Source organism: Kitasatospora cineracea, from assembly GCF_003751605.1.
GTDB classification, from domain to species: Bacteria; Actinomycetota; Actinomycetes; order Streptomycetales; family Streptomycetaceae; genus Kitasatospora; species Kitasatospora cineracea.
Genome location: NZ_RJVJ01000003.1, coordinates 455,267 through 511,002, shown reverse-complemented (window position 1 = coordinate 511,002; position 55,736 = coordinate 455,267). Strand labels below are relative to the sequence as shown.

The following is a 55,736-nucleotide window of genomic DNA, read 5'->3' as shown; positions in this document are numbered from 1 at the left end:
TGCTGGAGAACGCGCTCGCCCTGGCGCAGCAGAACCCGACCATGAGCAAGCACGTCCGGTTCGCCTGGTGGGCCGGTGAGGAGCAGGGCCTGCAGGGCTCGCAGTACTACGTGGGCCAGCTCTCCTCCGCCCAGCGCTCCGCGATCAAGGGCTACTACAACTTCGACATGGTCGGCTCCCCCAACGCCGGCTACTTCATCAACAACGTCAACTCGGCCACCGCCGCGCCGCTCAAGGCGTACTGGGACTCGCTGAACCTCCAGCCGGAGGAGAACGTCGAGGGCCAGGGCCGTTCCGACGACTACTCCTTCCAGCAGGGCGGCATCCCGACCTCCGGCTACGCCGCGGGCGCCGACGCCACCAAGACGGCGGCCCAGGCCGGCAAGTGGGGCGGCACCGCGTACGCGTCCTACGACTCCTGCTACCACTCCGCGTGCGACACCACCTCCAACGTCAACGCGACGGTGCTGAACCGGAACGCCGACGGCGTGGCGTACGCGATCTGGAAGACCTCGGTCGGCGGGACGACCACCCCGGTCAACGACTTCACCCTCGCGGTGAACCCGGCCACCGGCACCGTCCAGGCGGGCTCGGCGGCCACCGCCACCGTCGCCACCTCGACCAGCTCCGGCAGCGCGCAGAGCGTGTCGCTGACCGCGAGCGGCGCCCCGTCCGGCGCCACCGTCTCGTTCAGCCCGTCCTCCGTCACCAGCGGCGGCAGCGCGACCATGACGGTCTCCACCTCCTCCTCCACCCCCGCCGGCACCTACACCGTCACGGTCACCGGCACCGGCCCCTCCGCCACCCACACCACCGGCTACACCCTGGTGGTCAACGGCGGCGGCACCGGCGGCGGCACCTGGGCCGCGGGCGTGGCCTACAACGCGGGCGACGTGGTCACCTACAACGGCGTCAGCTACAAGTGCCTGCAGGCCCACACCTCGCAGAGCACCTGGACGCCCGACGTCGTCCCGGCCCTGTGGCAGCGCCTGTAGCCACCCGGAGCACGTGAACGGCGACAACAGCAGGGCCCAGTGAGACGGGTGTGCCGCGACCGGTTGGGGGACGGGTCGCGGCACACCTGCGTCCCCGGCGGCCCGCCCCCGGGAGGGCGTCACCTTACGCCGGGCACACGTGCGGTGAACGTACGATGGCCGCCGAGCCGACCGCCGCCGACCCCGCCCCGGGACGGCCCGACCGCCCGGGCGGGAGCCGCCGTGACCACCGCAGGCCCCGACCTCGTCCCCGCTGTCCCCGCCCCCGGGCCGGAGAACCGGTTCCGGCGCCGGTTCCGGTTCCGGCGCCGGGTGTTCGGCCCCTCCCGGACCCGGACGGTGCTGGGCTGCGTGGCCGTCGCGCTGCTGCTCTCCCTGCTGATCAAGACCTTCCTGGTGCAGGTGTTCGTGATCCCGTCCGGCTCCATGATGGGCACCCTGCAGAAGGGCGACCGGGTCGCGGTCGACAAGTTCAGCCCCTGGCTCGGCGAGCGGCCGCACCGCGGCGAGGTGGTGGTCTTCGAGGACCCCGGCGGCTGGCTGACCGGGCCGACCGGCTCCGGCGGCGTCCTGCAGGGCGTGCTGAGCCACCTCGGCCTGATGCCCGCCGCCGACGAGAAGGACCTGATCAAACGGGTGATCGGGGTCGGCGGCGACACCGTCGAGTGCAACGCGGGCCAACCGCTGAAGGTCAACGGCACCGCCCTGGACGAGCCCTACCTCTACCCCGGCTCCACCCCCTGCGACGACTTCCCGGTCGGCACCGTCAAGGTCCCGGCGGGCTTCCTGTGGGTGATGGGCGACCACCGCAACGACTCCCGCGACTCCCGCTACCAGCAACTCCACAACCCGGCGGGCGGCTTCGTCCCGGTCGACGACGTCATCGGCCGCGCCCGCGTCCTGCTCTGGCCCGCCGACCGCTGGACCACCCTGCCCGTCCCGGACACCTTCACCCACCTCGGCTGACCCGCCGCCACGCCCCGGCCCGGCGCGCCTCCGCCTCCGCCCGTCCCCCGTCGCGCCTCCCCCCGCACCCCTGCCCCGTGCGAGGATCGGCCGTCATGGAGATCATCGACAGCGGTCACTTCCGCCCCGCCCCGGACGGCTCGCCCCACTACGCGGAGCACCTGAGCGTCCCCGCGCTGAGCTTCGGCACCTACTCCCTGCCCGCGGGCTCCACCGACGACCAGTCCCCCCACCTCCAGGACGAGGTCTACGTCGTCACCCGGGGCCGCGCCCGCTTCACCTCCGGCGCCCGCACCGTCGACGTCGCCCCCGGCACCTCCCTCTTCGTCCCGGCCCGCGAACCGCACCGCTTCCACGACATCACCGAGGACCTGGTCGCCCTGGTCCTCTTCGCCCCCGCCTACAGCGGCGTGCCCGGCCCCGCCGACCCGGACCCCGCCGACGGCCTGGACTGACCGGGGCGCAGCACGACTTCGCTGCCGACGGGGGTGAAGCCGCAGGCCAGGAAGGCCCGCAGGGAGCGGGCGTTGCCGGGGGCGACGGCGGCGAAGACGGGGGTGCCGGCGGGCAGCAGGGTCAGGGCGTCGCGGAGCAGGGAGCGGCCGTGGCCGCGGCTGTCGGGTCGGGTGTCGTGCAGTTCGATACTGAGTTCGTGGCGGCCGGCCAGGCCGTGGGCGAGGGTGACGAGGCCGCGTTCGTCGCCGTGGACGGTGACGTCGGCGCGCTGGTCGCGGGCGAAGCGGACCCGGGGGTGGTCGTCCTGGTCGGTGCGGGTGGGGAGGCGGGGCGGGCCGCCGGTGGCCCGGGCGGTGAGGGTGGCGTCGGTGACGCCGATCCAGCCGCCGGGGCCGGCCAGGTGCAGCAGGAAGCCGGGGGCGAGCGAGCCGCCGTAGCCGTCCGCCCCGGCCGCGGCGACCCGGCGGGCGCCGAGGGCGGTGGCGACGACGGCGTGCCCGGTGAACGCCACCGAGCACTCCAGGCCGCCGGGCAGCGGTGGCAGCACCGTGACCCGGCCGTCCGCGGGCGGGAAGCGGCCGTCGGCGGCGGCCAGGAAGTACGCCAGCAGCGGGTGCGGTGCGCCTGTCACGATCGGAGAGCCCCTCTTCGGTCTTGAGCCTTCAACCTTCAGCCGTGCAGGGACGGTGCGCCCACGGCCTTGTCCGGCGGGTGGTCCGGCGCCGCGTGCTCCTCCCGGTGGTCCTATAGTGCTGGCCCGACCGGCCGGTTCTTCCCCGTCCGGCACCCGACGCCCTGGAGCTGCTCCCGATGGCCGCCACCTGTCCCGCGTGCGCGCTGGCCGACCTCACCGTGCCCGTCCCGGCCGCCCTGCGGGACCGCGAGACCCGGCTGGACCGGCCGACCCGCAAGCTGCTGGCCGTCCCGGACGAACCCGTCGCCAGGAGTCGCACCTCGACCGTCCTGCTCCTGCTCGCGGTGCTCTCGGCGCTGTCGACCCTGGACGCCCTCGTCCTGCTGGTCCGGTCGGAAGCCGGAGGGCCGGTCCACGCCCTGCTCTCCCTCCTCTGCCGGGCCGCGGTCACCGTGGCCCTCTACCGGGCGAGTACGGCACTGCGCCGCGCGGCGGACCGCCGCCACCAGGCCGCGGGCACCTGGCCGGCCACCCGGCAGCAGTGGCGCCCCGTGTACGCGCTCTGGCAGGCGGCCTGGCTGTGCCGGGGCTGCCGGGCGGCCTTCCTCCCCGCGGACCCGCTGCGGCCGGACTTCCCGCCCTCTCCCCCGCTGTCGTTCGAACACTTCCGGACCTGGCTCACCGAAACCGCCCGCCGGACCGAGACGGCCCACCACCCCTCCCCCGCCCCCGAGCAACCCACCGCCCCCGCCGCCTGACGCCGTGTCACGATCCTGCCCGGGCCGGGGCGTTGCGGGCCCCGGACGAGGGTGGCCGCGGGTCGTCGCGGGCCAGACCTCGCCGGTGGCTGCGGGCAGCGGGACGAGGGCGATGTCGGGGTGCGGGCGGCTCCGCGGCAGGTGGGGGCCGTACCGGGTGCAGCGCTCGGCGGGGCCGGTGGCGGTGCGCGGGCGGCGGGCCGGTTCCCGGCCGGGGGGTGCGGCGGTGGGCCGGTGCCCGGTGCCGACGGGGCTGCCGTCGGCGGCCGCGATCAGCTGCGCGGGCGTCACGGCGACCTCCTGTTCGCACCGTTCGTTCCAGCGGCCCCGGTCGTCGACCGGCAGCGGCCCGGAGCGGTCGTGGAGCAGCTCCGCCCAGCTGGCGGGCGCCCGGTCGGGCCCGCCGTTCAGGACTCGGCGGCCAGGGCCCGGTCGACCTGGGCGCGGTCGTAGCCGTGGCGGGCGAGGTCGAAGGCGGCGGGGCGGGGGCGCTGGGCGGGTGGCAGGGCGAGGTGGGCGTCGACCTGGGCGCGGTCGTAGCCGCGGCGCACCAGGTCGAAGGTAGGTCGGCCGGTCGGGGCGGGTGGCTCGGGGAGCGGGTCGCGGACCTCGCGGGGCTGCCACCAGTGCCTGCGCTGCTCGCTCATGTGGTGCTCCCCCGCCGGTTCCGGTGTGGTGCCGTCGTTCCTGCCGAGGATGCTACGCACCGGAACCGGCGGGGGCACCGGCGGTGCGGGCCGCGCCGATCGCGCCCCGACCGCCGTACTGCGCCGGAGGGTTGGCGGAAGGCCCTCACAGCCGGTCGGCGTCGAGCACCGCGCGGACGAATTCGCCGGGCGCTTCCTGCGGCAGGTTGTGGCCGATCCCGTCGATGGTGCGGTGCAGGTAGGGTCCGACGAACCGGTCGCGGTAGGCACGGCTGCTGCCGGGCGCGGTGAACGGGTCGCGGCCCGCGTCGAGCGTGATGGTGGGGACGGTGATCACCGGCCGGGTGGCGAGCCGCCGTTCGTCCGCGTCGTAGCGGCGTTCGCCGTCGGCCAGGCCGAGCCGCCAGCGGTAGTTGTGCAGCACGATCTCCGGGTAGTCGGGGTTGTCGAAGGCGGTGGCGGCGCGGTCGAACACCTCCTCCTCGAACCGCCAGGTCGGCGAGACCGTCTGCCACACCAGCCGGCACAGGTCGCGGCGCAGGCGGCGGTCGTTCAGGGCGCGCCGGCCGCGTTCGGTGGTGAAGTAGTACTGGTACCACCAGGCGTGTTCGGACTCCGCGTCCAGCGGCTCGTCCTGCGCCCGGACGTCGGTGATCAGGTAGCCGCCGATCGACACCAGTGCCCGGACCCGTTCGGGCCGCAGCGCGGCGACGATCGCGGCCGTCCGCGCGCCCCAGCCGAATCCGGCGAGCAGGGCGCGGCTGATCCCGAGCGCGTCCAGCAGTGCGACCAGGTCGTGGGCTACGGCCGCCTGCTGGGCGTTGCGCGGGGTCCGCTCGGAGCGGAACCGGGTGCGGCCGTGGCCGCGCAGGTAGGGCACCACGACCCGGTAGCCGCGCACGGCCAGCAGCGGGGCGGCGTCGGCGAAGCTGTGGATGTCGTAGGGCCAGCCGTGCAGGCAGACCACCACCGGGCCGTCGGACGGGCCGCACTCCGCGTACCCGATGTTCAACTCGCCCGCGGCCACCTGCCGCAGCGTCCACGGCGCCACCAGGCCGTCCGAGAGCACCGACCCGTACGAGGCCGCCCGCGGCTGCACCACGTACCCCGGCGCCGGGTACCCGGGCTCCGGGTACGCCGGGGCCCCGTACCCGGAAGCCCCGTACCCGGAGGGCCCGTACGGCGGCGTCAGGTAGGCCGGTGCCGGGTAGCCGGGCTCCGCGTACCCCGGGGCCGGGTAGCCGGCGGAGTACGGCGGCGCGGGGTACGCGTGCGCCTGCGCCTGGTGCGCCGGTGCGGCGTACGTCCGGCCGCCCGTCGTGGCCGCGAACAGCCCGGTGCCGGCCGCGACCCCCGCCCGGTGGAAGCTCCGCCTGTCCATCCGCCCGCCCTCCGCCCGCACCCGACCACCCGTCGTTTCCGTCAGCAAGCATGCCGGAAAAGGGGTTTGACCAGGACGAAGACGCGCCGATCGGACATTTCGCCATTCGAGGGCACAAATGCCCCAAACCGTCCGCACCGAGACCCCCGCGCGGACGGTCCGGGCCGAACTGTGCGGTCCTCAGCAGCCGTTGAGGACGTTGGTGAGCGCGGTCTTCTCGGCGCTGTCCACGGACAGCTTGTAGTAGTACTTCACCTGCACCCAGGCCCGGACGTAGGTGCAGCGGTAACCCGTCACCGAGGGCAGCCACTCGGCCGGGTCCTTGTCGCTCTTGGCCTGGTTGACGCTGTCGGTGACGGCGATCAGCTGCGGGCGGGTCAGGTCGTTGGCGAACGCCTGGCGCTGCGCGGTGGTCCAGGCGGAGGCGCCGGAGTCCCACGCCTCGGCCAGCGGCACCAGGTGGTCGATGTCCAGGTCGGAGGCGGCGTGCCAGGTGGCGCCGTCGTACGGGGAGAACCAGGTCCCGGAGGTGGCGGCGCAGTTGGCGTCGGTGACCACGCCGGAGCCGTCGCGCTTGAGCACGGTCTCGCGGGTGTTGCAGCTGCCGGAGATGGTGATCCAGTGCGGGAAGAGGTCGCGGCTGTAGCCGGTGCGGTTCTCGGCCTTGACGGTCAGCTGGGCCAGGTAGCCGCGGGCGGTAGCGGCGGAGACCGGGGTGGGCAGCGCGGCCTGGGCGGTGCCGGTGCTCGCGGTGACGGCTCCGGCGGCGAGGACGGCGGTGACCGCGGCGGCGGCGAGACGGCGGAGGGAACGATTCTGCACGGGGGCGCTCCTGGGCTCGGCGAAGGGGCGGGGTGAGGGTGCCGGGCCAGCGTGGCAGCCGGGTGTCTATGCGGGTAGATACCAAGCCGTGAAGATTGCATTGCCGTCATATGGCGGTCCCGACACGCAATGTGCATCTCCGTCACCACCCGGATGCACCTCGCCCCGACCCGCACACCGCCGACGAGGCGCAACCCGCGCACCACCGGCGGCCCGTGCACCGCCGGCGAGGCCCGACCCGCGCACCACCGGCGGTCCGTGCACCGCCCACGGGGTGCGCGAAGGGGCCGCGGGGGCTACCGGTTCCAGTACGTCCCCGTCAGCACCGCGAACTCCCACTCCTCCAGCCGTTCCGCCAGCACCTGCCGGTCGGCGGCCTGCCGCGCCACCAGTTCCGCCAGCGCGGCGACCAGCGCCCGGCAGGCGCCGGTGCCGTGGCGCTCGACGAACTCGTCCAGCAGCGCCGCCTCCGTCCCGCCGTCCCCGGCCCGTACCAGGGCGATGGCCGTCAGCACCACCACGTCGGCGAACGCGTGCGGTCCGTGTCCCGTCTCCATCGCCCCACCATCACCCCGGGCCGCCCGGCCCCGCACGGCTCCGCCGCCCCGGCCCCTCCCCCGGGTGAATCGTTTCCGCTTCGCGCCACCCGACCCCGCCCCAGCTGCTAGGAACTGCCGGGGCACCGCGCCACCGGGGCGATATCCGGTTGACCGGGGCGGCGGGCGCCGCACACCATCCCCCCATGGAACAGGGGCTGTTGAACGTGGTGGACATCGAGGCCACCTGCTGGGACGGGCAGCCGCCGCCCGGCCAGGTCAGCGAGATCATCGAGGTCGGGCTGACGGTGGTGGACCTCGGCTCGCTCGAACGGGTCGCCCGGCACCGGATCCTGGTCCGTCCCCGGCGGTCGGCCGTCAGCGCCTTCTGCACCGAGCTGACCGGCCTCACCCGGTCCGAGGTGGACACCGGCCTGCCGTTCCCGGACGCCTGCCGCCTGCTGGCCGCCGAGCACGGGGCGGGCGAGCGGCCGTGGGCGAGTTGGGGCGACTACGACCGCAAGCAGTTCGCCCGCCAGTGCCGGGCGACCGGCACCGCGTACCCGTTCGGCCAGTGGCACACCAACGCCAAGGCCGCCTTCACCGACGCCCGCGGCCTGCGCAAGCGGCCCGGCATGGCGCAGGCCCTGGAGCTGGCCGGCCTCCCGCTCGAGGGCCGCCACCACAGCGGCGCGGACGACGCCTGGAACATCGCGGCCCTGGTCCTGACCCTGGCCCGTTCGGGCAACTGGCCCTCGCCCCAAGCGGGTTGATCCGGGCCGGGTCCTCCCTCGCCCTGCTGTCCGCCGCAGCGCATAGGGTGCACCGCATGAGTTCCTCCCTCCACGTCTTCCTGCTCGACCCCACCGCCGCCCGGGGCCTGGTCGGCTCCGGCGACGAGCGCCTGCTGCAGCTCGTCCACGACCGGCACGGTGACGAACTGGCCGCGGACGACGACTACTTCTCCTTCGAGATCGAGCGCGGCGCCCCGTCCTCCGCCGAGGCGCTGCGCGCGGTGGTGAACGGCGGACCCTACTCGGAGGACCAGGAGCACGCCTTCCAGTACGTCTGCGCCTACCAGCGGCTGTGCTGGACGACCGGCCGGTTCCTCGACAACTCCAGCTTCTCCCCATTCCGGGGCGCCTGGCTGGACGCCGTGGACGAGGGCCTGCGGGCGCTGCGGATCACGGAGGTCTCGGTGGCCGAGTTCGGCTACAACCGCGGCCTGCCCGCCGGCCTGCCCCGCAGCCTCGACTACCCGGCCTGCGGGGAGTGGACGCACGAGCGGTGCCTGGCGGCGCTGGAGCAGTTCGAGCAGACCAAGCGCGACGACCACGCCCCGCCGCTGGACCCCGACGTGGCCAAGGCCGTCTTCGACGTCATCGCCTGGCTCCGCCAGGTGGAGGGCCGCCCCGGCTTCGGCATCATCGGCTTCGTCGGCTGACCGCCTGCTCCCGACCCGGACACCCCCCGGGCCCGGGGCGCTCCCCGCCACCGGCGAACCGGGCGGCACCCGCGTGCCCGCCGGGACGGCCGCGCCACGGGCGGCGCGGGTCCACCGGGTGTCCCGCGGCACCTCGGACATCGCCCGGGTCGAGCTCAGCAGCTCCGCCGAGAGGCGGACCGGGTCGCGCTCCGTGAGGCCACGCGCGGGCATCACCAGGGCGGCGACGAGGGAGAAGGGCTCGCCCGCGGTGAACACGGGGGCGGCCAGGGAGGTGACGCCGGGGATGACGCCCCCGACGGTGGCGGTCACTCCCGTGCGCTGCACCTCCTCCCCGATCCGGCCCGATCCGGCCCGATCCAGCCCGATCCGGTCGACGCGGTCCCGGACGGCGGCCAAGGACGCGGCGAGCCCGGGCGGTCTCGCGACCGCCGCCGCGTACGCCGGGAGAACGGCCGACACCTGGAACGAACAGTGCCTCGCCGACGCCGTGGTGCACGTGCAAAACGATCCGCACGACCGCTTCCACTCGGCGCTGTTCGACCAGGACGAGGACCGCTGCGCCTTCGCCGAAGCGCTGACCGCCGTCGGAGACCTGTCCGGCGCGGAGGGTGGCCCTCGCCGAGAACGCCCACGGACCGGCGCGTCCGGCGGCGCGGGCCCGTGCGGGTCCGCGCCGCCGGGGCCGTCCGCTCAGGCCAGGGCGAACTTCTGGGCGCCGGAGCCGTTGCAGTCCCAGATCTGCAGCCGGGTGCCGTTGGCGGTGGCGCCGGAGGGCGAGTCGACGCACCGGCCGCTGGTCGGGTTCGACAGCGAACCGTCGCCGTTGGCCACCCAGTTCTGGTAGCCGCCGCCGTTGCAGGTGGCGAGTTGGAGCTTGGTGCCGCCGGCGCTGTTGCCGCCCGCGATGTCCAGGCACCTGCCGAGGGTCTGCAGGGTCTGGCCGCTCCAGGTCCACTTCTGGTCCTTGGCGCCCGACTGGCAGTCCCACAGCTGCACGGCCGTGCCGTCGCCGCCGGTGTCGTCACCGGCCACGTCCACGCACTTGCCGCCCGGCCCGTAGATCGGGGTGCCGATGGCGAACTTCTGGGCGCCGGAGCCGTTGCAGTCCCAGATCTGCAGCCGGGTGCCGTTGGCGGTGGCGCCCGAGGGCGAGTCGACGCACCGGCCGCTGGTCGGGTTGCGCAGCGAGCCGTCGTTCTGGCGGACCCAGTTCTGGTAGCCGCCGCCGTTGCAGGTGGCGAGCTGGAGCTTGGTGCCGCCGGCGCTGTTGCCGCCCGCGATGTCCAGGCACCTGCCGAGGGTCTGCAGGGTCTGGCCGCTCCAGGTCCAGTGCTGGTCCTTGGCGCCCGACTGGCAGTCCCACAGCTGCACGGCCGTGCCGTCGCCGCCGGTGTCGTCACCGGCCACGTCCACGCACTTGCCGCCCGGCCCGGTGATGGTCTGGCCCGTCACCGTGCCGCCGCCGCCCCCGGAGCCCGGTCCCTTGTTGTAGACGGCGACCGAGTCGACGATCAGCTTGCCGCCGGAGACGGTGGCCGCGTTCGGGCCGCCGCCGAAGGCGTCCGGGAAGCCGCCGCCGATCGCCAGGTCGTAGATGATGAAGAACGGGTGGTCGACCGCGTTGGCCCAGGTCGCCGCGTCCACCTGGTTGGCGTTGACGGTGTAGAAGTTGCTCCCGTCCAGGTAGAACCGGATCTGCTCGGGCGCCACCGAGCGGTCGATCTCCACCGCGTAGTCGTGGAAGCCGGTCTGGCAGCCCGGACAGGCGCGCTCGCCCGAACCGATGCCGGTGGACTCGTTGCACGGACCGCCCGGGTTGACCCCGCAGTGGAGGGTGCTGAAGACCGAGCTGCGGCCGTTGATGTCCTCCATGACGTCGATCTCGCCGGACTTCGGCCAGGTCACCCCGTCGCGCAGCGGCGCGCCGAGCATCCAGAACGCGGGCCAGTACCCGGCGCCGTTGGAGGTGTTGACGTCGGGCTGCTGGAGGACGGACTCCATCCGCACCACCCCGCCCGCCGGGGCGCCGAAGGACGCCGACTGGGTCTCCACCCGGCCGGAGGTCCAGCCGGCGCGCGGGTCGGAGCTGGAGTGCAGCGCCTGGAGCACCAGGTGGCCCTGGCCGTCGTAGTAGACGTTCGAGGTGCTGCTGGTCATGGTCTCGATCTCACCGGTGCCGAAGTTGCTGCCCGGTCCGGTGTCGTACTTCCACAGGCCCTGGTCGATGCCGGTCCCGGCGGCGCCGTTGAAGTCGTCGCTCCAGGTGAGCGAGAAGCCCGACGGGGGCGCGGGCGCCGCGACCGCGGTGCCCGCCGTCGTCGCGCTGATGGTGGCGGCCACCGTGAGCGCGGCGGCGGGGAGCAGCGAGAGCGCTCTCCGCCACCGCCGGTGTCGTGTCCGTGTCTGCTGGGGTCGCATGTGTTCAGCCTCCGAACGGGGATCCGATCGCGGGGGATCGGTGGGGGGCCGGTGCCCCGCACGTGCCCGGGCCGAAGTCCACCGGTGCACGCGGGGGGGAGGGTGTGGCGCACGGCGCTGCGGTGGCCTTCTTGCAGCAGGTGAGGGAGCGCCAGAACCCTTCCGGGGCAGTTGAGTTGTGCAGTACAAATTCTGCGCGGTGAACCTATTTGGACTGAACCAATGAAGTCAATACTGCGCGCCGCCCCTCCTCCCGGCGGGCGTGGCGGAGTCCGCAGCGCCCCGGCCGAGCCGGCCGGGGACTTTCGCCGGAGGTCTGGACATGCGGCACGGCCGGTGGTTGCATGCCGTTCTGTCCGCTCGTTCCAACGTTGGAATATCCGCCCCGGTCGAGGATCCGAAGTCCCCGGCCGGTCACCCACCTCCCCACCCACCGGAAAGCGGATCATGGTGAACCCGAAGAACTCGGCTCCCCCGCCGGTGCGAAATCCGGTGCCAAATCCGGGAGTTGACCGCCAGCGCCGCGCCCGCCTTCAGCCCGCGGCACAGCGGTCAGGAGGACGCGGCGGGCAGCTCGGGGCGGTGGGCGGGCCGTTCGGGCCGGTGGGCGGTCCGCTCCCCGGAGCGGCGTTCGACGAGGCGGGTGAGCAGGATGACCTTGCGCGGGGCGGAGCGGTCGCCGGCTATGCGGGAGAACAGGAGGCTGGCCGCGGTGCTGCCGACCGCCACCGGGTCCTGGCTGACGACGGTCAGGGGCGGGTCGAGCCGTTTGGCGAGCGGCAGGTCGTCGAAGCCGACGATGGCCATCGGGAGGGGGCGCGCGGCGGCCCGCGGGCCGTCCGGGCCGTCCGGGCCGTCCGGGTCGTCCGGGTCGTCCGGGTCGTCCGGGTCGTCCGGGTCGTCCATCGCGTCCAGGACGCCCAGGGTGATCAGGTCGTTGCTGCTGAACAGCGCGGTCGGCGGGTCGGCCAGGGCGCGCAGGTCGGCGAGGGCGGACCGGGCCTCCGGGTGGGAGCGCAGGCCGTGCCGGACCAGGGCGGGGTCGGCGGACAGGCCGTGGGCGGAGAGCGCGTCCAGGTATCCGGCGTAGCGCTCGCGCTGGGTCCAGATGTCGTAGCGGTCGCCGAGGTAGGCGATCCGGGTGTGGCCGTGGCCGAGCAGGTGGGTGACGGCGTGCCGGGCGCCGTCGCGGTTGTCGACCGTGACGGTGTCCACGTCGAGGTCCTCGGCGGGCCGGTCCACGCAGACCACCGGGGTGCCGGCCTCCATGGCCGACCGGAGGAAGCCGTGGCTGCCGATGGTGGGGACGACGATCAGGCCGTCGACCTGCCGGGCGGTGAAGGCGGCGATCACCTCGCGCTCCCGGCGCGGTTCGTCGTTGGTGCTCCCGACCAGCACGACGCAGCCGCGGCGGTGCGCCTCGTCCTCGATCGAACGGGCCATCAGGGCGTAGAAGGGGTTGGCGAGGTCGTCCACGACCAGGCCGATGGTGGAGGTGCCGAGCCGTTTCTGGCGCAGGTTCCGGGCGTTGACGTTGCGCTGGTAGCCGAGCCTGCGCACGGCCTGTTCGACCTTGGCAACGGTGTCGGGCGAGACCCCGGGGGTGTGGGAGACCACGCGGGAGACCGTCATCAGACTGACCCCGGCGGCCTCGGCCACGTCCTTCATCGTCGGGCGCTTCACCAGGTCCCCTCCTCGGCGCGCTCCCCGGGCACCGGCCGGTCGGCCCGGGCGTCGGGGAGTGCATCCTATCGGCGCCCGTGCGCGGGCCCGCGTCCCCGCGGCGGCCGCGGAGCCGGTGCGCGGACGCGGGCCCGGACGTGCTGTCAGCAGGCGGACCGGTAGACGTACTTGTTGACCGCGGGGTCGTCGAGGTTCGCCTTGGTGATGGCGACCATCGTGGTCCCGATCCGCGCGGTGACCGGTTTCCCCTCGATGGCGGCGAGCGCCTGGTCGACGCCCTGGGTGCCGATGCCGGCCGGGTCCTGGGCGACCAGGATGTCCAGGGCGCCGTTCTTGAGGGCCGTGACCTCGTCGGGTTCGGCGTCGAACGCGGCGACCTTGACGCCGCCCTGCCGGCCGGCCGCCTGGAGGCCGGTGGCGACGCCCTGCGCGGTGTTGGTGTTCCCGGCGAAGACGCCGCCGAGGTCGGGGTGGGCGGCCAGGGTGGCCTGGATCTGGGAGGCGGCGGTCGCGGGCAGGTCGTTGTCGTAGAGGACGGGCAGCAGCGTGATCGCCGGATGGCCGGCCTTCATCTCCTCGGTGAAGCCCTTGATCCGGGCGTCGGTGGTGGAGACGCCGGGCTTGACGCTGATCACGATGGCGGAGCCCTTGTCCCCCATGAGCTCGGCCAGCGCCTTGGCGGCCGTCCGCCCTCCGGCCTCGTTGTCGGAGGAGATCCGGGAGACGCCGATGGAGGCGTCGCTGACGGCGGTGTCCACCAGGACGACCTTGGTGCCGGCGTTCTGCACCTGCGCCAGCGACGGCGTGAGGGCCTGGGTGTCGACCGGCGAGACCAGCAGCCCGTCGGGGCGGCTCGCGCCGACCGAGTCGATGACGGGACGCTGCACGGCGACGTCCCACTGCGCCGAGCCGTCGACGGTGAGCTTGACGCCCCGCTTCTTCGCCTCGTCCTGGGCGGCGCAGGCCATGGTGATGTAGAACGGGTCGCTCTTGACGCCGGTGACGAGCTTCAGCGTGGCGCCCTTGGCGCCGTCCGGGCCGCTGCCTGCGCTGCCGCTGCCGCAGCCGGCGGTGGCGGCCGCGGTCAGGGCGAGGGCGGCGCAGCAGCGGACGAGGGTGCGCGGTCTGCTGGTGGTGGGCATGGCGGGTTTCCTCCTGCGGCTGGGGAACTTGCGGCTGGGGAACTGGGGGTGCGCGGAGCGGGAGTGCGCGGAGCGGTGCGGTGCCCGGGGCTCGTCGAGGCGGTCAGCCGCGCTCGCGGCCGCGGCGGCGGAACTGGTCGAGGTACACCGCCGCGACCAGGACGACGCCGATCGCGACGTCCTGCCAGTACTGCTGGACGTCCATGATGATCAGCCCGGTGGTGAGCACGGCGGGGATGAAGACGCCGATCACCGTGCCGAGCACGGTGCCGCGGCCCCCGAAGAGGCTGGCGCCGCCGAGCACGACGGCGGTGATGACCTTCAGGTTGTCGGTGGAGTGCCCGGCGATCGAGGTGGTGCCGAAGTAGGCCAGCCACATGGTGCTGCCGAGTCCGGCGAGCAGGCCGGTCAGGGCGTAGACCTTCACCAGGTGGCGGTCCACGTCGATGCCGACCCGGCGGGCCGCCTCCGGGTTGGAGCCGATGGCGTAGGTGTGGCGGCCGAACCGGGTGCGGGTGAGGACCAGTCCGAACACCAGGGTGGTGGTGAAGGCGATGACGACCAGCCAGGGGACCTGCCCGAACAGCTTGCCGAAGCCGACGGTGTGCTGGAGCCGCGACGGGACCGCGCCGGTCGGGTCCTGGCCGCCGGTGACGACCTGGGCGATGCCGAGGGCCGCGCCGAAGCCGCCGAGGGTGACGATCAACGGCGGCACCTTCGCCTTCGCCACCAGCCAGCCCTGGAGCGCGCCCCAGAGCAGTCCGGTCGCCAGCGCGATCAGCGCGGAGACCGCGACGGTGCCCCAGCCGGCCTCCGCGCCGCCGTGGTGGACGGTGTACTCGGCCGACAGCACGGCGGAGAGGACCAGCACCGAGCCGACCGACAGGTCGATGCCGGCGACGATGATCACGTACGTCATGCCGACGCCCAGCACCAGGTAGATCGCGGCGTTGGTGGCGATCTGGGTCAGGTCGTAGCGGGTCAGGAAGGTGTCGGGCCGGGCGGCGGTGAAGAACGCGACGAGCAGGAGCAGGACCCCGGAGGTCCAGGTCTCGTTCGCGGAGGCGAGCCGGCGCGCCCAGCCGGGGAGGGCGGCCCGGGGCCGTCGCGGTCCGGGGGCGTCCGCGGTCGGAGCGATGACCGGCGCCCCGCGGCCGGTCCTGCCGGGCGGTCGGGTGCTCATGCCGCACCGTCCGTTCCGGAGGCGGGCTCCGGGTCGAGGGCCGGGTCGAGGGCCGGGTCCTGGGCCGGGTCCAGGGCGCCGGTCATCGCGCCGACCAGTTCCTCGACCGAGGTGGCGGCGGCGTCGAGGACGGCCACCCGCCGTCCCAGGCGCAGGACTTCGACGCGGTCGGCGACCGAGAGCACCTCCGGCATGTTGTGGCTGATCAGGACGACGGAGATGCCGCGGTCGCGGACGCGCCTGATGGTCTCCAGCACCCGGCCGCGCTGGACCACGCCGAGGGCCGCCGTGGGTTCGTCCATGAAGATGACCCGGCCGGCGAAGGCGACGGCGCGGGCGACCGCCACCGACTGCCGCTGCCCGCCGGAGAGCGCCGCCACCGGGACGGTCACGTCCCGCAGGTCGACGCCGAGTTCGGCGAAGGCGGCGACGGCGGAGCGGCGCATCGCCGCGTTGTCCAGCACGCCCAGCCGGCCGAGCAGGCCGGGGCGGTGCAGTTCGCGGCCGAGGTGGAGGTTGGCGGCCGCGTCGAGGTCCTGGGCGAGGGCCAGGTCCTGGTAGACCGTCTCCACGCCGTGGCGCCGTGCGTCGAGCGGGCCGGTGAGCCGGACGGGCGTCCCGTCCACCAGGATCTCGCCGCCGTCGGGGGCGGTGGACCCGGAGAGGGTCTTGACGAGGGTGCTCTTGCCCGCGCCGTTGTCGCCGATCAGCGCCACCACCTCGCCCGGGTGGACCGTGAAGTCGGCGCCCTGGAGCGCGTGCACCCGGCCGTAGCGCTTGCTCACCTTCCGGGCTTCCAAAAGGGGTTGGGACATCGAGCTGACCTCCGTGCCGCGATTGGTAACGTTCACGCAAGTGCTGGGAGTCTGATGGCGATGTGACGGGCTGTCAATAGCTTCATCGCCACTTGCTATGAGACGTCAAACCGCCGAAAAAACACGAGAGTTGACCATCAGGCCCGACCTTGACGCGCACATTGCCACGCCGGAACAATTCCACCCGCTCGGTAACGTTCACATCGCTACCGGAAGGTGTTCCCGGTGTCCCTCCCCACCCGCAAGATCCGCGCCGCCGTGGCGGCCGGCAGTCTCCTGCTCGCCGCCTTCGGCCCGGGCGTCGCCCTCGCCGCGCCCGCGGCCCGCGCCGCCGCGGCGGCGACCGACCTCACCCCGTACGTCGACCCGTTCATCGGGACCGACGACAGCAACGCGCCGAACCCCGTCGGGGGCGGCGCCGGCGGCTCCACCTACCCGGGCGCCGTGGTGCCCTTCGGCGGGGTCCAGTTCAGCCCCGACACCCCGACGGCCTCGCCGTCCGGCTACCGCAACTCCGACACCACGATCGAGGACTTCAGCCTCACCCACTTCGACGGGGCCGGCTGCCCGAACAACGAGGACCTGCCGCTGCTCCCGGTCACCGGCGCCCTGGGCGCCTCGCCCGGCAGCAACTGGACCGGCTACGCCTCGGGCTACACCAAGTCCAACGAGGCCGCGTCCCCCGGCTACTACAAGAACAGGCTCGACAAGTACGCCACCACGGTCGAGCTGTCCGCGACCACCCGCACCGGCATGGGCAGGCTCACCTACCCGGCCACGGGCGCCGCGCAGCTGCTCGTCGCCACCGGCCGCAGCGCCACCGGCAACCGCAGCGGATCGGTGCAGGTCAACGGCTCGGAACTGACCGGCAGCGTCACCGCCGGCGGGTTCTGCGGCTCCTCCAAGACCTACCAGATCTACTTCGACATCCGCTTCGACCGGGCACCCAGCGGCTTCGGCACCTGGTCCGGCTCCACGGTCAACGCCGGTTCGGCGAACGCGTCCGGCACCGGCACCGGCGCGTACGTCACCTTCGACACCACCGGCTCGCAGACCGTGCAGTTCAAGGTCGCCCTGAGCTACGTCAGCGTCGCCAACGCGCAGGCGAACCTGACCGCCGAGAACAACGGCTGGGACTTCGCCGCCGTGCGCTCCGCCGCCGCCGGCGCGTGGAACCAGGTCCTCGACCGGGCCCGGGTCAGCGGCGGTTCGGCCACCGACCTGAAGAAGTTCTACACCGCCCTGTACCACGTCTTCCAGAGCCCCAACGTCGCCAGCGACGTCAACGGCGACTACCGGGGCTTCGACGGCGCGGTCCACAACTCCGCCCGCCCCGTCTACCAGAACTACTCGGGCTGGGACATCTACCGCTCCTGGGCGGCGCTGATCGCGCTGATCGCCCCGGACGAGGCCGCCGACATCGCCAACTCGATGGTCCTGGACGGCCAGCAGGGCGGCCTGCTGCCCAAGTGGTCGCAGCAGACCGCCGAGGACTTCGTGATGACCGGCGACCCCGGCCCCATCATCGTCGCCAGCATGTACGCCTTCGGGACCCGGGGCTTCGACACCGCGGCCGCGCTGGCCCTGATGAAGAAGTCCTCGTCCGGCGGCACCGCGCAGGGCTCGCCGATCCGCGGCAACCAGGGCACCTACACCAGCCTGCACTACATCCCCGGCGCCCCCTCCGACTCGCTGGAGTACTCGGCCTCCGACTTCGCGGTCGCCCAGTTCGCCAAGGCCCTCGGCAGCACCGCGGACTACGGCACCTTCATGACCCGGGCCCAGTGGTGGCGCAACACCTACGGCGCCGAGTCCGGCTACGTGCAGCCCCGCAACTCCGACGGCACCTGGAAGTGGCCGCTGGACCCCGCCGCCCAGGCCGGCTTCACCGAGGGCAACGCCGCCCAGTACACCTGGATGGTGCCCTACGACTTCGCCGACCTGGTCAACGCCATGGGCGGGCGGCAGACCGCCGTGCAGCGGCTCGACCACCACTTCACCCAGGTCAACGCCGGGCAGAGCCTGCCCTACTACTACATCGGCAACGAGCCCGAGCACGGCGTCCCGTGGGCCTACAACTACGCCCGCTACCCCGCCGGGGCCTCGGCGGCCGTCCGCAAGGTGATGACCGAGTCCTTCACCACCGGCCCGGGCGGACTGCCGGGCAACGACGACCTCGGGGCGACCTCCGCCTGGTACGTCTGGGCGGCCCTCGGCCTGTACCCGGCGACGCCCGGCGCCGACACCCTGGCCGTGCACGGCCCGTCCTTCCCGTCCGTGCTGATCCGGCGCCCGGGCGGCGACATCACCGTCAACGCGTCCGGCACCGGCTCCTACGTGCAGGGCCTGAAGGTCAACGGGACGGCCACCAGCCACAACTACCTGCGCTACCCGGACCTCGCGGCCGGCGGCACCCTCGACTTCACCATGGGCGCGGCGCCCAGCCCGAGTTGGGGCACCGGCGCGGGCGACGTCCCGCCCTCGTTCCAGGACGGCGCGACCCCGCTGCCCGCCGCCCCGGAGCTGGGCCCGGACCTCGCCCTGGGCCGGCCGACCAGCGCCTCCGCCGCGTGCACCGCGGCCGAGTCCGCGGACAAGGCCGTCGACGGCAGCCTGCGGAACAACAGCAAGTGGTGCTCGAAGACGGCCGGCGCGAGCCTCCAGGTCGACCTGGGATCGGCGCAGACGGTCGCCTCCGTGGTGCTGAAGCACGCCGGGCTCGGTGGCGAGAACACCGCCTGGAACACCGCGGCCTTCCAGGTGCAGACCAGCACGGACGGCACCACCTGGGACACCGCCGCCACCGTCACGGGATCACGCGCCAGCCGCACCTACAGCCCGTTCCCGGCCCGCTCGGCCCGGTACGTGCGGGTGGTGGTCTCCGCCCCGACCAACACCGGCGGCGACGCCGCCGCCCGGCTCTACGAACTGGAGGCCTACGCCACCGGTCCGGGCACCGGGTCCGGACCGGTCACCTCGGGCCTGAACGGCGCGAAGTGCGTGGACGACTCCGCCTCCGGGACGGCCAACGGCAACCCGATCCAGATCTGGGACTGCAACGGCAGCGGCGCCCAGAACTGGACCAGGGCCGGCGACACCCTCCAGGTGCTCGGCAAGTGCCTGGACGTCACCTCCTCGGGCACGGCCGCCGGCACCCCGGTCCAGCTGTGGGACTGCAACGGCAGCGGCGCCCAGCAGTGGCAGGCCGTCAACGGCACCCTGGTGAACCCCGGCTCCGGGCGCTGCCTGGACGTCCCGTCCTCCGACACCACCAACGGCGTGCGACTGCAGATCTGGGACTGCAACGGAACCGCCGCCCAGAAGTGGAACCCGCCGCTCCCCGCGTAGCGGAGTCCGCCCCGCCGGCCCGCGCCCGCCCCGGCCCGACCCGGTCCGGTCCGTGAGGTCCTTGCGCGAGGTACTTGCACGAGGTCCTTACCGGTCCGTGACGGCGCCGTCCGTCCCGGCCGGGTCGGCCGCGGGCGCCGGTAGCGTCACGGGGCATGAGGATCCTGGTGACGGGCGGGGCCGGTTTCATCGGCTCCGCGGTGGTCGGCGCGCTGCTCGCGGACGGCCACGAGGTGCGGGTGCTGGACGCGCTGCTGCCGGCGGTGCACCCCTCGGGGCTGCCGTCGGCGGTTCCGGCGGGCGCGGAGTTCCGGCACGGCGACGTGCGGGACGCGGCGGCGGTGGAGGCCGCCCTGGACGGGGTGTCGGCGGTCTGCCACCAGGCCGCGATGGTCGGTCTGGGCACCGGTTTCGACGACGCCCCCGACTACGCGGGGTGCAACGACCTGGGCACGGCCGTGCTGCTGGCCGCGATGGCCCGGCGCGGGGTGCGCGACCTGCTGCTGGCCGGGTCGATGGTGGTCTACGGGGAGGGCGCGTACCGCTGTCCGGCGCACGGGCCGGTCGCCCCCGGCCCGCGGCGGGCGGCCGACCTGGTCGCGGGGCGCTTCGAGCCGCCGTGCCCGGTGTGCGGCGAGCCGCTGCTGCCCGGGCTGGTCGCGGAGGACGCCCCCGCCGACCCGCGCAACGTGTACGCCGTCACCAAACTCGCCCAGGAGCAGTTGGCCGCCGCCTGGGCCCGCACCTGCGCGGGCCGGGTCCTGACCCTCCGCTACCACAACGTCTACGGCCCGGGCATGCCCCGCGACACCCCGTACGCGGGCGTGGCCGCCCTCTTCCGTTCCGCGCTCGCCCGCGGCGAGGCCCCCCGGGTCTTCGAGGACGGCGCCCAGCGCCGCGACTTCGTCCACGTCTCCGACGTCGCCGCCGCGAACGCCGCCGCCCTCGCCGCCCTGCCGCACCGTCCGCCGGGCAGCACCCGCGCCTACAACGTCGGCAGCGGCGAGGTCCGCACCGTGGGCGACCTCGCCCGCGCCCTCGCCACCGCCCTGCGCGGCCCCGCTCCCCGCACCACCGGCGAGTACCGCCTCGGCGACGTCCGCCACATCACCGCCGACTCCACCCGGCTGCGCACCGAACTCGCCTGGCGCCCCCGGGTCCCCTTCGCCACCGGCCTCGCCGAGTTCGCCACCGCCCCGGCCGCGCGGTCCGCCTGACGCCCCGCCGCCCGAACTGCTCCCCCTCCCCCGCCCCCTCCGTCCCCGTCAGCCGCTCCGCGCGGCGGGGAGGGTGATCTCGAAGCAGCAGCCGCCGTCGACGTTGCGGACCCGGGCCCGGCCCTCGTGCGCCTCCACGATGCCGCGGACGATGGCGAGGCCGAGCCCGGCACCGCTGTCGCCCCCGTCCTTCGTGCCCGGTTCCGGGGGGCGGGGGGTGCGGGCGGGGGTGCCGCGCCAGCCGGTCTCGAAGACCCGGGGCAGGTCGGGTTCGGGGATGCCGCCGCAGCCGTCGGTGACGGCGAGCACGACGGTGTCGGCGTCGCGGTGCGCGGAGACGGCGACCAGGCCGTCGGGCGGGGTGGCGCGGATCGCGTTGACCAGCAGGTTGCCGATCACCCGGGTGATCTCCCGGGGGTCGGCCTCGACCGGGGCGGGCTCGATCCGCCGGCCTTCGAGGCGGACGCCGCGCTGCCGGGCCAGCGGGTGGGCCCCGGCCAGCGCGTCGTCGACCAGGTCGTGCAGGGAGACCCGGGAGAGGCTCAGGGAGAGCGCCCCGGCCTGGATCCGGGAGAGCTCGAACAGGTCGTCGACCATGCCGGTGAGCCGTTCCACCTCGGTGCGGATCCGGGCCAGGTAGCGCTCGGGCTGTTCGACGACGCCGTCCTCCAGGGCCTCGGCCATCGCGCGCAGCCCGGCCAGCGGGGTGCGCAGGTCGTGCGAGATCCAGGCGATGAGTTCGCGCCGGGAGGCGTCCAACGCCTGTTCCCTGGACCGGGATTCGGCCAGCCGGGCGCTGGTCGCGGCGAGTTCGGCGCTGACCGCGGCCAGTTCCCGCCCCAGCGGCCGGTCCGGCGGGGTGAACCCGGCCTCGCCGCCGACGGTGCGGGCGGCCGCCGCCAGGGCCCGGCCGCCCGCGGTGACCTGCCGGCCCAGCAGCGCGGCGGTGAGCAGCGCGACCACCGAGGCCATCGCCAGGACGGTGACGACCACCCCGAGGTCGTGGGGGGAGAGGAACATCGCCTGGGCCACCGCGAACGTCCCCGAGGTGACGGCCAGGACGCTGACCACCGCGACGGCGAACAGCGTGAGCGCCAGTGAGCGGCGGCGCAGCAGGCGCAGCGCGGCCAGGCCGAGCAGCCCGGCGGCGGCGGCCCCGAGCGCGGCGAACAGGGCGATCAGCAGCAGGTCCTTCACGCCGCACCACCCGGCGCCGCCCCGGCCGTTCCCGTCCCCGGGGCCGGGTCCGCGCCCGGCGCGGCCGGGTCGTAGCGGTAGCCGACGCCCCAGACGGTGGTGATCAGCCGGGGTGCGCCGGGGTCGTCCTCGATCTTCTCGCGCAGGCGGCGGACGTGGACGGTGACGGTCGACAGGTCGCCGAAGTCCCAGCCCCAGACCCGTTGCATCAGCTCCTGCCGGGAGAACACCGTCCCGGGGTACCGGAGCAGGAACGCGAGCAGGTCGAACTCCCGGCTGGTGAGCGCGAGTTCGCGGCCGGCCCGGTGGGCGCGGCGGGCCCGGGGGTCGAGCGCCAGGTCGCCGGAGTGCAGCGGGGCGGCGCCGTCGGCCGGGGCGGTGCGGGCGCGGCGCAGGATCGACTGGACGCGCAGGACGAGTTCGCGCGGGCTGAAGGGTTTGGTGACGTAGTCGTCGGCGCCGAGTTCCAGGCCGAGGATCCGGTCGGCCTCGTCGCCCTTGGCGGTGAGCAGCACCACCGGCAGGTCCGCGCGGTCGGGGCGGGCGCGCAGGCGGCGCAGCACTTCGAGGCCGTCCAGGCCGGGCAGCATCAGGTCGAGGACGAGCAGGTCGGGCCGGTGGCGTTCGGCCAGGTCGAGGCCGTGCTGTCCGTCCTCGGCCCGGTCGACGAGGTGGCCGGCCCGGGTGAGGTAGCCGGCCACCACCTCGCCGACGGTCGGGTCGTCGTCGACGACCAGGACGCGGGCGGGTTCCGGCGGTTCGGCGGGGGCGGGGCTGTGGGTCACCCGGCCGAGGATACGAGCCCGGGCGGGTGGGCCGGTCCGGTCCGGGCCGCCGTTCGGGCCGCCGTTCGGGTTCTGTAAGATCCGCCGGACCCGCCGCCCGGGCCGGAGCGGTCGGACCTGCCGCCCGAGCCGGGTGCGCCGTACGACTTCCGTAAGGCGGCGGAGCGGCCGCGGCCGGGGGCGGCGTGGTTAGCGTGGCGGCTGTGACTCCTCCTCTCTTCCCGTCCTCGGTGGACGTGGTGCTGCCCTGCCTGGACGAGGCGCGGGCGCTGCCCTGGGTGCTGGGCCGGGTGCCCGCCGGTTGGCGGGCGATCGTGGTCGACAACGGTTCGCGGGACGGCTCCGCGCGGATCGCGGCCGAGCTGGGCGCGACGGTGGTGACGGAGCCGCGCCGGGGTTTCGGCGCGGCCTGCCACGCGGGGCTGCTGGCGGCCGACGCCGAGCTGGTGTGCTTCCTGGACTGCGACGGCTCGCTGGACCCGGCGCAGCTGCCCTGGGTGGCCGACCCGGTGCTCGCGGGCACGGCCGACCTGGTGCTGGGGCGGCGGCGGCCGGTCTCGTTCGGGGCCTGGCCGCCGCACGCCCGGCTGGCGAACCTGGTGCTGGCCCGGCGGCTGCGCGCGCTGACCGGCGCCGACCTGCACGACCTGGGGCCGATGCGGGCGGCCCGCCGGGAACGGCTGCTGGCCCTCGGGCTGGGCGACCGCCGCTCGGGCTACCCGCTGGAGGCGGTGCTCTCCGCGGCGGCGGCGGGCATGCGGATCGCCGAGGTCCCGGTCGACTACCGCCCCCGGGCGGGGCGGTCGAAGGTGACCGGGACGGTGCGCGGCACCCGGCAGGCGGTGCGCGACATGCGCGCGGTGCTGGCCGCGCCGCCGCCGACCCTGCTGGTGCTGGCGAAGTCGCCGGTGCCGGGCCGGGTGAAGACCCGGCTGACCCCGGCGTTCACCCCCGAGCAGGCCGCCGACCTGGCCGAGGCCGCCCTCGCCGACACCCTGGCCGCCCTCGCCCTGGTCCCGGCCGGTCGGCGTCTGCTGGTGCTCGACGGCGAGCCCGGCCGGTGGCTGCCGCCGGGCTGGGAGGTGCTGCCGCAGGACGGCGGCGGCCTGGACCGCCGACTCGCCGCCGCCTTCGCCCACGCCGCCCGGCTCGCCCCGCACGCCCCCGCGCTGCTGGTCGGCATGGACACCCCGCAGCTCGACCCGGCCGCCCTGGCCGCGCCGCTCGCCGCCGCCGAACGCCCCGGCGCCGACGCCTGGTTCGGCCCGGCCGAGGACGGCGGCTTCTGGGCCCTCGGCCTGGCCCGCCCGGACGCCCGCCTCGCCGAGCGGCTGCTGCACGGCGTCCCGATGTCCACCGCCGACACCGGGCGCCACGTCCTGGACCGGCTGGCGGCGGACGGCCTGACCGTCCGCGAGCTGCCGACGCTGCTGGACGTCGACCACCCCGAGGACGCCGCCCGCGCCGCTGCCCTGGCACCCGGCACGCGGTTCGCCGCCCGGCTGCGGGAGTTCGCGGCCGCGCCCGGGGCGGCCCGGTGAGCCTCCCCGCCGCCCTCCGCGCCGACACCGCCGACGCTGCCGACGCCGCCGTGCCCTGGGTCGACGACCCGTTCGGGCGGGCGGTGCGGGCCGGGCGGGGCCCGCTGTGGCTGCGCCGGGCGGACGGTTCGCGGCTGCCGCTGGAGGTGGAGCGCTGGTGCGCGCCGGCCGCCGGGGCGGACCTCGGGCTGCTGGCCCGCTGCCGGGGGCTGTCCGCGCCGGTGCTGGACCTGGGGTGCGGTCCGGGCCGGCTGGTGGCGGAGCTGCTGGCGACGGGGGTGCCCGCGCTGGGAGTGGACGTCTGCGCGGCCTCGGTGGACCGCACCACCGGCCTGGGCGGCCTCGCCCTGCACCGCTCGGTGTTCGACCGGCTGCCCGCCGAGGGCCGCTGGGGCGCGGTGCTCCTCGCCGACGGCAACCTGGGCATCGGCGGTGACCCCGCGGCCCTGCTGGCCCGCTCCGCCGGGCTGCTCGCGCCGGGCGGCCTGCTGCTGGTGGAGACCGCACCGGAAGAGGTCGACGAGGTGGCGGACGTCCGGGTGGAGGGCCCGGACGGCGCCGGCCCCCCGTTCCCCTGGGCCCGCTGCGGCCCGGCGGCCGCCCTGCGCCACGCCCGCACCGCCGGACTGGCCCACCGGGAACAGTGGCACTCGCACGGCCGGTCCTTCCTGGCCCTGACCCGCCCCTGACGGGACGTCAGTCCGGTTCCGCCCACTGCGGGTGCTCGCGCGCGGCCCAGTCCCGTTCGACGCTGCCGGTGCGCATGCCGCGCCGGGCCTCGGGGTCGCGGGCGGCCATCCGGAGGTGGCCGGCCACCACGACGGCGACGGCGAGCGCGAACCAGTCGTGGACGAAGGTCGCGCCGGTCCGCCAGACCGCGGGCGCCAGGTGGGTGAACCACATCAGCAGGCCGGTGCCGAGCATCACCAGGATCGTGCCGAGCGTCCACTGCGCGTACAGCTTCTGCCCGGCGTTGAACTTCCCGGCCGGCCGGTGCGGGGAGCGGCGGCGGAGCGCGCGCAGCCAGTAGCGGTCGGCGGCGGTGAACCGGCCGAGCCGGGTGGCGTCGCGGCGCATCGCCCGGGTGGCGAGGGCCAGCAGGAGCGGGACGGGCAGCAGCAGGCCGCTCCACTCGTGCACCGTGGCCAGCAGCCTGCGGCGGCCGACGAGTTGGGACAGCGGCGGCAGGTAGAGGCAGGCTGCGGTGGCCAGGCAGACGAGCATCAGCGCGGCGGTGGCGCGGTGGGCCCGGCGCTGGGCGGGGGTGAAGCGGGGCCGGCGGTCAGGCGGTCGGGGCATCGTCGCGTCCGTTCGATCGGCCGACCCAGGCGTCCACGTCGTAGCCGAGCCGTTCCCAGTAGCCGGGGCGGACGGTGTCGGTGACGGTGATCGAGGACAGCCACTTGGCGGACTTGTAGAAGTACATGGGGGCCACGTAGAGGCGCACCGGTCCGCCGTGGGCGTGGCCGATCGGGGTGTCCTGCATCCGCAGGGCGACCAGGACGTCGTCGCGGCGGGCCTGTTCCAGCGTCAGGCTCTCGGTGTAGGCGCCGTCGAAGCAGCCGAAGCTCACCGCGCGGGCGTCCGCCCGCACTCCGGCGGCGTCCAGCAGCGCGGACAGCGGGACGCCCTCGAACGGGGTGGCCGGCACCCGCCAGCCGGTGACGCACTGCACGTCGTGGACGATCCGGCGTTGCGGGAGGGCCCGCAGGTCGGCCAGCCGCAGGGTGGTCGGGCGGTCCACCAGGCCGTCGACGGTGAGGGTGTAGTCGGCCTCCCCGCGGTCGGGCACCGAGGCGGTCACCGAGTAGTAGCGGAACCCGCCCCCGCCGGGCAGCAGCCCGGTGAGCCCGGTCGGGTCGCTGCGGGTGACCGCGTCCTGGGCGCGCTGCAGCCAGGGCCCGGCCGCGACCCCGGCCGCCCCGAGCCCCAGCAGCCCGAGCACCACCCGCCGTCCGACCGGCGCACCGCGCTCCGCCGCTTCGGCCGTCCCGGCTGTTCCGGCCGTCCCGGCCGTGCCGGCTGTCCCGGCTGTCCCGGCTGTCCCGGCTGTCCCGTCGTCTTCGTCCACGGGCCGATTCGACCAGCCCGCCGGGCCGTTGACCAGGGCCGCGGGGGCACTGTCAGACTTCCGTCATCTCTTCCGGAGCCGGCCCCGGCCCCGGTCCCGCACCCGGTACCGGAACCGGGGCGGGGACCGCGGCCCGCTCCGGTGCCCGGCGGGACCGGAGCCGGTCCGCGACGAGGACGACCGACAGGGCGGCCCCGTAGGCGAGTTGCTGCACCCGTTCCCCTCCTGCCAGGTACAGGACCTGGGCGGCGGCGGGCACCGCCAGCCATTCCCAGCGGCCGTCGAGGGCGGCCAGCGCGACCACCGGCAGCCCGTACCAGGGGTACCCGGGGCCGGCCAGCAGCAGGGCCCCGCCGGTCACCAGCAGGGCGCCCCGCCAGGGGCGTCGCGGGTCGCCCCGGCGCAGCACCCGGAGGACCAGCGCGGCGAGCAGCAGCCCGGCGACCCACGGGACCGCCCGGTCGGGCAGGGCCGCCCGCAGCAGTCCGAACCGTTCCAGGCCGTCCTGCCGGTAGCCCTCTTCGCGCAGGTAGCCGGGCAGGTAGCCGAGCACCCCGGTGCCGGACGGCAGCACGTACGGCAGGTAGCACAGCGCGAACACCCCGCCCGCGGCCCCGACCGCCCCGAGCCCGGCCCGCAGCGCCCCGCGGCCGGTCCGGAGCGCCCCGCCGCCCAGCGCCCCGGAGAGCAGACCCGGCAGGGCCAGCGCGGGCAGCAGCTTGACGGCCGTCGCCGCCCCCAGCAGCGCGCCGCCGGCCGCGGCCTTCCGCCGGGCGGCCAGGGCGAGCCCGGTCACCGTCAGCAGCGTGCCCAGGACGTCGACGTGCGCGTCGTTGACCGCCCACACGGCGACGCCCGGGCACCAGGCCCACAGCGCGGCCCGCCGCCGTCCGCCCGTGACGGCCAGCAGCACGCCGGTGGTGGCGACGGCCAGCAGCGCCCCGGCGGCCTGCGCGGTGCGGACCCGGTCGCCGAACGGGTGCTGGGCGAGGAACCAGGCTTCGGCCAGCGGCGGGTAGACGGTGTGCACGGCGGGCCGGTTGATCCGGGTGCAGGCCCCGTCGGCGGTGCGCCGCTCGTCCCATGCCCGGCAGCCGTCGCCGGCCGGGAACAGCCCGGGGTCGCGCAGCGGGGCGAGCGCCGGGTCCTGCGGGGCGTGCGCGTACGGCGAGATCCCGGCCGCCTGCACCCGCCCGTCCCACACGTACCGGTGGGCGTCGTCACTGGTGCGCGGCGGCACGAGCAGCCCGGTGGCGGCCACCAGCACCCCGCCGGCCAGCACCAGCCGCGCCACCTGCCGCTCCGGCACCCGGCGCAGCAGGAGCAGCGCGCCGCCGAACAGCAGTACGTCGGCGGCGTACCAGCCGTACAGCGGCGGGCGGTTGCCGAGCGTGCCGCCGGTGGTGAAGGTCAGCGCGAGGCACCCGGTCAGGGCCGCCACGGCGAGGGCGCAGAGCAGTGCGGGACGTCCGGTCACCGCCCCAGCCTGGCACCGTTCCGCCGCCGAACGGCCCGGCCGGGCCCGGCCGTTCGCATTCCGTAAGCACCCCGCCGCACCGCCCGCCGCCCCTCGTCCCCCGTCCCTCACCGCCGACGTTCGGATTCCGTAAGCAGGTCGCAGCCCGTCGGCCGGGCCCGGTCGCGCTTCGATGGAGGACGTGAACTCCCTTCCTCCGTCTGCCCGTCGGCGGCTCGACCGGCCGCTGCCCGCCCCGCCCGACGCGCTGCGGCGCGGCCCGTTCCGGGCGGGGGCGTTCCGGTCTCCGGCCCGGGGTCCGCGCACCGCCGTGGTACTGGGCCGTTGGCTGGGTGCGGCGCTGCTGCTGTGCTTCGCCACCGGCCTGGTCAGCCATCTGCTCCAGGACCCGCCGAGTCGGCTGCTCGCGGTCGGGCTGCCGACCCGGCCGCCCTGGGGTTACCGGGTGACGCAGGGGCTGCACGTGGCCTGCGGTCTGGCGGCGGTCCCGCTGGCGGGCGCGAAGCTGTGGTCGGTGTACCCGCGCCTGTTCGAGTGGCCGCCGGCCCGGAGCGTGCGGCACGCCCTGGAGCGGGCGGCGGTCGCCGCCCTGGTGGCGGCCGTCCTGCTGGAGCTGTTCACCGGGCTGCTGAACACCCTGCAGTGGTACCCGTGGCCGTTCCCGTTCCGGCAGACCCACTACTGGACGGCCTGGACGGCGGTCGGCGCGCTGCTGGTCCACCTCGCCGTCAAGGCCCCGGAGATCGCCGCGCACTGGCGCCGCGCCCGGTCCGTCCCGCCCGCCGGGCGGCGGGCGGTGCTCGCGGCGACGGCCGCCGCCGTCGGGGCGGTCACCCTGACCACGGCCGGCCAGTCCGTGCCGTGGCTGCGCGCCCTCGACCTGTTCGCCCCGCGCCGCCCCGGCGCGGGCGGCAGCGCCCTTCCGGTCAACCGCACGGCCGCGCAGGCCGGAACCGTCGCCGTCCCCGCCGACTGGCACCTCACCGTCAACGGCCCGACCCCCTACCGCCTCGACCTCGCCGCCCTGCGCGCCCTGCCCCAGACCACCGCCGTCCTGCCGATCGCCTGCGTGGAGGGCTGGAGCGCGAACGGCCAGTGGACCGGCGTCCCGCTGCCCGACCTGCTGCGCCGCGCCGGACTCCCACCCGGCTCCGCCGTCCGCGTCACCTCCCTGGAAGCCGACGGCCCCTACCGCACCACCGACGTCCCCGCCCCCTACGCGGACCACCCCCGCACCCTCCTCGCCCTCGCCCTGGACGGCCGTCCCCTGACCCCCGACCACGGCTTCCCCGCCCGCCTGATCGCCCCGGACCGCCCCGGCGTCCTGCAGACCAAGTGGGTCACCCGGATCGACCCGCTCTGACCCCCGCCCCTCCTCCCCCCCCGGAGCCCCCATGCGCCCCGTCCGCACCGCCCTCCTGCTCGGCGGTCTCACCCTGCTCCTCACCGGCCTGACCGGCCTGCTCACCGACCCCCGTGTCACCGACCCGTTCGACGTGCTGCTGTGGGCCGCCGGGCTGCTGGTGCTGCACGACGGGGTGTGGCTGGCGCTGGTGTGCGGGGTGGGGGCGGCTCTCACGGGGCGGCCGGTGCTGCGGGGTTGGCTGGTGGTCGTGGCGGCGGTGGGCGCGGTGGCCGTTCCGGCGGTGCTGCGGGCGGGCGACGACCACGGGAACCCGACCCTGCTGCCGCTGCCCTACCTGCGCAACTGGCTGCTGTTCCTCGCCGCGAGCGCCGCTACGGCCGCGCTCGCCGCCCTCGTCCGCCGGGCCGTCAGGAGGGCACCCCGGCCAGGCCCGTGACCAGCCCGTCCAGGGCGTGGGAGCAGGGGCAGTCTCGGGTGGCGGGGAGTGATTCCAGGGTTTTGAAGAGGACGGTGCGCAGGCGGTCGACGTTGCGGGCGAAGACCTCCAGCACCTCGGCGTGGGTGACGCCCTCGCCGCTCTCGACACCCGCGTCCAGGTCGGTGACCAGGGCCAGGGAGGTGTAGCAGAGGCCGAGTTCGCGGGCCAGCACCGCCTCCGGGTGCCCGGTCATCCCGACCACCGACCAGCCGTTGGCGGTGAACCAGCGCGACTCCGCCCGGGTGGAGAACCGCGGGCCCTCGACCACCACCAGCGTCCCCCCGTCCACCGGCTCCCAGGCCAGGTCCCGCGCCGCCGCCAACGCGGCACCCCGCCCCGGCGGACAGTACGGGTCGGCCATCGACACGTGCACCACCTCCGGCACCGACCCGTCCGGCAGGACCCGGCCGTCGTAATACGTCTGCACCCGCCCCGACGTGCGGTCCACGAACTGGTCCGGCACCAGCAGCGTCCCCGGCCCGTACTCCGCACGCAGCCCGCCCACCGCACACGGCCCCAACACCTGCCGCACCCCCAACGCGTGCAGCGCCCACAGATTGGCCCGGTAGTTGATCCGGTGCGGCGGCAACCCGTGCCCACGACCGTGCCGGGGCAGGAACGCCACCCGCCGCCCCGCCACCTCCCCCACGAACAACGCATCCGACGGCGGCCCGTACGGCGTCTCGACACGCACCTCGACGACATCATCGAGCAGGGCGTACAGACCCGACCCCCCGATGACGCCCAGTTCGGCGGTGGGTTGACGGCCCGTCACCCGTTCCGCCCCGGTGTTTCCAGCAGTGGTGGTGGTCATGCCCCTCACCCTACGGAGGACGCCCGGCGGGCCCGCCGCACCCGGCCTTACGGTTTCCTGACGCCCGGTGCCCGCCCCGCGGCGCTCACCCGCCCCGCCGGGGCGGCCAGTGGTCGAGCGGCAGCGGGCCCCGGGAGCGGACGGTGCGGATGGCGAAGGTGGAGCGGGCGTCGCGGACCGGGCCGACCGCGAGGATCTCGTCCAGCAGGACCTGCTCGTAGCTGGCCAGGTCGGGGACGGCGATCTCCACCAGGAAGTCGGCCTCGCCGGAGACCACGTGGCAGGCGACCACCGCGGGGATCGCGCACAGCGCCTCCTCGATGGAGCGCGAGGTCTCCCGCGAGTGCTGCTCCACCCGCAGCGCGACGAACACCGTCAGCCCCAACCCGACCCGGTCCCGGTCGAGTTCGGCCCGGTACCCGGCGATCACCCCGTCCGCCTCGAGCGCCTTGGTGCGGCGCAGCGCGGAGGACGGCGAGAGCCGGACGGCCTCGGCGAGGTCCACGTTGGGGGTCCGGCCGTGGCGCTGGAGGTGGGCCAGGATGGCGCGGTCGATACGGTCGTACTGCGGGCTCGACATGCTGTGCACCCTACGGCGTGCGCGCACCGCTCGGAGCCGCGTCCGACGCTGTCAGGCCCAGCCGCCGTACGGCACGGCGATGAGCTCCACGGCGTGGCCCGCCGGGTCCGTGAAGTGCACGCCGCGTCCGCCGGTGGTGCACCTGCCCCGGCGGGCGCGGTCGGGCCCGGAGCCGTGGACATCGCCCGCTGTTCCGTCCCACCGCCACGCCCCGCCGCCCCGGCCCGCACCTGCGGTACGCACTGCCGCCGAACGGTGCTTTCCCGGCAGAACCTGCCGCCCGAGCCCTCCTCCGGGGCTGATTTCGCCAGCGGATGCCGCGCGATCGGGGCCAGGATCAGGGCATGACCAACAGCCCGTCAGACACCCGTCCCCGCCCCCGGATCCGTCCTTCCTCCGCCCTCCCGTCCTCCCACCTCTCCACCGCCGGGGCGTCCGCGCTGTACATCGGCGCGCTGCTCGGCCCGAGCCTGCTGCTCCTGCCGGGGCTCGCGGCGCGCGCGGCGGGCCCGGCCTCGCTGCTGACGTGGCTGGCGCTGCTGGCGCTGTCCGGGCTGATCGCGGTGGTGTTCTGCGCGCTCGGCACCCGGCTGGGCTCCGCGGGCGGCGTCGCCGGGTACACGGCGGCGGGCCTGGGCGCGCGGGCGGGCCGGGCCGCCGCGTGGTGCTTCCTGGCGGGGGTGGTGGCCGGTGCGCCGGTGGTCTGCCTGATCGGCGGGAGCTACGCGGCGGCCGCCGTCGGCGCGGACGGGACGGCCGCCGTCCGGGCGGGGCTGGTGCTGCTGGTGCTGGTGCTGGCGGTCCGGCTGCTGGGGGTGCGCACCGGCGCGGGGCTGCAGCTGGTGCTGGTGTCCGCGCTGGTGGGCCTGGTGCTGTTCGCGGTGCTGGGTGCGGCCCCGGCCGCCCGGGCCGCGCACTGGACGCCGTTCCTGCCGCACGGCTGGACCGGCGTCGCGCAGGCCGCACCGCCGCTGATGTTCGCGTTCGTCGGCTGGGAGGCCGCCGCCTCGCTGACCACCCGGCTGCGCGACCCGCGCCGCCAGCTGCGCCGGGTGGTGCTGATCGCCTTCGCCGTCACCTCGCTGCTCTGCCTGGGCCTGGCCGCCGCGACGGTCGCGGTGCTCGGGCCGGGCGCGGGCGGCTCCGTCCCGCTGGCCGACCTGATGCGCGCCGCGATCGGCGGCCGGGGCCCGCTGCTGGCCGCCGGCGCCGCCCTGGTGCTCACCCTGGCCACCACCAACACCTACCTGACGGGCGCCGCCGCCCTGTTGGACGCCCTGCTCCCGTCCGGGACGGCGGCCGGCCGCCGCGGTTCGCTGATCGTGCTGGCCGCCACCGTGCTCACCGGCGTCCCGCTGTTCGCCCTGGTCGGCACCGGCGCCCTGACCACCTCTCAGCTGGTGGCCGTCCCCACCGCCCTGTTCCTCACCGTCTACCTGACCTGCACCGCGGCGGCGGTCCGCGTCCTGGACGGCGTGCCGCGCCTGGCCGCCGCCGTGAGCTGCCCGGCGGTGCTGGCCCTGCTGCTCGGCACGGGCTGGCCGGTGCTGGCCGCCGCTGCGGTGGCCCTCGCCGCCGCCACCTTCGATCGAACGGGCGACCGACCTTCGCCCACGCGTTCCGCCGTAGATCAGGAGGGTTCACCGGCCGGTGGGGTTTGACCCCGAACGACTACCGCGCACCACGGTGACGGTCCGATGATCGGGCAATGGACCATGCCGTGGGCGCATACCCGCCGCCGCTCCCCCCGCACCCACCGCTCCCCCCACTCCCCCTGCCGCACCACCCTCCCTGGCCTCCGCCTTGGCCCTGGCCCTGGCACTGCCACACCCCCACGCCGACACCGACCCCTTCGCCCTCTCCGACCCCGGCCCCCACCCCTTCGCCTTCCCCGACCCACTCACCAACTCCCAGCCCCACTCCCGCACCCACTACGCACCCGGCCCCCGCGCCGAAACCCGCACCCGCCGTCCCGCACCCGCCGCACCCGCCCACCCCGTCCGCCTCCCACCACCCCCAGGCCCAAGCCCTCGTCCCCACCCCCACCCCGACCCCGGCCCCGACTCCGTCCCGCTCACCGACTCCCACCCCCACGCACACCCCTGCCCCCACGCACGCCCCCACCGCCGCCCACTCGACCCTGGTCGCCGCCCCGCCGCCGGACACCCCGGCCGGGCCGGGGCCGCTCGAACCCTCGGTCTGGGCAACCGTCCTGCTCGTCACCGTCCTGCTGCCGGCCGCGCTCGCGGCCCTCGCCGGGCAGCACTTCGCCTTCTCCAGGAGGAGCCGTTGAATCCCGCTCCGTTGATCGGCGCCCTCGGGGCCATGGCGCTCGCGGTGGGCGCGCTCGCGGTGGCGCACCGGGTGCGCCCAGAGGTTCCGGAGGGCGAGCCGTTCCCGGAACCGCATCCCACGCTCGGGGCGATCGGCTCCGGGCTGCTGTCCGGGTTCACCCTGCTGACGGGGTTCCTGATCGCCACCGGTTGGGCCGCCCGCAGCACCGGCATCGTGCCGCCGGACGGCCTGTACGTCGCGGACCTCGCGGCGGGCGGCGCCGTCCTGCTGTACCCGTCGCTCGCGGGGCTGCCGTTCACTCCCCGGTACATCACGGCGGTGTGCCTGTTCGGACTGCTGGTCGGCTACGTGATGGTGACGGCCGTTCAGCTCCGGCCCTGACCCGCGTCGCGGGCCGCCGGAAAAAGGGGTGCCCCGCCGGCCCACGGGTGGGGGGTGGCCGGCGGGGCTGGGAAGGATGGTTCAGGAGGTGGTGCAGGCGGCGCCGTTCAGCGTGAAGGCGGACGGGGTGGTGTTGTTCGACCCGTACGTCGCCTGCAGGCCGAAGCTGGTGGAGGCACCGGCCGCCAGGGTGCCGTTGTAGCCGAGGTCGGTGGCGGTGACGGCGGCCCCGCTCTGGGTGACCTTGGCGTTCCAGGCGCTGGTGATCTTCTGGTCACCGGGGAACGTCCAGCCGAGCGTCCAGCCGGAGATCGCGCTGCTGCCGGTGTTCTTCACCGTCACGTCGGCGGTGAAGCCGCCCGCCCAGGAGTTGGCCCGGTACGCGATCGAGCAGGACGCGTTCCCGGTCGGCGGCTGCGAGGTGGGCGGCTGCGACGTCGGCGGCTGGGACGTCGGGGGCTGCGAGGTCGGCGGCTGGGACGTCGGGGGCTGCGAGGTCGGCGGCGTGCTCGGGTCGGACGCGTTCTGGGCCAGCTGGTAGGCGATGTCGGGGACGAACGTCCCGGCCGCGGCCGCGCAGCCGTCGGCCTCGCCCGGGGGCTTGATCCACAGGAAGGCGTCGATCGCGCTGTCGTTGGTGGCGGCGGTCGGGTAGTTGCCGATCTTGCGGCCGCTCGGGTCGCACCAGACGCTGCCCGCGGGGCCGTTGCCGTTGCGGCTGGTGTCGATGACGGCGTGCAGGTTGCCGGGGTTGCCGAGGGCGTTCAGCACGTTGTGCGCGAACGAGGTCTCGTTGGCGGTGGTGTTGAAGTTGGAGACGTTGCTGAAGAAGCCGTCCGAGTTGAGCACGCCCGCGCTGCGCAGCCGGTTGGCCTGCTCGGAGGCCGAGTTCCAGGCGGAGTGGCCGGCGTCGAGGTAGACCTTGGCGTTCGGGTTGGCGGCGTGGATGGTGCCGACGGCGCGGGACAGCGAGGCGAACCGGTCGTTCTGCTGCTGGGCGCTCAGGCAGGTAGTGAGCGCGATCGAGTCGGGCTCCAGCACCACGACCGAGCGCGAACTGCCGAGCCCGGCCGCGAACTTGCCGACCCAGGCGTCGTACGAGCCGAGGTCGGGGGCGCCGCCGGCCGAGGCGCCGCCGCAGTCCCGGTTGGGGATCATGTAGGCCACCAGCACCGGCACCTGACCGGCCTGGGCGGCGGCCGAGGTGACCGTGCGGACGTCGGAGGTGATGGTGTCGGGACGGTAGTTGGCGAACCAGATGCCCTGCGACTGGCTGGCGATCCGCTTGGAGATCACCGGCGCCCGGTAGTCGCCGGGGTTGGCCGCGGCCCACTTGACCACCTGCGAGGTCGGGTCCTTGTAGAACTGGGTGTCGGCGGCCATGCTGCCCTGCACGGCCGCGTCCGCACCGGACTGGGTGACGGCGACCAGGCCGACGGCGGCGGTCGCGGCGGCGAGGGCGAGGGCGGCGGCGCGACGGGTCGGCCGGGCGGGCGGGACGGCGGCGCGCCGGTGGGGGTCGGGGGTGTGCACGGTGTCCTCCGGGGGGTGCTCTCGGGTGGGAGAGGCGGTCGGCATCGAGGTGGGGGCATGCTGACCGGGGACGATGCGGGAACCGAAGCGTGGGAGCGCTCCCGCAGCGAACCGCGGCCGATGCTAGCGGCCCGACCCGCCCCCGCGGCAGGCCCCCCGCGCCACGAACTCCCGGCCCGCCACCCGCCGCTGACCCCGCGCCACGCTGTCGAACTGCTGTCGAACGGCCCCTTCGCACACGTCGCACCGCACTTCGGAAGGGGGTCCGACAACCCGCCGAATCCGGGAAACTTTCATCCCCGGTCACCGAAGAGGCCACCGGAGCACCCGCCCGAGCACCCACCCGAGCACCCGCGCGGGGCGGCAGGCCGCCGCCGGTTCAGTCGGCCGTCAACGGGTCGGCCCGGGTGAGGAGTTCGGCGAGCGGGGTGCCGGTGCGGGCGGCGACGGCCCGGCGGGCCCGTAGTTGGGCGCGGGTGCGGGGGCGGAACTCGGGTTCCCGTCCGCATCCGCAGGGTTCGAAGCCCTCGTAGCGCAGTCCGGCGGCCAGCACGGCCGCGACCACCGACCAGCCCTTCCGGTCGGTCCGGCGGGGTGCGGCGAAGTCGTGGCCGGCGCAGGCCAGCGGCCCGGTGCAGTTCGGGCAGCGGTAGCCGGGGCCGCGGTGGTCGGCGGGGTGGCGTTTGAAGCTGACCCGGCAGGACACGCACGCGTAGTGCATCTTGGCGGGGAAGACGGCGTAGGTGCACACGGCCCCGACCCTACCGACGACCGCCCACCACCCACCGCCTGTTTCCGCCCCGTTCCCACCCCGTTCCCGCCCCGGCGGTGGAACCGGCCGGGGGAACGAGCGGAGGCCGGGCCGGGGGACGAATCCCGGCCCGGCCCGGCCCCCTGCGCACGGCGCTGACCACCGGTCAGCTGCCGGTCTTGGCGCCGTTCATCAGTTCGGTGAAGTCCACCGTGTCGCTCGCCTGCGGGGCGCTGGTCTCGACCTGGGTCCCGTAGTCGGAGTAGAGGCCGGTCGCGGTGAACAGGCCGGCCTTCATCTGGAGCTGTTCGACCTTCTTCGCCAGCAGGTTGTCCGCGGTGATCCAGACCTCGATGTGGTCGCTGGTGGCTCCGGCGGTGGCGAGCTGCTGCTTGAGGCCGTCGACCTGTTCCTGGGTCAGGCCCTGGGCGATGGCCTGCCCGGCGAGGTCGTCGGCGGTGACGTCGCCGGTGTACTTGGTGGTCTTGGCGCCGTTCACGGTCTCGGTGCCGGCCTCGTTGATCTTGCCGGAGGCGATCAGGGCCCGCACCGAGGCGATCGGGTCGGCGGTCTGCAGCTGCTTCTTGAGGCTCTCGCCGGAGGGGCCCATCAGCTTGGCGAGGTCCGCGTAGTTGTACTTGATCCAGTGGGCGCCACCGAGCTGGCTCGCCATCCCGTCGCCCATGTTCACGTACATCGCGTCGCCGAGGTAGCGGGCGGTGAAGCTGCCGTCGCCGCCGGCCTTGGCGATGTTCGTGCCCAACGCGCCGCCGAGGCTGCCGGTCAACTGGCCCTGCATGCCGTGGTCCCAGGCGATGGCGCCCTTCATCTCGTTCTTCGCGCCGCCGATCTCGGTGACCAGTTCGACCTTGGCGGACTTGGCCGCGCTGGTCTTGTCCCCGACCATCTTGAGCAGCGCGGCGGGCGTCAGGGCGGCGTCCTTCGTGGCGGCCGCCGAGCTGCCGCCGCCATTGCCGTTACCGTTGTCCGAGCCGTTCGGGGCGGCGTCGCCGCCGGCGCCCTTGCTTCCGCAGCCGGTCGCGGTCAGTGCGAGCGCGACGGCGGCAACGGCGAGGAACGTACGTCCGGTTGTGCGCATGAGCTTCTTCTCTCCCCCTGGGAACGCTCCGGGCGCGGTGTCTCCGCCCCCGGTGCCGACGGGCACGTTACCCGAGGTCCCCGTCGCCGTTCTCCGGTTTTCGTGCCGGACTCTAGCCGACGCCGACGACAACCCCGCGACACCCGCGCACCGGCCCCGCGACACCCCCGCGCCGACCCTGCGACACCCCCGCACCGGCCCGACGGCGCTCCCCCGCCCCCGCCCCTTCGACACCCCCCGCGCAGGGGCGTTCCCGCCGGTTCAGGCGGCCTCGACGGGCAGTTCGGCGAGCCGCCACTCGAGCATCCCGTCGGTGAGCCGGACGGCCCGGCGGCCGCGCGCGTGCAGCAGTCGCAGGGCGTCGTGGGAGAGGGCGCAGTACGCGCCGCGGCAGTAGACGACGACCTCGGTGTCGGCGGGGAGTTCGCCGATCCGGTCGGCGAGTTCCTCGACGGGGATGGAGAGCGCGCCGGGGATGTGTCCGGCGGCGTACTCCTCGGCGGGGCGGACGTCGAGGACGACGGCCCGTCCGGCGGCGACCAGGGCGTGCAGTTCCTCGCGGGGGAGGCTGTCGTCGGCCGCGTCGGCGCCGAGGTAGGCGGCGCTGGCGGGGGCGACGGCGGCCTGGTGGCGGGCGGCGACCCGGCGGAGCTGGGCGAACAGGGCGGCGACGTCGTCCCCGGCGAGGCGGTAGTGGATCCGGACGCCGTCGCGGCGGGTGGCGACGAGTCCGGCCTGCTTGAGGGTCTGCAGGTGGGCGGAGGCGGTGGTGAGGTTGAGCCCGGCGGTCCTGGCGAGGGCTTCGACGGTGCGTTCGCCCTGGGCCAGCAGGTCGAGCAGTTCGAGCCGTTTGCCGTTGGAGAGGGCCTTGCCGGTGGTGGCGAACGCCTCGTACAGCTCGGTCTTCGCGGTCCGGTCCGCCACGGCGGTCACCTCTTCCTCGCGCATTCTATGGAATAAGGGTACTGCCACGTCGATCGCCGTCCCGCCGCTCAGCGCTGCGGCGCGCGGGCGGGTTCGGGCAGGTCCAGGGTGGCGATGTCCTCCCCCATGGCGAGCATCCGCTCCAGCAGCACGCGCCGGCCGAGCAGCGTGTTGCGCAGCCACAGTCCGCGGGCGGTGCGCGGGGCGAGGAAGGGGCCGGTGCGGTCGCCGCCGCGCTGGCAGCGTTCGGCGTAGGGGCGGACGGTGTGCTCGTAGCGGGTGAGGGCGGCGCGGTGGTCGCCGTCGGCGCGGGCGAGTTCGGTGGCCAGCACGTACGCGGCGACCAGCGCGGTGCCGGTGCCCATGCCGCCGATGGTGGCGCCGCAGGCGGCGTCGCCGAGCAGGGCGATCCGGCCGGTGGACCAGGCGGGGACGTCGGCGCGGCTGATCGAGTCGACGTACAGGTCGCGGTCGTCGACCTCGTCCAGGGTGGCGAGCAGCTGCGGGACGGGGTGCGGCAGGTCGGCGAAGCGCTCGCGCAGCAGGGCCTTGAGGCGGGCGGGGTCGTGCCGGTCGAGGGCGAGCTCGGGTGCGGCGAACAGCAGGAAGGCGCCGGCCCGTTCGGGGTCGCGGGGGTCGGCTCCGGCGGCGGCGAGCCGGCCGGGGGTGTTGAGGCCGGTGCTGCCGGCGGGCAGGCCGAGGCGGTTGGCGAAGGGCCAGGTGGCGGCGTAGTAGCCGAGGTGGCGGACGTACTGCCGTTCCGGTCCGAAGGCGAGGGCGCGGACCCGGGAGTGCAGGCCGTCGGCGCCGACCACCAGGTCGAAGTGCCGTTCGGGGGCGTGCCGGAAGCCCACCCGGACGCCGTCGGCGTCCTGCTCGTCCTGCCGCAGGGTGGTGACGGTGTCGCCGAACAGGTACTCGGTGCCGGGGGCGCTGTGCCGGTGCAGCAGCCCGGCCAGGTCGCCGCGCCGGATCTCCACCTCGCCGCCGGCGAACTCGGCGGGCAGCCGCAGCCGGGTGCGGCCGCGGACGTCGGTGAAGGTCATCGGGGTGCCGCCGGTCTGCCGTTCGCGCAGTTCCTCCAGCAGGCCCATCCGCCGCAGCACGGTCAGGTGGGTGGGGCCGCGGAAGTCGACGGCCTGCCCGCCGGCCCGCAACGCGGGGGCGAGTTCGACCACGGTGGGCCGGTGCCCGTACCGGGCGAGCCAGTACGCGAGCGCGGGGCCGCCGATGCCGGCGCCGGAGATCAGGATCCGCACGGTGTTCCTCCTTCTCGGTCGCATAATTGCGTCCGCCGGACGCAGTTCGTTGCTGTGTACGGTAGACACAGTTCTGGGTCGCGCACAAGGCCGGCCCGTGGCGCGAGGAGGGCCCGTGACCGAACCGCACCCGGCGCTGCGGCTGCTGTGGGAGCCGCCCGCCCGTCCGACCAGGGGGCCGAAACCGGGCCTCACCCTGGAGTCGATCGCCCGCGCCGGGATCGAGGCCGCGGACGCCGAGGGCCTGGCGGCGGTGTCCATGCAGCGGGTCGCGGGGCTGCTCGGCCACACCAAGATGGCGCTGTACCGGTACGTGCCGGGCAAGGCCGAACTGGTCGCGCTGATGGTCGAGCACGCCGCGGGCGACCCCCCGCCGCCGAGCGACGCCCCCTGGCGCGAGCAGCTCACCGACTGGGCGCACCGGATGTCCGCCGTCCTGGCCGCCCACCCCTGGCTGCTGGACGCCCTCGCCGCCCCCCGCCCCACCGGCCCGCGCGAACTCGCCTGGCTGGAACGCGTGGTGGCGGCCCTGGACGGCCACGGCCTGTCCGGCGCCGAACGCATGGACGCCGCCGTGCTGCTGGTCGGCCACGTCCGCGCGATCGCCGCCCAGCACCGCCAGTCCCGCGACGGCTCGCCCGAGGCCGAACTCCTGCGCGCCCTCGTCCCCCTGATCCACACCCACGCCACCCGCTACCCGGCCCTCGCCGCCGCCCTCGCCGAACCCCCCGGCGGCCGCGACGACGCCTACGACTTCGGCATCGCCCGGATCCTCGACGGCCTCGCCGCCCTCATCGACCACCGCCGCGGCTCGCCGGCAGTGGAGCGGAAACCTGACCCGGAGGCATGAACGGCCGACCCTGGGGTACGAACGGCCGGCCCGGAGGCGGGGAAGACGGACCCGGAGGTGCGGAAGTGGCGCGGAGCGAGTCGCTGGGGGCCCGGTGCGCCCGGGCGTTCGGGCTGGTCGGGGGGATCGTCGTGCTGTGGCTCCACGGGTCGAACATCGGCGGCCCCCCGAAGCGGACGATGCGGCGGCTGGCCGCCTCGCCCGAGGTGCGGGCCCGCCGGGACGCGGCGGAGCGGGAGATGCGGGCCGCAATCGGGCGGGTGGGCGCGGTGGACGGGCTGGAGCACGTGCTGACGCGTTTCACCGAGTCCTTCACCCGCTACACCCGGATCGTCAACTTCGGCTCCCCCTCCGTCCACGGCGTCACCTGCGACCTGCGGGCCGTCGCCTGGTTCGGCGTCCGCGGCGAGGTGGCCGACGTCCTGGACGAGCTGCGGCGGCAGGGCCTCGCGGACTGGCTGCCGACGCCGGAGGGACGGCGCGGCACCCCGCCGCCCGCACCGGAGTTCGGTGCCCCGGGGCTGCGGATCGACTGGGACCGGCCGGGGGCGCCGCTCCCGCCGCCCGAGCCGGAGCGGGCGCCGCGCCGCGGCATCGGGACCGCCCGGCTGAGCCACCGCCGCTGGAGCGTCCCGCGCCGGCCGCCGCGGCCGGCGGACGCCCGGGCCCGGTACGGCACCCTGCTGGTCCTGAGCCTCGGCGGCCCGGGCCACCACGGCGCGGGGCACTTCAGCGTCGATCGCCGGAAGGGCTGACGCCGTACCGGCCCTGACGGGACGTCAGGGCCGGTACGGCGTCAGGACTGGCGGGACGTCAGGTCTGGCGGGGCGTCAGGACTCGCGGCCGCGCGGGACGGCGCGGTGGCGGCCGCGGCGGGCGGGGGCGCGGGTCGCGGTGACGGCCGCGGCGACGACGAGGGGGCTGAGCAGCAGAACCATGGTGAGGTGCATCGTGGTGCCTCCGGGTGTCCGGGTGGTCCGGTTCCTGCTGGTGCGGTTACCCGTGCCCGGCTCGGTCATGTGCTCGGTTCGCCCGGGTCACCCGCCCGGACCGTTCCCCGGCCCTGATCTCGCCCGATCGGTCGCCCACCATCGGGGGATCTTCCCGGGCCGACGATCCGTCAATCTGCTTCGCGGGGGCGCTCGGGCAGCACGATCGGCGCGCCCCCGCGCGGGTGCGCCAGCACTTCGACGGGGTGGCGGTAGACCCGGCTGAGCAGGTCGGCGTCCAGGATCTCGCCGGTGGGGCCGACGGCGACGGTGCGTCCGGCGTCGAGCAGGGCGATCCGGTCGGCGTGCGCGGCGGCCAGCGTGAGGTCGTGCAGGACGACGACCACGCCGTGTCCGGCGTCGGCACGTTCCCGGGCGATCCGCAACACGAGTTCCTGGTGGCGCAGGTCGAGCGCGGCGGTGGGTTCGTCGAGCAGCAGCAGCGCGGTGTCCTGGGCGAGGATCCGGGCCAGGGCGACCCTGGCCCGTTCGCCTCCGGACAGCGCGGTGAACGGGCGCCCGGCGAGGTGGGTGCAGTCGGTGGCGGCCATCGCGCGGGCGACGGCGGCCTCGTCCTCGGCGGGGGTGCAGCGGCCGGCCCAGGGGGCGCGTCCCATCCGGACCACCTCGGCGGCGGGGAACGGGAAGGACACCTCGTGGGTCTGCGGCAGCAAGGCGCGGCGGCGGGCGAGTTCGGCGGGCTTGTGCCCGGCCAGCGGGCGGCCGTCGATCCGGACCTCGCCGCGGGCCGGGCGCTGGTCGCCGGCCAGCACGGACAGCAGGGTGGACTTCCCGGCGCCGTTGGGCCCGAGCAGGGCGAGAATCTCCCCGGCGTGCACGGCCAGGTCGACGTCCGCCAGCAACTCCCGTCCCCCGGCGGCGAAGCCGATCCCCTCGGCCTCCAGCAGTGCGGTCATGCCCAGCCTCCCTGGCGGCGTCGGGTGCGGCGCAGCAGCCAGAAGAAGAACGGGCTGCCGATGAGTGCGGTCAGGACGCCGAGCGGGAGTTCGGCGGGTGTGGCCAGGGTGCGGGCGGCGAGGTCCCCGGCGACCAGGACGAGCGCGCCGCCGACGGCCGCGGCGGGCAGCAGGAAGCGGTGGCCGGGCCCGGCGAGCATCCGCAGCAGGTGCGGGACGACCAGGCCGACGAAGCCGATGATGCCGCTGACCGCGACGGCGGCGGCGGTGAGCAGCGCGACCACGGTGATCAGCACGATCCGCATCCGCTCGACGTCCACGCCCAGGTGCCGGGCGGGGCGTTCGCCGAGCGCGAGCAGGTCGAGGCGGCGGGCGTAGCGGGGGGCGACGGCCAGGCCGAGGGCGGCGAACGGGAGGACGGCGAGCACCTTGGTCCAGTCGGCCTGGGAGAGCGAGCCGAGCTGCCAGAACGTCACCTGGCTGATCGCGGCGGTGTCGGCGGTGAACAGCAGCAGGCCGATCAGGGCGCCGCAGAAGGCGTTGACGGCGACGCCGGTGAGCAGCAGGGTGACCACCTCGGTGCGGCCGCCGCTGCGCGACATGGCGTAGACGGCGCCGACGGTGAGCAGGCCGGAGGCGAACGCGGCGGCGGTGACGGTCCACGAGCCGAGGGCGTCCAGGCCGAGCACGATGCAGGCGACGGCGCCGACCGCGCCGCCGGAGGAGACGCCGATCACGGCGGGTTCGGCGAGCGGGTTGCCGAACACGCCCTGCATCAGCGCCCCGGCGCAGCCGAGCGCGGCGCCGACCAGCAGGGCGAGCACGACCCGGGGCAGCCGGACGTTCCACAGCACCGATTCGGGGACCCGCTCCAGCGCGTGGCCGCCGAGGTGGGCTCGGTGGGCGAGCGAGGCGAGGATGTCGCCGAGCGGGATGGCGTAGGCGCCCGTCCCGGCGGCGAGCAGGGCGGCGGCGAGCAGGGCGGCGCAGAGTCCGGCCAGCAGCAGCGGACGCTTGTCGCGGGGCGGCTTGCGTTCCAGGGGTTCGGCGGCGAGTTGTGGTGCGGTGGTGGTCACTTGGCGTCCCGGTGCAGTTGGTCGGCGATCTCGCGCAGCACCTGGGGGGTGCGCGGGCCGTAGGAGAGCAGGCGGCCGTCGTCGATCGAGATGATCCGGCGGTCGAGTCCGGCGGGGGTCTGGGCGACGCCGGGGAGCTTGAGCATGCCGTCGACGCCGCCGACCGACTGCAGGCCCTTGCTCATCACCAGGATCGCGTCGGGGGCGGCCTTGACCAGGGCCTCGCTGGTGAGCGGGGTGAAGTCGCCGGTGAGGCGGGCGGCGGTGCCCGCGTCCTCGCCGCCGACGGCCTCGATCAGCGAGGGCGCGCCGGAGTCGGGGCCGCCGAGCAGGAAGACCGAGGCGCTGCCGCGCAGGTACAGGAACGCCACCTTGGGGCGGGCGGCCCCGGCGGCCGGGAGCTGCGCCCGCACCTCGGCGATCCGGCGCTGCGTCCGCTCCTTGAGCTGCGCGCCGGCCCCGGGGACGCCGAGGGCGGCGGCGACGGCGTCGATCCGGGGGCCGATGTCCGACAGCTGCTTGGCGTCGTCCAGGACGATCAGCGGGACGCCGGCGGCCCGGATCTGTTCGACGGCCTCGGCGGGGCCGGTGCTGCGGTCGGCGAGGACCACGGTGGGGCGCAGCGAGAGCACGCCCTCGGCGGAGACCTCGTGGGCCTGGGTGATGACGGGGAGCTTCGCCGCCTGTTCGAAGGTGGTGGAGACGTCCCGGGCGACCGCGCGGTCGCCGAGGCCGAGGCTGAAGACCAGTTCGGCGAGGCTGCCGTTGAGCGGGATGATCCGCTCGGCGCTGGTGACGGTGACCTGGCGGCCGTCGGCGGAGGGGACGGTGACGGGCAGTCGGGGGGCGGGGGTGTCGGGCAGCGCCTCGATCCGGTCCGGGTCGGCGGTGGCAGCGGCCGGGGCCTTCGGGTCGGTGGCGGTGGCGGCCCGGCCGGTGGCGCAGGCGGAGGCGCCGAGCAGGAGTCCGAGGACGGCGAGCAGGACGGCGGGGGCGGTTCTGGTCCGGTCGCGGAGGGTGCGGGTCAACCTCGGGCCTTTCTCGGTGCGTTGACGTCCCGTCGAGGCCGACCCGGGGGGGTCGTGGGCGGAACACTTGACTCATATATTAGGTTAGCCTTACCTCAGTTCGGCAAGGGGGTCCTGTCCTCCGCATCCCCTGCCACCTGCCCACTTCCCCTCCGCCGAGGAGTGATCCGCCATGCCCGTCCCCGGACGGCCCCCCGTACCACCCCGCCGCCCGGCCGGACGGCTGCGCGCCACCCTGGTGCTGCCGCTCGCCCTGCTGCTGGCCCTGGCCTGGCTCCCCGGCCGGGCCGCCGCGGCCGACCCGGCGGTCTCCGGAGGCCGGCTCGACTGGGGCGTCAAGCAGTCCTTCCTCACCTACCTCACCGGCCCGGTGGCGAACGGCAAGTGGGCCCTCACAGGCGGTACGGCCACCGTCGGCGGCTCGGTGTTCCGCTTCCACTCCGCGGCCGGCAGCTACGACCCGGCCACCGGCGCGCTCTCCGCCGCCTTCCAGGGCGGCGTCCGCTTCACCGGCCACCCCGAGAACGGCGGCAACGCACTCGACCTCGCCCTCTCCCGGCTCACCGTCAAGGCCGGCGCCGACGGCAGCGCCGCCCTGTACGCGGACGTCAGCTCCAAGTCCCGGCAGACCGGCCGGACCTCCAGCGCCGCCCAGGCCCGGATCGCCGACCTCTCCCTGGCCGGTGTCTCGCTCAGGAACGCCGCCGGCACCCTGACCCTGAGCAACGTCCCCGCGACACTGACCTCCGCCGGGGCCGACGCCTTCGGCGGCTTCTACACCGCGGGCACCGCGCTCGACCCGCTCACCTTCTCCGTCACCCTCAAGTCCCCGGCCGCCGCGCCCGCTTCGACGCCCGCCCCGTCCTCCGCCGCACCCGCCCCGACCGTGGCCCCGACCACCGGGGCTCCGACCGCCTCGGCCCCGGCCGCCACCGTCCTCGACCGGGGCGCGTTCGACTGGGGCGTCCGGCGCACCTTCCGCGACTACGTCACCGGCTCCGTCGCCCAGGGCGGTTGGCAGCTCGGCGACGGAGCGGCCGACGGCGGGGCCTTCTTCCGCTGGACGCCCGCCCGCGGCAGCTGGGACCCGGCCACCGGCACCCTCGACGCGGCCTTCACCGGCACCGTCCGCTTCACCGGCCTGCGCGAGGGCGACGCCGACCGCCTCGACCTCACCCTCGCCAACCCGCACCTCACCGCCACCGGCGCCGAGGGCCGCCTCACCGTCGACGTCTCCGGCCGCACCCCCGACGGCACCACCCGCACCACCACCGCCACCGAGATCGCCACCTTCGACGCGGGCGCCCTGAAGACCGAGAACGACCTGCTCACCGCCACCGACCTCCCGCTCACCCTCACCCCCGCCGGTGCGGGCGCCTTCGGCAACCTCTACCCGGCGGGCACCGCGATGGACCCGCTCACCGTCAACCTCCCGCTCACCCCCACCGCCACCGTCCCCCCGCTCCCCGACCTCGGCGCCACCCCGACGCCCGCCCCGACCCCCTCCGCCACCCCCCTCGCCGGCACGCCCGCCGCGGCCGCCTCCGCCTCCGCTTCCTCCGGCACCGCCGTCCTGCTGACCGTCCTGGCCCTGGCCCTGGCCGCCGCGGCCGGCGGAGCCGCCTACGCCGTCCGCCGCCGCAAGCGCTCCTGACCTCCCCTCAGGCCGACCGCGGCCCCCTCCCCCCGTTTCCCGACCACCGAATTCCGGAGTCACACCCATGTCCCACGCCCCCGCCCGTCACCGCAACCGCACCCGGCTGGCCGCACTGGCCGCCGCGACCGCAGGTCTCGGTCTGACCGCCTTCGGCCTGCCCTCGCCGGCTTTCGGCGCCGGCGCCCCCACCACCGTCAGCTACGACACCGGCTCGCTGGACTGGGGCGTCAAGGCCAGCTTCCGGAACTACGTGACCGGCCCGGCCGGCGGCGGCAGCGTCGAGCTGAGCGGCGGGGCGACCACCAACGCGGACGGCTCGTACCACTTCAACCTGGCCTCCGCGGGCTACGACCTGACGACGCACCGGCTGAACGCCGCGTTCGACGGCGGGGTCCGCTTCCTCGCCCACGGCGGCGCGCTGGACGTCGCGCTGAGCGACCTGCGGATCGTCACCGAGGGCACCACCGGCACCCTCACCGCCGACACCGCCTCGAAGGAGAGCATCGGCGCCACCGCCCCGACCCTCCGTCAGGACGTCGCGCTGGCCACCTTCACCGTCGCCCGCGACACCACCAACGGCGGGGCCACCCCCGCCACCCTGACCGCCGACGGCGCGAAGGCGTTCGCGGGCTTCTACCCGGAGGGCACCGCCCTGGACGCGCTGTCGATCGTCCTCAAGCAGACGCCCGCCCCGTCCCCGTCGCCGTCCGTCTCGGCCTCGGCGTCCGCATCCGCCTCTGCCTCCGCTTCCCCGTCCACCGAGCCGTCCGTCTCCGCCTCCCCGTCCACCGGACCGTCCGGTTCCCCCGAACCGTCGAACTCCCCCGGCCCCTCCGCCTCCTCCTCGCCCTCTTCCGCCCCCTCTCCGTCCGCGTCCGCCTCCACCCCGGCGGGTCGTGAGCTGGCGATCGTGGACGGTCGGCTGGAGTGGGGCGTGCAGGCGGACTTCCTGGCCTACGTGACGGGGCCGATCGCGGGCGGCAAGGTGGAGTTCGGCGGCGGCGCGGGCGGGTTCCGGTTCGGTGCGGGCAGCGGCAGCTACCGGACGGACACCCACGCGCTGTCGGCGGGCTTCGCCGGGTCGGTGCGCTTCCTGGGCCACCAGGCGGCCGACGGGCACTACCAGTTGGACACCACGCTCTCGAACCCGGGCGTCCGGGTGGACGCCTCCGGCGCGTACCTGGTGGCCGACGTGGTCGCCAACTCGCTCTCCGGCGGGGCCCCGGTGCGGCTGACCGGGGCCCGGATCGCCGAACTCGACCTCTCCGGGGCCGACCTCGCCCCGGTCGACGGCGTGGTGACGCTGCGCCAGGTCCCGGCGAAGCTGACGGCCGAGGGCGTGCCGGTGTTCGGCCAGTACCCGGCGGGCAAGGCGCTGGCCCCGGTGACGGCGGTGCTCTCCTTCGACCGGAACGCCACCCTGCCGACCACCGCCCCGACCACCGGCGCCACCACCGGCACGGGCACCGGTACCGGCACCGGCACGGGCACCACCGGCTCCGGCACGACCGGTGGCGCCACCCTCACCAGCTCCGGCGGTGAACTGGCCTTCACCGGCGGCGGCACCGGCACCGTGCCGATGCTGGCCACCGCGGCCGGGCTGCTGCTGGTCGGCGGGGCGACCACCGTCCTGGTACGCCGCCGCTCCTCCGGCACCACCGCCGCCGAGTAGGGGCGCTGACACCGCGTCGGGCCCGTACGGAGTCTCCGTACGGGCCCGACGGGCGTGCTGCGGGGGCGGCGGGGTCAGCGGGCGCAGGCCAGGACGGCGAGTTCGCGCAGGCGGGTGAAGTAGTCGGCGGCCCCCGGGTCGTCGGCGAGTTCGGGCAGGATCCGGTCGACGGTCGCTATGCCGGTGCGCAGCGCCTCTCTGCGGCGTTGGTCGAGCGGGCCGGTCAACGCGGCGGACACGCAGCCGGCGAGATGGCTCTCCAGCAGCACCAGGTCTTCACCGGCGGGCGAACGCCGGTAGCAGCTCCGCGGAAAGGGCAGGTCGAGGAAGCCCTGCCAGAGGGTGGCCAACTGGTCGTCGTGCGTGTCGCTCATGCGGACGATGATGCCCGAGCGGACGGCCGCCCCGTCACCCGCCCCGCGACACGTAGCGCGGCGCGCCCCGCGGCAGCGGCACGCACCACGACGACGACGAGGCCCGGTACGGGAACGGTTCCCGTACCGGGCCCGGCAGGGCGGCCCGTCCGCGGCGTGCTCAGGCGCTCAGCGGGTACCGGCCGCCGAGCTCGCCGAATATCGCGCCGTTGAGGACGAAGGCCCGCTTGCACTCCTCGGCGACCCGGCGGCGCTCGACCTCGTCCATCAGCTCGCCCGCGGCGTCCAGCCGGGCGCGGTAGTCGCGCTTGAACGCGGCGGGGTTGTCGATCTCCTCGAAGACGTAGAACCGGACGCCGTCGCCCTTGCGTTCGAAGCCCCAGGTGCGCTCGGCGACGCCGCGGATGATCTGGCCGCCGGACAGGTCGCCGAGGTAGCGGGTGTAGTGGTGGGCGAGGTAGCCGGCCGGCCAGGTCTCGGCGAGTTCCTCGATCCGGGCGACCAGCGCCTCGGTGGCGGGCAGCGGGGCGAGGGTGGTGCGCCAGTCGGGGCCGGCCAGGTGGTCGAGGTCGCGCTCGATGGCGGCGGTGCGCAGCAGGGCGCGGTCGATCAGCGGTCCGGCCACGGGGTGGGCGGCGAGGGTGTCCAGCCGGGATTCCAGGGCCCGGTAGACGTACCGGAGTTGGCCGGTGAGGTCGGTGTAGGCCTGGCGGCCGAGCCGTCCGCCGAGCAGGTCGCCCATGAAGGAGGACTGTTCGGCCGCCTGGTGCTCCTCGGCGCTGGCGGTGCGGAGCAGGGCGGAGAAGGCGGCGGGCTGCTGGTCGGGGCTGGACATCGGGGAGTGCCTCCAGAGATCGAATCCCCTCGATTATTTAGGTGAGGCTCACCTAAGTCAAGCCGTTGCCGACACTCTGTCGGGAAGTTCCCACAGGGCGTTAATTCCCTCGTCCCGACCGGGTTGACGTGCTTGGATGCCCCTCATGGACCGATCATTCGACGCCCTGGTCGACGAGGCCGCCGCCGCTCCCGTCGACGGCTGGGGTTTCGCCTGGCTCGACGGCCGGGCCACCGAGCAGCGCCCCTCCTGGGGGTACCAGCGGCTGCTGGGCGAGCGGCTGGCGGCGGCCGGTGCGGCGCTCGACCTGCAGACCGGCGGCGGCGAGGTGCTCGCGGGGGCGGGGCCGGAGAACTTCCCGCGCACCATGGCGGCCACCGAGGGCTGGCCGCCGAACGCGGCGCTGGCCACCCGCCGGCTGCACCCGCTGGGCGCCGTCCTGGTGGCCTCCCCGGCCGACGCGCCGCTGCCGTTCGCGGACGGCGCGTTCGACCTGGTGACGAGCCGTCACCCGGCGGCGGTGGACTTCCCGGAGATCGCCCGGGTGCTGGCCCCGGGCGGCAGCTACTTCGCGCAGCACGTGGGCGGGCGCACCAACGTCGAGCTGAGCGCGTTCTTCCTCGGCCCGTTCCCGGTGCCCACCGCCCGCGAGCACGAGGTGGAGGCCGGGCTGGCCCGGGCGGCGGGGCTGGAGGTGGTGCAGTGCCGCAACGAGCGGCTGCGCCTGGAGTTCTCCGACGTCGGCGCGGTGGTCTGGTTCCTGCGCAAGGTGGTCTGGACGGTGCCGGACTTCTCGGTCGACCGCTACCGCGAGCGCTTGCGCGCCCTGCACGAGCGGATCGAGCGCGAGGGCGTCTTCGTCTCCACCATGTCCCGCACCCTCTTCGAGGCCCGCAAACCCGCCGCCTGAGCCACCCACCGCCCGAACCGCCCGCCCGGCTGGGCCGCCCGGCCCAAGCCGTCACCCGCACCGGCGAACCCCCGGATCGTCGCCGCCCGGAGCGGCTATGCATCTCGCGGAACCACCACGGGAGGCGGGCGCAGTGGCAGCAGAGGGAAGTGCGGCGGACGGGCGCGCCGAGCTGGACCGCAAGGGCGGGCCGGGGCACACGGTGCTGCTGGCGCTGCTGGCGGCGGTGCCGCTGGTGAAGATCGCCTGGACGGTCGGCGGCGGTTCGCACACCCGCGAGGTGGTCACCACCATGGGCGTGCCGAACCTCGGCGAGGTGCTGGTCGGCATGGTGACGACCCGTCCGCTGCTGGGTTCGCTGGTGGCGATGGTCACCTCCCGGCTGGTGTTCGCGCTGTTCGCGGCGCGCGGCGCCGTCCCGCGGGGGCGCTCGGCGGGCGCGCTGGCCCGGACGGTGGCGCTGATCCTGGTCAACCCGCTGGCGATGGGCGTGCTGTGCTGGGTGTTCTACGGGCCGTGGTGGGGGCTGGGGGTGGCGCTGGCCGCGCTGGCGCTGCGGCAGGGCGTGGTCCAGGAGTACCGGGCGGGCCGCCGCACCCACCCGTCCGGGCGGCCGGACACCGCCGCGCTCGCGCCGTGGCGGCTGCGGCTGGTGGCGGCCGAGCAGTGGGCGGCGCTGCTGCTGACGGTGCTGGTGCTGCCGTTGACGGCGTTCGCCGCCGCGCTGGACGGGCTGGCCTGGGACACCGTGCTGCGCTGCGAGGTCACGGCGGGGTCGCACACCGAGGAGTCCCGGCTGATCGAGCTCGACCGCAAGGGCAACGGCGTGGTCGGCTGGGACCTGCACGCCCGGGAGATCGTCAACGGGCTGGGCTGCGTCAAGGAGGAGTCGCTGCGGGTCCGCCCGGCCTGGTGGAACTCCTGACCGCCGCCGGTCAGTGCAGCGTCCGGCGCACGGGGTGGCCGGAGGCGTCGGTGGTCAGCCAGCTGCCGTCGCCGAGCGGGCGCAGGTCGTAGCAGTCGGCGGCGTGCGAGTCGAACTCGCCGAGGATGCGGCCGGTGTGCGCGTCGACCCGGTAGCTGCGGAACCACTCCTGCTCGGTCTCCTCGTCCTCGCCGTACAGCACCACCGCGAGGGTGTCCGGGTCGAGGTAGCCGCCGCTCCACTCGACCACGGCCTCCCACTCCGCGCTGTCGTAGCCGAAGTCGTCGACGGTCAGGGTGAACTCGGCCTCGCCGCCGGGGTGGGCGTGCACGACGAGGTCGGCCTGGCCATGGTCGACCGTCAGGAAGTGCTTCCCGTCCGGGGAGAGGCCGATCAGGCAGCGGTCGCTCCAGGGGTAGGGGCGCAGGTCGAGGGCGCCGTCGGCGGCGGTGCCGCGGAAGACGGTCGTGCCGTCCTGGCCCTCGCCGACGTCGAGCAGCACCTCGCCGCCGGGGTGGGTGAAGTGCTCGCCGCCGTGGCCGACGGTGTCCAGCGCGCTCTGCGCCAGGAGCGCGCCGGTGTCGGCGTCCAGCACCGTCCAGTGGTCGTGGCCGGCCCGGCCGGCCATCGCGTCGGGCTGGTAGAGCCACAGCTGCCGGCCGTCCGCCGTGAGCCCGCAGCCCGGCCGGTGGCCGAGCTCCTCGGTGCGCTCCCCCGCGATGGCCGAGCGCCACAGCTCGCTGCCGTCCGCCGCGACGCACACCGCGGCGTCCAGCGTGGTGTAGTACGCCCGCGACAGGTCCCGCGCCACCGCCCGGTCGCACACGTCGTCGCCGTCCCGGGGCCGGAACCGGGCGACCGGCGCCAGCACCCCGAGCTCCGGGGCGGCCGGGTCGTAGGCGCAGATCACCCCGTCCACCAGCCGGACGGTGAGCGGGCGGACGTGCGCGTTCTCGGTCATGGCGGGGACCCTAGCCCACCCCGCCGACAGGTCCGGGGCCGGGCTTCTCTGCGGTGACCACGAACACCGTGACGGCGGCCAGGAACGGCCCGCGCGCCAGGTGCTCCAGCCACTCCCCGGCCTGTTCCCGGGTCAGGTACCCGGCGGCGACGGCCCGTTCGGTGTTGCGCTGCAGGCCGAGCACCCGGTCGGCGGCCCGGACCTCGCGGAAGAGCACCGGGACGGGGACGACGGCCCGCACGGCGAGCCCCGACTCCTCGGCCAGCCGCGGCAGTCGGCGCCCGATCAGCGGGTTGCGGACGATCCGCTCGGTGAGGTGCCGGGTGAAGGCGCGGGCCGGGGCGGGGTCGGGGTGGTCCACGGCGAGGGTGTCCCAGTCGGGTTCGGCGGCCACCAGCCGGCCGCCGGGGCGCAGCACCCGGCGGGCCTCGGCGAGGGCGGCGACCGGGTCGGCGAGGTGCTGGAGCAGCCGGTCGGTGCGGATCCGGTCGGCGCTGCCGGGGGCCAGCGGGAGGCGGTGGACGTCGGCGCGCAGGACGGCCGTGTTCGGCAGCCCGGCGGCCAGGTCGGCGGCCCGCAGGGCCATCCGCGGGTCCCGGTCGATGCCCAGCACCCGGCCGCGGGCGGTGGCGGCGCGGGCCAGCGCGGGCAGCGCTGCGCCGGTGCCGCAGCCCCAGTCGAGCAGGTGCTGCCCGGGGCGGGCGTCCAGGGCGTCCAGCAGGACCTGCTGGTAGGCGCGGGCCTGGTCGGTGCCGTTGAGGCGCTCCTGGTAGGCGATCCGGTCGGGGACGACGGTCTCGAAGAGCTGCCCGGCGACGTCGGCGAGCGCGTTCAGCTCCCGGCCGAGGGCGCTGCGGCCCGCGTCGGTGAGGCGGACCGGGCGGCGGCGGCCCTCGCCGGGCAGGTACTCGATCAGCTGCTTGTCGCGCAGCCGGGCCAGGGCGCCGGAGAGGCTGCCGCGGCCGAGCCGGGCGCCGGTCATCCGTTCGACGGCGGTGTTGACGGCGTAGCCGTGCAGCGGTCCGTCCGCGAGCGCGGACAGCACCAGCATCTGGGCGTCGTTGGTGCGCACCTGGCTCCGTTCCTCCGGGGTCCTTCGCGGGTCCTTCGTCGGTCCTTCGACGGCTCTCGGCCGGTCCGCGGCCGTTCGCCCGTCCGGCCGCGCTTCTCGATGACACGCGACGCGTGCTATTCATTGTGCACCACGCGGTCCGCCCGTCGTCCGAAAGGCCGTCACCTTGCCTGCCGTGAAGCCCCTGCCCACCGTGAAGCCCGCCCCGCCCCTGCGTGCCCTGCGTGCCCTGCGGTCCCTGCAAGCCCTGCGGGCCGGCCGGCTGCGCCGCCGCCTGGCCGGGGCCGAACTGCCCCGGCACATCGGCCTGATCATGGACGGCAACCGCCGCTGGGCCCGCGAGCACGGCCTCGCCGACATCCGGCTCGGCCACCGCTACGGCGCGCAGCACGCGAGCGCGGTGCTCGGCTGGTGCGAGGCGGTGGGGGTGCGGCACGTGACGGTGTTCGTCTGCTCGGCGGAGAACCTGCGGCGGCGCGGCGACGAGGAGGTCGCGTTCCTGATGCGGGTGATCGAGGAGGTGCTGACCCGCAACCTGGCCGGACCGCGCCCCCGCTGGCAGGTCCGGGTGGCGGGCGACCCGGACACCCTGCCGGAGTCGACGGCCCGCGCCCTGGCCCGCGCGGAAGCAGCCACCGCCGACTGCACCACCGGCGCCCGCCTCACCCTCGCGGTCGGCTACGGCGGCCGCCAGGAACTGGTCGACGCCGTCCGGAACCTGCTGCACGCCCACGCCGACACCGGCCGCCCGGTCCGGGCCCTGGCCGAGGAACTGACCTCCGACCACATCGCCCGCCACCTCTACACCGCCGGCAGCCCCGACCCGGACCTGGTCATCCGCACCAGCGGCGAGCAGCGGATGTCCAACTTCCTGCTCTGGCAGAGCGCCTACGCGGAGCTCTACTTCTGCGACGCCTACTGGCCCGCCTTCCGCGAGGTCGACTTCCTCCGCGCCCTGCACACCTACGCCACCCGCAAACGCCGCTACGGCGCCTGACCCCGCCCGGAGGCCGCCGCACCCCGCCTCCGTCCTCGCCCCTCCCCCTCCCCCTCCCCCGCCATCAGCCGTCAGCCGTCAGCCGAACAGGCGGACCACGCGAGGGCGGCTGCACTCCGCGGGACGGCGCGGGGTCCGGGTCCGGAGGCCGGGCCGTCAGCCGAACAGGCGGGCCAGGGCGAGGGCCGCGGCGCCCCGGGGGACGGCGAGGGGGTCGGCGCGGGTGAGGGTGACGTGCTGCCAGGCCGGGTCGGGCAGGCGGGTGGCGAGTTCGGTGCGGATCGCGGCCTCGTAGCGTTCGGGGTCGTCGAGGAGGGCGGTGCCGCCGAGGGTGACCTCCTCGACGTCGAGGAGGCGGACCAGGTTGGCGACGCCGACGGCGAGGGCGGCGGCGGCCCGGTCGGGGCGGCCGTCGCGCAGGGCGGTGAGGCACAGGGCCTCCAGGCAGCCGCGGGCGCCGCAGGCGCAGGGCGGGCCGGCCGGGTCGAGGCACTGGTGGCCGAACTCGCCGGCGTTGGTGCGCGCGCCGCGCTGGACGCGGCCGCCGAGCACCAGGCCGGCCCCGGCGCCGTCGCCGAGCGAGACGAAGGCGCGGTGGTCGGGGCCCGGGCGGCCGAGCACCCCGGCGGTGGTGTTCTTCTCCACCAGGACCGGGAGCCCGGTCCGGTCCTGCACGGCTTCGCGCAGGTGGAGGCCGTGCCAGCGGGGCATGCCGGTGACCTGGTGGAGGACGCCGTCGCGGGTGTCGAGCGGGCCGGGGCAGGCGAGGCCGAGGCCGAGGACGCGGCCGTCCGTCCCGGTGCGGGCGGTGAGTTCCCGGACCATGGCGGCCAGCCGGTCGAGGACTGGGCCGGGTTGGGCGTCCGGGGCGATCGGCGCCCGGTCCTGGGCGACGACGGTGCCGGTGAGGTCGACCTGCAGCAGGTGCAGGCCGTGGCGGCCGATCTCGGCGCCGAGGGCGTGCCGGGAGCGGGGGGCGAGCCGGAGCAGCGTGCGGGGTTTGCCGCTGCGGCCGGCGACGTGTGCGCGGCCGGCCTCGGTGAGCAGGCCGTCGGCCAGCAGGCGGGCGGTGATCTTGCTGATCGCCTGGGCGGTCAGTCCGGTGCGGGCGGCCAGTTCGACCCGGCTGGTGCCGTCCTCGGCGGCGCGGACGGCGCGCAGCACGGCCGCGTCGTTGCGGTCGCGGAGCAGGGCGAGGTTGAGGGCGCGGTGCGGGGCGGGGTCGCTGGTCACGGAGTCGATGGTACGGGTGCTTGCCAGTTAATCCACGCTGTTGTTTAACTTGGGGCATGGACTCCTCGCCCCTGAACGTGGGACTCGTCGGCTACGGCCTGGCCGGCGCCGTCTTCCACGCGCCCCTGATCAGCACCACGCCGGGCCTGCGCCTCGCGGCCGTGGTGACCGCCGACCCGGAGCGCCGCGCGCGGGCGGCCGCCGACCACCCCGGCGCCGCCCTGCTCCCGGACACCGACGCGCTGTGGGCCGCGGCGCCCGAACTCGGCCTGGACCTGGTGGTGGTCGCCTCCCCCAACCGCACCCACATCCCGCTGGCCACCCGCGCCGTCGAGGCCGGGCTGCCGGTGGTGGTCGACAAGCCGCTCGCCGCCACCGCCGCCGAGGGCGAGCGGCTGGCCGCCCTGGCCCGGGAGCGGGGGGTGCTGCTCAGCGTGTTCCAGAACCGGCGCTGGGACGGCGACTTCCGCACCGTCCGGCAGCTGGTCGACTCGGGCCGGCTCGGCCGGGTGAACCGGTTCGAGTCCCGCTTCGAGCGCTGGCGCCCCGAACTCAGCGGCGCCTGGCGCGAACTGGGCGACCCGGCCGAGGCCGGCGGCCTGCTCTACGACCTCGGCGCGCACCTGGTCGACCAGGCCCTGGTCCTGTTCGGCCCGGCCGAGCGGGTCTACGCCGAACTCGACGCCCGCCGCACCGGCGCCGCGACCGACGACGACAGCTTCGTCGCCCTCACCCACGCCGACGGCACCCGCTCGCACCTGTGGATGAGCGCGACCGCCGGCGACCTCGGCCCCCGCTTCCGGGTCCTGGGCTCCCGGGGCGCGTACGTCACCCACGGCCTGGACGGCCAGGAGGACGCGCTGCGCCGCGGCGGCACCCCCGCCGACCCGGACTGGGGCGTGTGCGCCCCCGAGCACCGGGGCTCGTTCCGGGCCGGGGACGCCGTCGAGCCGGTGGCCACCCTGCCCGGCCGCTACCAGGACTACTACGCGGGCCTGGCCCGGGCCCTGCGCGGCGACGGCCCCGTCCCGGTCGAGGCGCGGGACGCCGTCCAGGCACTGCGGGTGCTCGATGCGGCGCAGCGCTCCTCCCGCACCGGCACGGCGGTGGCCCTGTGAACCCGGACGCCGACGGCCGCGACGGCACCCGCCACAGCGACGCCCGTCCCGACATCGCCGAACTCGAGCGCCAGCACCGGAAGTTGCAGCTCCCCTCGGCCGACCTGGCGGACACCTGGCGGC

Annotated in this window: 53 protein-coding genes and 1 pseudogene (2 of these 54 running past the window's edge); 24 read left to right on the top strand and 30 right to left on the bottom strand. The window is 75.5% G+C overall.

Going from position 1 to position 55,736, the window contains the following annotated elements:
* From EDD39_RS36445 to EDD39_RS36435, 3 genes are all read left to right on the top strand, one after another.
* Positions 1–995: the 3' portion of a M28 family peptidase gene (locus EDD39_RS36445; RefSeq protein WP_123563855.1), read on the top strand. 2,197 nt of this gene lie to the left of the window's left edge; the window shows 995 of its 3,192 coding nt (coding positions 2,198–3,192); its start codon lies beyond the left edge, outside the window; the stop codon is at positions 993–995.
* A 222-nt stretch (positions 996–1,217) separates the two neighbouring features.
* Positions 1,218–1,961, top strand: a complete 744-nt coding sequence (gene lepB / locus EDD39_RS36440; protein WP_123563854.1) for a signal peptidase I — start codon at positions 1,218–1,220, stop codon at positions 1,959–1,961.
* A gap of 95 nt (positions 1,962–2,056) precedes the next feature.
* A complete protein-coding gene (locus EDD39_RS36435) occupies positions 2,057–2,416 on the top strand; it encodes a cupin domain-containing protein (protein WP_123563853.1) in 360 nt (119 codons plus the stop codon).
* Here EDD39_RS36435 and EDD39_RS36430 read toward each other — a convergent pair.
* The gene (locus EDD39_RS36430; protein ID WP_123563852.1) at positions 2,362–3,048 is read right to left on the bottom strand and encodes an N-acetyltransferase; all 687 of its coding nucleotides are present in this window, start codon (positions 3,046–3,048) and stop codon (positions 2,362–2,364) included. The genes EDD39_RS36435 and EDD39_RS36430 overlap by 55 nt on opposite strands.
* 179 nt (positions 3,049–3,227) lie before the next feature.
* On the opposite strand from EDD39_RS36430, the gene EDD39_RS36425 reads away from it, so the two are divergent.
* Positions 3,228–3,809, top strand: a complete 582-nt coding sequence (locus tag EDD39_RS36425) for a hypothetical protein (RefSeq protein WP_123563851.1) — start codon at positions 3,228–3,230, stop codon at positions 3,807–3,809.
* A gap of 407 nt (positions 3,810–4,216) precedes the next feature.
* Here the strand turns inward: EDD39_RS36425 and EDD39_RS40045 are convergent, their stop codons facing one another.
* From EDD39_RS40045 to EDD39_RS36405, 4 genes are all read right to left on the bottom strand, one after another.
* Positions 4,217–4,360 (bottom strand): hypothetical protein, encoded by a 144-nt coding sequence (locus tag EDD39_RS40045; protein WP_162870333.1) that lies wholly within the window; start codon positions 4,358–4,360, stop codon positions 4,217–4,219.
* Positions 4,361–4,601: 241 nt separating this feature from the next.
* Positions 4,602–5,837, bottom strand: coding sequence for an alpha/beta fold hydrolase (locus EDD39_RS36415; protein WP_244257491.1), 1,236 nt, complete (start codon positions 5,835–5,837; stop codon positions 4,602–4,604).
* A 180-nt stretch (positions 5,838–6,017) separates the two neighbouring features.
* A complete protein-coding gene (locus EDD39_RS36410; RefSeq protein ID WP_123563849.1) occupies positions 6,018–6,659 on the bottom strand; it encodes an HNH endonuclease family protein in 642 nt (213 codons plus the stop codon).
* A 296-nt stretch (positions 6,660–6,955) separates the two neighbouring features.
* Positions 6,956–7,216: a hypothetical protein gene (locus EDD39_RS36405; protein WP_123563848.1), complete on the bottom strand. Its 261-nt coding sequence runs from the start codon at positions 7,214–7,216 to the stop codon at positions 6,956–6,958.
* 185 nt (positions 7,217–7,401) lie between these two features.
* Here EDD39_RS36405 and EDD39_RS36400 point away from each other — a divergent pair, with 185 nt between their 5' ends.
* A complete protein-coding gene (locus EDD39_RS36400) occupies positions 7,402–7,968 on the top strand; it encodes a 3'-5' exonuclease (protein WP_123563847.1) in 567 nt (188 codons plus the stop codon).
* A gap of 56 nt (positions 7,969–8,024) precedes the next feature.
* Entirely contained in the window at positions 8,025–8,639 is a 615-nt protein-coding gene (locus EDD39_RS36395) for a DUF7691 family protein (RefSeq protein WP_123563846.1), read from the top strand.
* Between the two features lie 693 nt (positions 8,640–9,332).
* On the opposite strand, the gene EDD39_RS36390 is transcribed toward EDD39_RS36395, so the two are convergent.
* From EDD39_RS36390 to EDD39_RS36370, 5 genes are all read right to left on the bottom strand, one after another.
* Positions 9,333–11,060, bottom strand: a complete 1,728-nt coding sequence (locus tag EDD39_RS36390; RefSeq protein ID WP_123563845.1) for a ricin-type beta-trefoil lectin domain protein — start codon at positions 11,058–11,060, stop codon at positions 9,333–9,335.
* Between the two features lie 552 nt (positions 11,061–11,612).
* On the bottom strand, positions 11,613–12,743 hold the full coding sequence (locus tag EDD39_RS36385) for a LacI family DNA-binding transcriptional regulator (RefSeq protein WP_244257490.1): 1,131 nt from the start codon (positions 12,741–12,743) through the stop codon (positions 11,613–11,615).
* A gap of 143 nt (positions 12,744–12,886) precedes the next feature.
* Positions 12,887–13,885, bottom strand: coding sequence for an ABC transporter substrate-binding protein (locus EDD39_RS36380; RefSeq protein WP_123563844.1), 999 nt, complete (start codon positions 13,883–13,885; stop codon positions 12,887–12,889).
* A gap of 103 nt (positions 13,886–13,988) precedes the next feature.
* On the bottom strand, positions 13,989–15,068 hold the full coding sequence (locus tag EDD39_RS36375) for an ABC transporter permease (RefSeq protein ID WP_123563843.1): 1,080 nt from the start codon (positions 15,066–15,068) through the stop codon (positions 13,989–13,991).
* On the bottom strand, positions 15,065–15,883 hold the full coding sequence (locus EDD39_RS36370; protein WP_123563842.1) for an ATP-binding cassette domain-containing protein: 819 nt from the start codon (positions 15,881–15,883) through the stop codon (positions 15,065–15,067). Before EDD39_RS36370 ends, EDD39_RS36375 begins: the two co-directional genes overlap by 4 nt.
* Positions 15,884–16,108: 225 nt before the next feature.
* On the opposite strand from EDD39_RS36370, the gene EDD39_RS36365 reads away from it, so the two are divergent.
* Positions 16,109–19,231 carry a GH92 family glycosyl hydrolase gene (locus tag EDD39_RS36365; RefSeq protein ID WP_208765757.1) on the top strand — a complete coding sequence of 1,041 codons (3,123 nt, stop codon included), beginning with the start codon at positions 16,109–16,111 and terminating at the stop codon, positions 19,229–19,231.
* A gap of 155 nt (positions 19,232–19,386) precedes the next feature.
* Positions 19,387–20,448, top strand: coding sequence for an NAD-dependent epimerase/dehydratase family protein (locus EDD39_RS36360; protein ID WP_123563841.1), 1,062 nt, complete (start codon positions 19,387–19,389; stop codon positions 20,446–20,448).
* A gap of 48 nt (positions 20,449–20,496) precedes the next feature.
* On the opposite strand, the gene EDD39_RS36355 is transcribed toward EDD39_RS36360, so the two are convergent.
* Together EDD39_RS36355 and EDD39_RS36350 are read right to left on the bottom strand one after the other, a co-directional pair.
* Positions 20,497–21,645 carry a sensor histidine kinase gene (locus EDD39_RS36355; RefSeq protein WP_123563840.1) on the bottom strand — a complete coding sequence of 383 codons (1,149 nt, stop codon included), beginning with the start codon at positions 21,643–21,645 and terminating at the stop codon, positions 20,497–20,499.
* A complete protein-coding gene (locus EDD39_RS36350) occupies positions 21,642–22,430 on the bottom strand; it encodes a response regulator transcription factor (protein WP_244257488.1) in 789 nt (262 codons plus the stop codon). The genes EDD39_RS36355 and EDD39_RS36350 overlap by 4 nt, the downstream gene beginning before the upstream one ends.
* Positions 22,431–22,624: 194 nt before the next feature.
* Between EDD39_RS36350 and EDD39_RS41785 the strand changes: the two are divergent.
* From EDD39_RS41785 to EDD39_RS36340, 3 genes and pseudogenes are all read left to right on the top strand, one after another.
* Positions 22,625–23,308: pseudogene (locus EDD39_RS41785) on the top strand (glycosyltransferase family 2 protein); the annotation flags it as partial.
* A complete protein-coding gene (locus EDD39_RS41780; RefSeq protein WP_244257516.1) occupies positions 23,282–23,971 on the top strand; it encodes a TIGR04282 family arsenosugar biosynthesis glycosyltransferase in 690 nt (229 codons plus the stop codon). The pseudogene EDD39_RS41785 and the gene EDD39_RS41780, both read left to right, overlap by 27 nt.
* A complete protein-coding gene (locus tag EDD39_RS36340) occupies positions 23,968–24,660 on the top strand; it encodes a methyltransferase domain-containing protein (protein ID WP_123563837.1) in 693 nt (230 codons plus the stop codon). Before EDD39_RS41780 ends, EDD39_RS36340 begins: the two co-directional genes overlap by 4 nt.
* A 7-nt stretch (positions 24,661–24,667) precedes the next feature.
* Here the strand turns inward: EDD39_RS36340 and EDD39_RS36335 are convergent, their stop codons facing one another.
* The 3 genes from EDD39_RS36335 to EDD39_RS36325 are packed head-to-tail and all read right to left on the bottom strand — an operon-like array spanning position 24,668 to position 27,519.
* Positions 24,668–25,270, bottom strand: a complete 603-nt coding sequence (locus EDD39_RS36335; RefSeq protein ID WP_123563836.1) for a cytochrome b/b6 domain-containing protein — start codon at positions 25,268–25,270, stop codon at positions 24,668–24,670.
* Complete coding sequence (locus EDD39_RS36330; RefSeq protein ID WP_167518099.1) at positions 25,254–26,042, bottom strand: molybdopterin-dependent oxidoreductase; 789 nt, start codon at positions 26,040–26,042, stop codon at positions 25,254–25,256. The genes EDD39_RS36335 and EDD39_RS36330 overlap by 17 nt, the downstream gene beginning before the upstream one ends.
* A gap of 52 nt (positions 26,043–26,094) precedes the next feature.
* Positions 26,095–27,519, bottom strand: a complete 1,425-nt coding sequence (locus EDD39_RS36325) for a glycosyltransferase 87 family protein (protein WP_162870332.1) — start codon at positions 27,517–27,519, stop codon at positions 26,095–26,097.
* Positions 27,520–27,766: 247 nt separating this feature from the next.
* On the opposite strand from EDD39_RS36325, the gene EDD39_RS36320 reads away from it, so the two are divergent.
* Entirely contained in the window at positions 27,767–28,882 is a 1,116-nt protein-coding gene (locus EDD39_RS36320) for a molybdopterin-dependent oxidoreductase (RefSeq protein ID WP_244257515.1), read from the top strand.
* Positions 28,883–28,913: 31 nt separating this feature from the next.
* Complete coding sequence (locus EDD39_RS36315; protein ID WP_123563833.1) at positions 28,914–29,321, top strand: hypothetical protein; 408 nt, start codon at positions 28,914–28,916, stop codon at positions 29,319–29,321.
* On the opposite strand, the gene EDD39_RS36310 is transcribed toward EDD39_RS36315, so the two are convergent.
* Both EDD39_RS36310 and EDD39_RS36305 read right to left on the bottom strand, forming a co-directional pair.
* Positions 29,293–30,177 (bottom strand): S-methyl-5'-thioadenosine phosphorylase, encoded by an 885-nt coding sequence (locus EDD39_RS36310; protein WP_123563832.1) that lies wholly within the window; start codon positions 30,175–30,177, stop codon positions 29,293–29,295. The genes EDD39_RS36315 and EDD39_RS36310 overlap by 29 nt on opposite strands.
* A gap of 85 nt (positions 30,178–30,262) precedes the next feature.
* Positions 30,263–30,757 carry an Lrp/AsnC family transcriptional regulator gene (locus EDD39_RS36305; protein WP_030464641.1) on the bottom strand — a complete coding sequence of 165 codons (495 nt, stop codon included), beginning with the start codon at positions 30,755–30,757 and terminating at the stop codon, positions 30,263–30,265.
* Positions 30,758–31,101: 344 nt separating this feature from the next.
* On the opposite strand from EDD39_RS36305, the gene EDD39_RS36300 reads away from it, so the two are divergent.
* On the top strand, positions 31,102–32,418 hold the full coding sequence (locus tag EDD39_RS36300) for an amino acid permease (protein ID WP_123563831.1): 1,317 nt from the start codon (positions 31,102–31,104) through the stop codon (positions 32,416–32,418).
* A gap of 628 nt (positions 32,419–33,046) precedes the next feature.
* Complete coding sequence (locus EDD39_RS36290; protein WP_123821239.1) at positions 33,047–33,433, top strand: hypothetical protein; 387 nt, start codon at positions 33,047–33,049, stop codon at positions 33,431–33,433.
* A gap of 81 nt (positions 33,434–33,514) precedes the next feature.
* Here EDD39_RS36290 and EDD39_RS36285 read toward each other — a convergent pair whose 3' ends face one another.
* From EDD39_RS36285 to EDD39_RS36265, 5 genes are all read right to left on the bottom strand, one after another.
* On the bottom strand, positions 33,515–35,011 hold the full coding sequence (locus EDD39_RS36285; RefSeq protein ID WP_123563828.1) for a glycoside hydrolase family 6 protein: 1,497 nt from the start codon (positions 35,009–35,011) through the stop codon (positions 33,515–33,517).
* Positions 35,012–35,345: 334 nt separating this feature from the next.
* Complete coding sequence (locus tag EDD39_RS36280) at positions 35,346–35,717, bottom strand: hypothetical protein (protein ID WP_208765756.1); 372 nt, start codon at positions 35,715–35,717, stop codon at positions 35,346–35,348.
* Between the two features lie 166 nt (positions 35,718–35,883).
* Positions 35,884–36,816, bottom strand: coding sequence for an SCO4651 family lipoprotein (locus EDD39_RS36275; protein ID WP_123563827.1), 933 nt, complete (start codon positions 36,814–36,816; stop codon positions 35,884–35,886).
* 261 nt (positions 36,817–37,077) lie between these two features.
* On the bottom strand, positions 37,078–37,764 hold the full coding sequence (locus EDD39_RS42435) for an ArsR/SmtB family transcription factor (RefSeq protein WP_123563826.1): 687 nt from the start codon (positions 37,762–37,764) through the stop codon (positions 37,078–37,080).
* A 44-nt stretch (positions 37,765–37,808) separates the two neighbouring features.
* The gene (locus EDD39_RS36265) at positions 37,809–38,999 is read right to left on the bottom strand and encodes an FAD-dependent monooxygenase (protein ID WP_244257487.1); all 1,191 of its coding nucleotides are present in this window, start codon (positions 38,997–38,999) and stop codon (positions 37,809–37,811) included.
* Between the two features lie 115 nt (positions 39,000–39,114).
* On the opposite strand from EDD39_RS36265, the gene EDD39_RS36260 reads away from it, so the two are divergent.
* Positions 39,115–39,849 (top strand): TetR/AcrR family transcriptional regulator, encoded by a 735-nt coding sequence (locus EDD39_RS36260; protein WP_244257486.1) that lies wholly within the window; start codon positions 39,115–39,117, stop codon positions 39,847–39,849.
* A 65-nt stretch (positions 39,850–39,914) separates the two neighbouring features.
* Positions 39,915–40,604 carry a hypothetical protein gene (locus tag EDD39_RS36255; RefSeq protein WP_123563824.1) on the top strand — a complete coding sequence of 230 codons (690 nt, stop codon included), beginning with the start codon at positions 39,915–39,917 and terminating at the stop codon, positions 40,602–40,604.
* A gap of 365 nt (positions 40,605–40,969) precedes the next feature.
* Here EDD39_RS36255 and EDD39_RS36250 read toward each other — a convergent pair whose 3' ends face one another.
* Genes EDD39_RS36250 through EDD39_RS36240 form a run of 3 tightly spaced genes read right to left on the bottom strand, consistent with a single transcriptional unit; the run spans position 40,970 to position 43,859 of the window.
* The gene (locus EDD39_RS36250) at positions 40,970–41,755 is read right to left on the bottom strand and encodes a heme ABC transporter ATP-binding protein (RefSeq protein ID WP_123563823.1); all 786 of its coding nucleotides are present in this window, start codon (positions 41,753–41,755) and stop codon (positions 40,970–40,972) included.
* Positions 41,752–42,795, bottom strand: coding sequence for a FecCD family ABC transporter permease (locus EDD39_RS36245; protein WP_244257513.1), 1,044 nt, complete (start codon positions 42,793–42,795; stop codon positions 41,752–41,754). The genes EDD39_RS36250 and EDD39_RS36245 overlap by 4 nt, the downstream gene beginning before the upstream one ends.
* Before the next feature lie 32 nt (positions 42,796–42,827).
* Complete coding sequence (locus EDD39_RS36240) at positions 42,828–43,859, bottom strand: heme/hemin ABC transporter substrate-binding protein (RefSeq protein ID WP_123563821.1); 1,032 nt, start codon at positions 43,857–43,859, stop codon at positions 42,828–42,830.
* Between the two features lie 172 nt (positions 43,860–44,031).
* Between EDD39_RS36240 and EDD39_RS36235 the strand changes: the two genes are divergently transcribed.
* Complete coding sequence (locus EDD39_RS36235) at positions 44,032–45,513, top strand: HtaA domain-containing protein (protein ID WP_123563820.1); 1,482 nt, start codon at positions 44,032–44,034, stop codon at positions 45,511–45,513.
* 67 nt (positions 45,514–45,580) lie between these two features.
* On the top strand, positions 45,581–47,188 hold the full coding sequence (locus EDD39_RS36230; RefSeq protein ID WP_123563819.1) for an HtaA domain-containing protein: 1,608 nt from the start codon (positions 45,581–45,583) through the stop codon (positions 47,186–47,188).
* A 74-nt stretch (positions 47,189–47,262) separates the two neighbouring features.
* Here EDD39_RS36230 and EDD39_RS36225 read toward each other — a convergent pair whose 3' ends face one another.
* Together EDD39_RS36225 and EDD39_RS36220 are read right to left on the bottom strand one after the other, a co-directional pair.
* A complete protein-coding gene (locus EDD39_RS36225) occupies positions 47,263–47,562 on the bottom strand; it encodes a hypothetical protein (protein ID WP_123563818.1) in 300 nt (99 codons plus the stop codon).
* Between the two features lie 160 nt (positions 47,563–47,722).
* Entirely contained in the window at positions 47,723–48,397 is a 675-nt protein-coding gene (locus EDD39_RS36220; RefSeq protein ID WP_123563817.1) for a biliverdin-producing heme oxygenase, read from the bottom strand.
* Between the two features lie 145 nt (positions 48,398–48,542).
* On the opposite strand from EDD39_RS36220, the gene EDD39_RS36215 reads away from it, so the two are divergent.
* Entirely contained in the window at positions 48,543–49,307 is a 765-nt protein-coding gene (locus tag EDD39_RS36215) for a methyltransferase domain-containing protein (protein WP_123563816.1), read from the top strand.
* A gap of 97 nt (positions 49,308–49,404) precedes the next feature.
* Positions 49,405–50,232: a hypothetical protein gene (locus EDD39_RS36210; RefSeq protein ID WP_123563815.1), complete on the top strand. Its 828-nt coding sequence runs from the start codon at positions 49,405–49,407 to the stop codon at positions 50,230–50,232.
* Positions 50,233–50,242: 10 nt separating this feature from the next.
* On the opposite strand, the gene EDD39_RS36205 is transcribed toward EDD39_RS36210, so the two are convergent.
* Both EDD39_RS36205 and EDD39_RS36200 read right to left on the bottom strand, forming a co-directional pair.
* Positions 50,243–51,193 (bottom strand): hypothetical protein, encoded by a 951-nt coding sequence (locus tag EDD39_RS36205; protein WP_123563814.1) that lies wholly within the window; start codon positions 51,191–51,193, stop codon positions 50,243–50,245.
* 10 nt (positions 51,194–51,203) lie between these two features.
* Complete coding sequence (locus tag EDD39_RS36200) at positions 51,204–52,265, bottom strand: methyltransferase domain-containing protein (protein ID WP_123563813.1); 1,062 nt, start codon at positions 52,263–52,265, stop codon at positions 51,204–51,206.
* A 175-nt stretch (positions 52,266–52,440) separates the two neighbouring features.
* Between EDD39_RS36200 and uppS the strand changes: the two genes are divergently transcribed.
* Positions 52,441–53,262, top strand: coding sequence for a polyprenyl diphosphate synthase (uppS, locus tag EDD39_RS36195; RefSeq protein ID WP_244257485.1), 822 nt, complete (start codon positions 52,441–52,443; stop codon positions 53,260–53,262).
* Positions 53,263–53,418: 156 nt separating this feature from the next.
* Here uppS and EDD39_RS36190 read toward each other — a convergent pair whose 3' ends face one another.
* On the bottom strand, positions 53,419–54,495 hold the full coding sequence (locus EDD39_RS36190; protein WP_244257484.1) for an ROK family protein: 1,077 nt from the start codon (positions 54,493–54,495) through the stop codon (positions 53,419–53,421).
* 56 nt (positions 54,496–54,551) lie between these two features.
* On the opposite strand from EDD39_RS36190, the gene EDD39_RS36185 reads away from it, so the two are divergent.
* Complete coding sequence (locus EDD39_RS36185) at positions 54,552–55,613, top strand: Gfo/Idh/MocA family oxidoreductase (protein ID WP_123563811.1); 1,062 nt, start codon at positions 54,552–54,554, stop codon at positions 55,611–55,613.
* Positions 55,610–55,736, top strand: the beginning of a protein-coding gene (locus tag EDD39_RS36180; RefSeq protein WP_123563810.1) for a heme-degrading domain-containing protein. It continues 377 nt past the right edge of the window; 127 of the gene's 504 nt are visible here — the first part of the coding sequence; it begins with the start codon at positions 55,610–55,612; its stop codon lies beyond the right edge, outside the window. The genes EDD39_RS36185 and EDD39_RS36180 overlap by 4 nt, the downstream gene beginning before the upstream one ends.

What these genes read in the sequence shown, in the direction of transcription:
- EDD39_RS36435 (WP_123563853.1), top strand. Translation starts at nt 2,057, where the DNA reads ATGGAGATCATCGACAGCGGTCACTTCCGCCCCGCCCCGGACGGCTCG.
- EDD39_RS36425 (WP_123563851.1), top strand. Translation starts at nt 3,228, where the DNA reads ATGGCCGCCACCTGTCCCGCGTGCGCGCTGGCCGACCTCACCGTGCCC.
- EDD39_RS36415 (WP_244257491.1), bottom strand. Translation starts at nt 5,837, where the DNA reads ATGGACAGGCGGAGCTTCCACCGGGCGGGGGTCGCGGCCGGCACCGGG.
- EDD39_RS36405 (WP_123563848.1), bottom strand. Translation starts at nt 7,216, where the DNA reads ATGGAGACGGGACACGGACCGCACGCGTTCGCCGACGTGGTGGTGCTG.
- EDD39_RS36400 (WP_123563847.1), top strand. Translation starts at nt 7,402, where the DNA reads ATGGAACAGGGGCTGTTGAACGTGGTGGACATCGAGGCCACCTGCTGG.
- EDD39_RS36395 (WP_123563846.1), top strand. Translation starts at nt 8,025, where the DNA reads ATGAGTTCCTCCCTCCACGTCTTCCTGCTCGACCCCACCGCCGCCCGG.
- EDD39_RS36390 (WP_123563845.1), bottom strand. Translation starts at nt 11,060, where the DNA reads ATGCGACCCCAGCAGACACGGACACGACACCGGCGGTGGCGGAGAGCG.
- EDD39_RS36380 (WP_123563844.1), bottom strand. Translation starts at nt 13,885, where the DNA reads ATGCCCACCACCAGCAGACCGCGCACCCTCGTCCGCTGCTGCGCCGCC.
- EDD39_RS36375 (WP_123563843.1), bottom strand. Translation starts at nt 15,068, where the DNA reads ATGAGCACCCGACCGCCCGGCAGGACCGGCCGCGGGGCGCCGGTCATC.
- EDD39_RS36370 (WP_123563842.1), bottom strand. Translation starts at nt 15,883, where the DNA reads ATGTCCCAACCCCTTTTGGAAGCCCGGAAGGTGAGCAAGCGCTACGGC.
- EDD39_RS36360 (WP_123563841.1), top strand. Translation starts at nt 19,387, where the DNA reads ATGAGGATCCTGGTGACGGGCGGGGCCGGTTTCATCGGCTCCGCGGTG.
- EDD39_RS41780 (WP_244257516.1), top strand. Translation starts at nt 23,282, where the DNA reads ATGCGCGCGGTGCTGGCCGCGCCGCCGCCGACCCTGCTGGTGCTGGCG.
- EDD39_RS36335 (WP_123563836.1), bottom strand. Translation starts at nt 25,270, where the DNA reads ATGCCCCGACCGCCTGACCGCCGGCCCCGCTTCACCCCCGCCCAGCGC.
- EDD39_RS36315 (WP_123563833.1), top strand. Translation starts at nt 28,914, where the DNA reads ATGCGCCCCGTCCGCACCGCCCTCCTGCTCGGCGGTCTCACCCTGCTC.
- EDD39_RS36310 (WP_123563832.1), bottom strand. Translation starts at nt 30,177, where the DNA reads ATGACCACCACCACTGCTGGAAACACCGGGGCGGAACGGGTGACGGGC.
- EDD39_RS36305 (WP_030464641.1), bottom strand. Translation starts at nt 30,757, where the DNA reads ATGTCGAGCCCGCAGTACGACCGTATCGACCGCGCCATCCTGGCCCAC.
- EDD39_RS36300 (WP_123563831.1), top strand. Translation starts at nt 31,102, where the DNA reads ATGACCAACAGCCCGTCAGACACCCGTCCCCGCCCCCGGATCCGTCCT.
- EDD39_RS36285 (WP_123563828.1), bottom strand. Translation starts at nt 35,011, where the DNA reads ATGCCGACCGCCTCTCCCACCCGAGAGCACCCCCCGGAGGACACCGTG.
- EDD39_RS36275 (WP_123563827.1), bottom strand. Translation starts at nt 36,816, where the DNA reads ATGCGCACAACCGGACGTACGTTCCTCGCCGTTGCCGCCGTCGCGCTC.
- EDD39_RS42435 (WP_123563826.1), bottom strand. Translation starts at nt 37,764, where the DNA reads ATGCGCGAGGAAGAGGTGACCGCCGTGGCGGACCGGACCGCGAAGACC.
- EDD39_RS36250 (WP_123563823.1), bottom strand. Translation starts at nt 41,755, where the DNA reads ATGACCGCACTGCTGGAGGCCGAGGGGATCGGCTTCGCCGCCGGGGGA.
- EDD39_RS36235 (WP_123563820.1), top strand. Translation starts at nt 44,032, where the DNA reads ATGCCCGTCCCCGGACGGCCCCCCGTACCACCCCGCCGCCCGGCCGGA.
- EDD39_RS36230 (WP_123563819.1), top strand. Translation starts at nt 45,581, where the DNA reads ATGTCCCACGCCCCCGCCCGTCACCGCAACCGCACCCGGCTGGCCGCA.
- EDD39_RS36225 (WP_123563818.1), bottom strand. Translation starts at nt 47,562, where the DNA reads ATGAGCGACACGCACGACGACCAGTTGGCCACCCTCTGGCAGGGCTTC.
- EDD39_RS36220 (WP_123563817.1), bottom strand. Translation starts at nt 48,397, where the DNA reads ATGTCCAGCCCCGACCAGCAGCCCGCCGCCTTCTCCGCCCTGCTCCGC.
- EDD39_RS36215 (WP_123563816.1), top strand. Translation starts at nt 48,543, where the DNA reads ATGGACCGATCATTCGACGCCCTGGTCGACGAGGCCGCCGCCGCTCCC.
- EDD39_RS36210 (WP_123563815.1), top strand. Translation starts at nt 49,405, where the DNA reads ATGCATCTCGCGGAACCACCACGGGAGGCGGGCGCAGTGGCAGCAGAG.
- EDD39_RS36205 (WP_123563814.1), bottom strand. Translation starts at nt 51,193, where the DNA reads ATGACCGAGAACGCGCACGTCCGCCCGCTCACCGTCCGGCTGGTGGAC.
- EDD39_RS36185 (WP_123563811.1), top strand. Translation starts at nt 54,552, where the DNA reads ATGGACTCCTCGCCCCTGAACGTGGGACTCGTCGGCTACGGCCTGGCC.